The 50380-nt window shown below is 61.1% G+C and carries 42 protein-coding genes and 8 pseudogenes; 32 read left to right on the plus strand and 18 right to left on the minus strand.

The features are described 5' to 3' along the window. Nucleotides 1-68 precede the first annotated feature (68 nt). A pseudogene (locus M1L53_RS27880) lies at nucleotides 69-759 on the plus strand (IS3 family transposase); the annotation flags it as partial. Between the two features lie 34 nt (nucleotides 760-793). On the opposite strand, the gene M1L53_RS27885 reads toward M1L53_RS27880, so the two are convergent. Both M1L53_RS27885 and M1L53_RS34930 read right to left on the minus strand, forming a co-directional pair. After that, complete coding sequence (locus M1L53_RS27885) at nucleotides 794-2209, minus strand: IS30 family transposase (RefSeq protein ID WP_029538673.1); 1416 nt, start codon at nucleotides 2207-2209, stop codon at nucleotides 794-796. Between the two features lie 18 nt (nucleotides 2210-2227). Beyond that, nucleotides 2228-2353 (minus strand): annotated as a pseudogene (locus tag M1L53_RS34930) (transposase); the annotation flags it as partial. On the opposite strand from M1L53_RS34930, the gene M1L53_RS27895 reads away from it, so the two are divergent. From M1L53_RS27895 to M1L53_RS27940, 10 genes and pseudogenes are all read left to right on the plus strand, one after another. After that, entirely contained in the window at nucleotides 2314-2853 is a 540-nt protein-coding gene (locus M1L53_RS27895) for an IS3 family transposase (RefSeq protein WP_261949398.1), read from the plus strand. The pseudogene M1L53_RS34930 and the gene M1L53_RS27895 sit on opposite strands and share 40 nt — an antisense overlap. Nucleotides 2854-2927: 74 nt before the next feature. Continuing rightward, nucleotides 2928-3223: pseudogene (locus M1L53_RS27900) on the plus strand (alkane 1-monooxygenase); the annotation flags it as partial. Between the two features lie 800 nt (nucleotides 3224-4023). Next, nucleotides 4024-4632: a flavodoxin family protein gene (locus M1L53_RS27905; protein WP_261949364.1), complete on the plus strand. Its 609-nt coding sequence runs from the start codon at nucleotides 4024-4026 to the stop codon at nucleotides 4630-4632. A gap of 665 nt (nucleotides 4633-5297) precedes the next feature. Then, on the plus strand, nucleotides 5298-5453 hold the full coding sequence (locus M1L53_RS34820; RefSeq protein ID WP_315974186.1) for a hypothetical protein: 156 nt from the start codon (nucleotides 5298-5300) through the stop codon (nucleotides 5451-5453). 298 nt (nucleotides 5454-5751) lie between these two features. Continuing rightward, a pseudogene (locus M1L53_RS27915) lies at nucleotides 5752-6309 on the plus strand (SDR family NAD(P)-dependent oxidoreductase); the annotation flags it as partial. Between the two features lie 49 nt (nucleotides 6310-6358). Further along, a complete protein-coding gene (locus M1L53_RS27920) occupies nucleotides 6359-6613 on the plus strand; it encodes a hypothetical protein (protein WP_261949365.1) in 255 nt (84 codons plus the stop codon). A gap of 247 nt (nucleotides 6614-6860) precedes the next feature. After that, on the plus strand, nucleotides 6861-7778 hold the full coding sequence (locus tag M1L53_RS27925; RefSeq protein WP_261949366.1) for an SDR family oxidoreductase: 918 nt from the start codon (nucleotides 6861-6863) through the stop codon (nucleotides 7776-7778). Nucleotides 7779-7827: 49 nt separating this feature from the next. Next, on the plus strand, nucleotides 7828-9600 hold the full coding sequence (locus M1L53_RS27930) for a thiamine pyrophosphate-requiring protein (RefSeq protein WP_261949367.1): 1773 nt from the start codon (nucleotides 7828-7830) through the stop codon (nucleotides 9598-9600). A gap of 309 nt (nucleotides 9601-9909) precedes the next feature. Further along, nucleotides 9910-10916 (plus strand): annotated as a pseudogene (locus M1L53_RS27935) (DNA topoisomerase IB). Nucleotides 10917-11399: 483 nt separating this feature from the next. After that, complete coding sequence (locus M1L53_RS27940) at nucleotides 11400-12785, plus strand: cytochrome P450 (protein WP_261949368.1); 1386 nt, start codon at nucleotides 11400-11402, stop codon at nucleotides 12783-12785. Between the two features lie 781 nt (nucleotides 12786-13566). Here M1L53_RS27940 and M1L53_RS27945 read toward each other — a convergent pair. Then, nucleotides 13567-14742, minus strand: coding sequence for a glutamate--cysteine ligase (locus M1L53_RS27945; RefSeq protein WP_261949369.1), 1176 nt, complete (start codon nucleotides 14740-14742; stop codon nucleotides 13567-13569). A gap of 376 nt (nucleotides 14743-15118) precedes the next feature. After that, a complete protein-coding gene (locus M1L53_RS27950) occupies nucleotides 15119-16273 on the minus strand; it encodes an NAD(P)/FAD-dependent oxidoreductase (protein ID WP_261949370.1) in 1155 nt (384 codons plus the stop codon). A 234-nt stretch (nucleotides 16274-16507) separates the two neighbouring features. On the opposite strand from M1L53_RS27950, the gene M1L53_RS27955 reads away from it, so the two are divergent. Next, nucleotides 16508-16801: a hypothetical protein gene (locus tag M1L53_RS27955; RefSeq protein WP_261949371.1), complete on the plus strand. Its 294-nt coding sequence runs from the start codon at nucleotides 16508-16510 to the stop codon at nucleotides 16799-16801. Between the two features lie 310 nt (nucleotides 16802-17111). On the opposite strand, the gene M1L53_RS27960 is transcribed toward M1L53_RS27955, so the two are convergent. Genes M1L53_RS27960 through M1L53_RS27975 form a run of 4 tightly spaced genes read right to left on the minus strand, consistent with a single transcriptional unit; the run spans nucleotide 17112 to nucleotide 21092 of the window. After that, nucleotides 17112-17945 carry a glycosyltransferase family 2 protein gene (locus tag M1L53_RS27960; protein WP_261949372.1) on the minus strand — a complete coding sequence of 278 codons (834 nt, stop codon included), beginning with the start codon at nucleotides 17943-17945 and terminating at the stop codon, nucleotides 17112-17114. Continuing rightward, nucleotides 17942-18949, minus strand: a complete 1008-nt coding sequence (locus tag M1L53_RS27965) for a glycosyltransferase (RefSeq protein ID WP_261949373.1) — start codon at nucleotides 18947-18949, stop codon at nucleotides 17942-17944. The genes M1L53_RS27960 and M1L53_RS27965 overlap by 4 nt, the downstream gene beginning before the upstream one ends. Then, nucleotides 18946-20043, minus strand: coding sequence for a glycosyltransferase (locus M1L53_RS27970; protein WP_261949374.1), 1098 nt, complete (start codon nucleotides 20041-20043; stop codon nucleotides 18946-18948). The genes M1L53_RS27965 and M1L53_RS27970 overlap by 4 nt, the downstream gene beginning before the upstream one ends. Further along, nucleotides 20040-21092 (minus strand): glycosyltransferase family 1 protein, encoded by a 1053-nt coding sequence (locus M1L53_RS27975; RefSeq protein WP_261949375.1) that lies wholly within the window; start codon nucleotides 21090-21092, stop codon nucleotides 20040-20042. The genes M1L53_RS27970 and M1L53_RS27975 overlap by 4 nt, the downstream gene beginning before the upstream one ends. A 379-nt stretch (nucleotides 21093-21471) precedes the next feature. Between M1L53_RS27975 and M1L53_RS27980 the strand changes: the two genes are divergently transcribed. From M1L53_RS27980 to M1L53_RS28005, 6 genes and pseudogenes are all read left to right on the plus strand, one after another. Next, nucleotides 21472-22980, plus strand: coding sequence for a YhjD/YihY/BrkB family envelope integrity protein (locus tag M1L53_RS27980; protein ID WP_261949376.1), 1509 nt, complete (start codon nucleotides 21472-21474; stop codon nucleotides 22978-22980). Then, the gene (locus tag M1L53_RS27985) at nucleotides 22977-23234 is read left to right on the plus strand and encodes a DUF3618 domain-containing protein (protein WP_261949377.1); all 258 of its coding nucleotides are present in this window, start codon (nucleotides 22977-22979) and stop codon (nucleotides 23232-23234) included. Before M1L53_RS27980 ends, M1L53_RS27985 begins: the two co-directional genes overlap by 4 nt. Before the next feature lie 487 nt (nucleotides 23235-23721). Next, a pseudogene (locus tag M1L53_RS27990) lies at nucleotides 23722-24677 on the plus strand (DoxX family membrane protein). A gap of 710 nt (nucleotides 24678-25387) precedes the next feature. Next, nucleotides 25388-25636: a hypothetical protein gene (locus M1L53_RS27995; protein WP_261949378.1), complete on the plus strand. Its 249-nt coding sequence runs from the start codon at nucleotides 25388-25390 to the stop codon at nucleotides 25634-25636. Between the two features lie 443 nt (nucleotides 25637-26079). Then, on the plus strand, nucleotides 26080-26319 hold the full coding sequence (locus M1L53_RS28000) for a hypothetical protein (RefSeq protein WP_261949379.1): 240 nt from the start codon (nucleotides 26080-26082) through the stop codon (nucleotides 26317-26319). Nucleotides 26320-26760: 441 nt separating this feature from the next. Next, nucleotides 26761-26940: a hypothetical protein gene (locus tag M1L53_RS28005; protein ID WP_261949380.1), complete on the plus strand. Its 180-nt coding sequence runs from the start codon at nucleotides 26761-26763 to the stop codon at nucleotides 26938-26940. 239 nt (nucleotides 26941-27179) lie between these two features. Here the strand turns inward: M1L53_RS28005 and M1L53_RS28010 are convergent, their stop codons facing one another. Beyond that, nucleotides 27180-27866, minus strand: coding sequence for a DUF6766 family protein (locus M1L53_RS28010; protein ID WP_261949381.1), 687 nt, complete (start codon nucleotides 27864-27866; stop codon nucleotides 27180-27182). A 195-nt stretch (nucleotides 27867-28061) separates the two neighbouring features. Here M1L53_RS28010 and M1L53_RS28015 point away from each other — a divergent pair, with 195 nt between their 5' ends. Further along, entirely contained in the window at nucleotides 28062-28295 is a 234-nt protein-coding gene (locus M1L53_RS28015) for a hypothetical protein (protein WP_261949382.1), read from the plus strand. A gap of 1221 nt (nucleotides 28296-29516) precedes the next feature. Here the strand turns inward: M1L53_RS28015 and M1L53_RS28020 are convergent. Then, on the minus strand, nucleotides 29517-29984 hold the full coding sequence (locus M1L53_RS28020) for a polyketide cyclase (protein WP_261949383.1): 468 nt from the start codon (nucleotides 29982-29984) through the stop codon (nucleotides 29517-29519). Between the two features lie 724 nt (nucleotides 29985-30708). Between M1L53_RS28020 and M1L53_RS28025 the strand changes: the two genes are divergently transcribed. Continuing rightward, nucleotides 30709-31992, plus strand: a complete 1284-nt coding sequence (locus M1L53_RS28025) for an alpha/beta fold hydrolase (RefSeq protein ID WP_261949384.1) — start codon at nucleotides 30709-30711, stop codon at nucleotides 31990-31992. 599 nt (nucleotides 31993-32591) lie between these two features. On the opposite strand, the gene M1L53_RS28030 is transcribed toward M1L53_RS28025, so the two are convergent. After that, entirely contained in the window at nucleotides 32592-33230 is a 639-nt protein-coding gene (locus M1L53_RS28030; RefSeq protein WP_261949385.1) for a hypothetical protein, read from the minus strand. A gap of 1546 nt (nucleotides 33231-34776) precedes the next feature. On the opposite strand from M1L53_RS28030, the gene M1L53_RS28035 reads away from it, so the two are divergent. From M1L53_RS28035 to M1L53_RS28055, 5 genes are all read left to right on the plus strand, one after another. Further along, the gene (locus tag M1L53_RS28035; RefSeq protein ID WP_261949386.1) at nucleotides 34777-35022 is read left to right on the plus strand and encodes a hypothetical protein; all 246 of its coding nucleotides are present in this window, start codon (nucleotides 34777-34779) and stop codon (nucleotides 35020-35022) included. Between the two features lie 246 nt (nucleotides 35023-35268). Then, nucleotides 35269-36117 (plus strand): hypothetical protein, encoded by an 849-nt coding sequence (locus M1L53_RS28040; protein ID WP_261949387.1) that lies wholly within the window; start codon nucleotides 35269-35271, stop codon nucleotides 36115-36117. Nucleotides 36118-37624: 1507 nt separating this feature from the next. Then, the gene (locus tag M1L53_RS28045; RefSeq protein WP_261949388.1) at nucleotides 37625-38278 is read left to right on the plus strand and encodes a GAF and ANTAR domain-containing protein; all 654 of its coding nucleotides are present in this window, start codon (nucleotides 37625-37627) and stop codon (nucleotides 38276-38278) included. Between the two features lie 171 nt (nucleotides 38279-38449). Next, nucleotides 38450-39226 carry a GAF and ANTAR domain-containing protein gene (locus tag M1L53_RS28050; protein WP_261949389.1) on the plus strand — a complete coding sequence of 259 codons (777 nt, stop codon included), beginning with the start codon at nucleotides 38450-38452 and terminating at the stop codon, nucleotides 39224-39226. Nucleotides 39227-39494: 268 nt separating this feature from the next. Next, nucleotides 39495-39914 (plus strand): hypothetical protein, encoded by a 420-nt coding sequence (locus M1L53_RS28055; protein ID WP_261949399.1) that lies wholly within the window; start codon nucleotides 39495-39497, stop codon nucleotides 39912-39914. On the opposite strand, the gene M1L53_RS28060 is transcribed toward M1L53_RS28055, so the two are convergent. Then, the gene (locus M1L53_RS28060; RefSeq protein ID WP_397517575.1) at nucleotides 39848-40147 is read right to left on the minus strand and encodes a MerR family transcriptional regulator; all 300 of its coding nucleotides are present in this window, start codon (nucleotides 40145-40147) and stop codon (nucleotides 39848-39850) included. The genes M1L53_RS28055 and M1L53_RS28060 overlap by 67 nt on opposite strands. 388 nt (nucleotides 40148-40535) lie before the next feature. Here M1L53_RS28060 and M1L53_RS28065 point away from each other — a divergent pair, with 388 nt between their 5' ends. From M1L53_RS28065 to M1L53_RS28075, 3 genes are all read left to right on the plus strand, one after another. Beyond that, nucleotides 40536-40790 (plus strand): hypothetical protein, encoded by a 255-nt coding sequence (locus M1L53_RS28065; protein ID WP_261949390.1) that lies wholly within the window; start codon nucleotides 40536-40538, stop codon nucleotides 40788-40790. 85 nt (nucleotides 40791-40875) lie between these two features. Next, nucleotides 40876-41667 (plus strand): SigB/SigF/SigG family RNA polymerase sigma factor, encoded by a 792-nt coding sequence (locus M1L53_RS28070; protein WP_261949391.1) that lies wholly within the window; start codon nucleotides 40876-40878, stop codon nucleotides 41665-41667. 28 nt (nucleotides 41668-41695) lie between these two features. Further along, nucleotides 41696-41887: a hypothetical protein gene (locus tag M1L53_RS28075; RefSeq protein WP_261949392.1), complete on the plus strand. Its 192-nt coding sequence runs from the start codon at nucleotides 41696-41698 to the stop codon at nucleotides 41885-41887. 823 nt (nucleotides 41888-42710) lie between these two features. Here the strand turns inward: M1L53_RS28075 and M1L53_RS28080 are convergent. From M1L53_RS28080 to M1L53_RS28090, 3 genes and pseudogenes are all read right to left on the minus strand, one after another. Further along, nucleotides 42711-42956, minus strand: coding sequence for a hypothetical protein (locus tag M1L53_RS28080; protein WP_261949393.1), 246 nt, complete (start codon nucleotides 42954-42956; stop codon nucleotides 42711-42713). A 104-nt stretch (nucleotides 42957-43060) separates the two neighbouring features. Next, nucleotides 43061-43408: pseudogene (locus M1L53_RS28085) on the minus strand (VOC family protein); the annotation flags it as partial. 108 nt (nucleotides 43409-43516) lie between these two features. After that, nucleotides 43517-43669, minus strand: a pseudogene (locus tag M1L53_RS28090) (ATP-binding protein); the annotation flags it as partial. Nucleotides 43670-43814: 145 nt separating this feature from the next. Between M1L53_RS28090 and M1L53_RS28095 the strand changes: the two are divergent. Then, nucleotides 43815-44876: a site-specific integrase gene (locus tag M1L53_RS28095; RefSeq protein ID WP_064445106.1), complete on the plus strand. Its 1062-nt coding sequence runs from the start codon at nucleotides 43815-43817 to the stop codon at nucleotides 44874-44876. After that, nucleotides 44873-45190, plus strand: coding sequence for a helix-turn-helix transcriptional regulator (locus M1L53_RS28100; protein WP_064445096.1), 318 nt, complete (start codon nucleotides 44873-44875; stop codon nucleotides 45188-45190). Before M1L53_RS28095 ends, M1L53_RS28100 begins: the two co-directional genes overlap by 4 nt. Before the next feature lie 16 nt (nucleotides 45191-45206). Here the strand turns inward: M1L53_RS28100 and M1L53_RS28105 are convergent, their stop codons facing one another. Continuing rightward, nucleotides 45207-45551 (minus strand): hypothetical protein, encoded by a 345-nt coding sequence (locus M1L53_RS28105; RefSeq protein WP_073513720.1) that lies wholly within the window; start codon nucleotides 45549-45551, stop codon nucleotides 45207-45209. 123 nt (nucleotides 45552-45674) lie between these two features. Here M1L53_RS28105 and M1L53_RS28110 point away from each other — a divergent pair, with 123 nt between their 5' ends. Next, nucleotides 45675-46841, plus strand: coding sequence for a site-specific integrase (locus M1L53_RS28110; RefSeq protein ID WP_003943392.1), 1167 nt, complete (start codon nucleotides 45675-45677; stop codon nucleotides 46839-46841). Nucleotides 46842-46854: 13 nt separating this feature from the next. Here the strand turns inward: M1L53_RS28110 and istB are convergent, their stop codons facing one another. Together istB and istA are read right to left on the minus strand one after the other, a co-directional pair. Beyond that, complete coding sequence (gene istB / locus M1L53_RS28115) at nucleotides 46855-47559, minus strand: IS21-like element helper ATPase IstB (RefSeq protein WP_315974185.1); 705 nt, start codon at nucleotides 47557-47559, stop codon at nucleotides 46855-46857. Further along, the gene (gene istA / locus M1L53_RS28120) at nucleotides 47560-48816 is read right to left on the minus strand and encodes an IS21 family transposase (protein WP_261949394.1); all 1257 of its coding nucleotides are present in this window, start codon (nucleotides 48814-48816) and stop codon (nucleotides 47560-47562) included. Between the two features lie 244 nt (nucleotides 48817-49060). Between istA and M1L53_RS28125 the strand changes: the two genes are divergently transcribed. Further along, nucleotides 49061-50260: an IS30 family transposase gene (locus M1L53_RS28125; RefSeq protein WP_156519327.1), complete on the plus strand. Its 1200-nt coding sequence runs from the start codon at nucleotides 49061-49063 to the stop codon at nucleotides 50258-50260. Nucleotides 50261-50380 lie beyond the last annotated feature (120 nt).

Consider the following 50380-nt stretch of genomic DNA (forward strand, 5'->3'; position numbering starts at 1 on the left):
GGGACTGCCCCCGGTTTGGTTGACATCTGACCTGTGAAGATGTGTCTTCACAGTGGAAGGATGCCGCTATGCCGAAGCCGTTCCCCGAGGAGTTCCGCCGCGACGTGGTCGCGGTTGCCCGCAAACGCGAAGCACCGCTGAACCAGATCGCGAAAGATTTCGGGATCTCCGAACCCACGTTGCACAACTGGCTCAAAAGAGCCGACGTCGAAGACGGCAACCGGTCCGGAATGACCAAGGACGAAGCCGCCGAGCTGCGCGAAGCGAAGAAACGAATTCGGCTGCTCGAGCAGGAAGCGGAAGTGATGCGTCGAGCGGTCGCCTACCTGTCTCGGGACGTCAACCCAAAATGATGTACCCGCTGGTCCGCGACCTCGCCGTAGATGAAATTCCTGTCACGGTGACCTGCCGGGTACTCGGATTCTCCGCTCAAGCGTTCTACAAGTTGCGCCAAGGTCCTGTGACACAAAGGGATTGGGACGATGCGCATCTGATCAACGCCGCCTACGACATTCACGCTGACGATCCGGCTTTCGGATACCGATTTATCGCCGACGATTACCTGGTCGAGGCATCACCGCCAGCGAGAATCGGGTCGCTCGGCTGTGTTCGCAGGAACGGATCTGGTCGGTGTTCACGAAGAAGAAGGGACTGAACAGGAAATCGGGTCCATCGGTCCATGACGATCTCGTCGCCCGCAGGTTCACGGCACAGAAGCCGAACCAGTTGTGGCTCACCGATATCACCGAACACCAGACTGCTTGTATTCCAGCAATCGTCGCAACACTCGTGGTTACGAGACTTCCAGTAAAGCACTCAGGCGCTCTGCAGGGGTGTCCCAGTCGAGTGATTTCCGGGGTCGATCGTTAAGCTCCTCCGCGACGGCCAAGAGTTTGTCGACGCTGTGCACTGCCAGGTCGGTTCCGCGCGGGAAGTATTGGCGCAGTAGACCGTTGGTGTTCTCGTTGCTGCCGCGCTGCCAGGGAGCGCCCGCGTCTGCGAAGTAGACGTCGAAGTTGGTCGCGGCGGTGAACGCGCGGTGTTCGGCCATCTCGGCGCCTTGGTCCCAGGTCAGTGTTCCCCGCAGTGATGTGGGCAGGTGACGGACGGTGGTGATGAGGGAGTCTCGGACGGCTTCGGCAGTCCGCTCGCGGCCGAGGTGGCCGAGCATCACGAAGCGGGAGGAGCGTTCGACTAGTGTCGCGATCGCCGATCCACCCAGCGCGCCGATGATGAGATCACCTTCCCAATGTCCTGGAACTTTTCGCGAGTCGACCTCCGCCGGCCGATTGCTGATGGAGTTCATCGGGTCGACGAACCGCGGCCGGCGGGCATCGGGCTGCTTGTGCGGTTTGCGTGCAATTCGACCGCGGCGCAGTTGCTTTCCGAGTTCCCGTGTGAGTTCGCCTCGGGCGTGGACGTAGATCGCTTGATAAATCGTCTCGGTGCTCGCACGCATCTGCGGAGTGGTCGGAAAGTCCTTGACCAATCGGTGACTGATCTGTTGCGGCGACCACCTTTTCGCCAGTTTCCCCTGGACGTAGGAACGAAGCTCGGCATTGGCAACCAGCTTCGCCTGCCGCGGCCGGGCCCGATGCTTCACGGACAGCCGATGCGCCGTATGAGGCATATATCCCCTCACCGAGACGGTGTTGCGCTTGAGTTCTCGGCTGATCGTCGACGGTGCGCGTCGCATTTCTGACGCGATCGCCCGGATCGACAACCCTGCGCGCCGTAGATCCTGCAACTGCTCGCGTTCGAGCAGGCTGAGGTATCGGGGATGGATGATCTTCTCGACGACGTTGAGGTCGACGCTTCCGCCGATCGCGCGGGTTCTTCGTTCTGGCACACCGTCATTGTTCTTTACCGGGTACCGCACCACCCGGCCGTCGGGATAGACCCGACCTCGGTTGATGATCGTGATGCCCTTGTCCCAGTCGGTCGCCGATCGGGCATCGGCCCCGACGCGAGCTCTGGCCTCTACGCGCGTGAGTCCCGCCGCTCGCAGACGCAGGAATTCTTCGCGCCGCGGGTTGACTTTGCGTGCCTCGCTGGTTGATATTCCTGCTTTCCGCGCCCATGCATAGGCTGTTGGCCGGTGAATCCCCAGCTCATGAGCGACGGTCGAGATGATTTCTCGCTCGCGAACGAGCCGCAAGAACTCAGCTTTGAGTTCCGCGGGGTAGGTGCGCGGCGCGGCCCGCGCCATGGTCAGCCCTGTTTTCCGTAACCAGTTGTAGCCGGCGTTTTCATGAACGCCGACTGCACGCGCTGCGGCGCGGACCGTGCCACCTCTGTCGAGTAATCGGAAGAATTCTTCCTTCTGCTGATCCGTGTACTTTTTGCCAGCCATTGCAACACCTTTCAGTAGGTGTTGCGACGATTGCTGGAATCCAAGCTGGTACCGGCAAGTTGTACCTGTGCGCGATCAAGGACGTGTATTCGAACAAGATCGTCGGCTATTCGATCGATTCGCGAATGAAAGCGTCGCTGGCCGTGAGGGCACTGACCAATGCCATCGCCCTTCGCGGCGCGTCTGGGACGATCGTACATTCCGATAGAGGCAGTCAATTTCGGTCGAGAAAGTTCGTTCACGCATTGTCCGACAATGGTTTACAAGGTTCTATGGGCAGGGTCGGGGCATGCGGTGACAATGCTGCCATGGAATCGTTCTTCTCACTGCTGCAGAAGAACGTCCTCGACCGGCAACACTGGTCGACACAGGAACAACTGCGGATTGCGATCGTGACGTGGATCGAGAAAACGTACCATCGCAAGCGCCGGCAACGGCGCCTCGGAAAGCTCACGCCGATCGAGTTTGAGACAATCAACCAGGCCACATACGCCGCCTGAAACTATCAACCCCACAAGTCAACCGAAATGGGGCAGTCCCACCCCACAAGTCAACCGAAATGGGGGCAGTCCCCCGCGAGGACGGAAGCTTCGTTAAAGTCCGACCCGAAGACAGTGGAACAGTGACCATCTGGTCTCGAACCTGTTCTTGTACCAACTACAACGACACAGTGATCATCATGCGAATCCGCGCCTGTGTTACCAAGCGCTGCGCAGCGCACCGACAGCGCCTCAGCTGCCAGCGGGCTACGCGGTGATGATCGTCTGCGCAGCCATACCGCCGCTTTGGCATCGGGTCATGGACCACCGAGTCTTGGAGTACTACGGCGGAGACTTCGCCCTCGTGCATACCAGGACAACCGTCCGATGAACGAGCCGCCTTCAGACGGTGTTGGTAACGCGAAGAGGAACACAACACCCGGCCCTCAGGGGCACGTCAGGGCAGGACGCCAGAACCGCCGATCCCTCGCACTTGTCACACCGAGCCCGGAGGTCATCGCGGCCACGGAATTCCTGCTGAGCCAACCTGACGCACATCTCTACCGACGCCGCTACCTCGCAATCCTCAACCGCGCCAACGGCGACAACGGAACTGCGACCACCGATTACACCGCAGCAGAGCGATACCTCCTCTCGGCCGCCAGAAAGCTCCGAGGACTGGGTAAGGAAACCGTCTCCGAACAGCCCAGGAGACAGTCCGTCCATCACACGCCCTCGGACGCGTCACCTATTCTCGCCCCCCAGTCAACTTCCGAAAACGGGGCACAGCAATGCAGAACAGGAAACGATCTGCAGAGCGGGCGAAAGGATCGCGGACTCATCGCGGACACTGAGACACATTCTTGTCATATTGTCGACTGGGCCGGGATTCGCTGCGCCCCTTGTGTCGGGCTTCCGCTTGCCACACCGGCAGAACCGTCTACGGGCCCAAGTTGGCTGGGCACGAGACGAAGATGTCTGGGGGTACGTAGTGGAAAGCATCCAGTCGGCATCGGCCAGCAGGATTTGCAGCGGAATTCGGCATCGTCACACGGGAAGTGGCGTTCGACGACAACAAAAAGGCCATCGCGACTAGTGGGAAATCAAGGTCAGCCCCCTCAAACATCAACACTCTCGAAGTCACCGGACAGCAGTGGTGTGGCACACGAGGATATCGGGTAGCTGCCCAACATGACTTCACTGACTGCACTCGCCCTGACATGTTCGCTCAAGCCTTCACCTGCGCCGTCCAGCAGCGAACTTATCGCTGAACAGGTTCTCGCCGAACTTCGCCGACATGACGTGAACGGAGAAAAGATCCGCTTGGTCGACTTCGACATCCTGCCCGGTGTCGACGCTGACATGGGGAACGGGGATCAATGGCCGCAGATTCGGAAGCGCATCCAGGCCGTCGACATTCTCTTGATCTCCACACCGACTTGGATGGGGCAGATGTCCAGCGTCGCCAAACGCGCTCTCGAACGCCTCGACGCCGAACTCTCGGAAACAGACGACAGTGGACGACCAATCCTGTTCGATAAAGTGGCAGTGGCTGCGGTGGTCGGCAACGAAGACGGGGCGCACGCCATCGTCGCCTCGCTCTTCCAAGCCCTCAACGATTGCGGTTTCACCATCCCGGCACAAGGGTGCACCTACTGGAACGGGGAAGCGATGACCCCGGGCGACTACAACGACCTCGACGCTGTTCCCGATGCCGTGGCTTCTACCAACGCCACCCTTGCGCGCAACGCCGCCCACTTGGCGCGAATGTTGCGGACGCAGCCCTACCCGGCCGGGTAAGACCGAACTCGACAGCACCACAATTGCCGTGCATACAAGACTAGGACCTCAAGCACGGCAAGCAGACGAAAAATACTCTGCGAGCAAGCACACAGACAGTCGCAATCAGCCACGCTAGTGCCACCTGACACCTTCGTCCTGAGGAAAACCGGCCGCAACCAACCCACGGATGCGTGCACTGCACTGCGCTTCGGTCACGCCTGCCGTTACAGCTGGGAATATCAGCGCACCAGCAGGTTCGGAGACAGGAAACCCGGCGTCCTGTTACTCGAATGAACGGCATCAGGATGCATCGGCACATCGACATTCGGTACGAAGCCCCGAGCATGGAAACACTCACGCCGTCCGGCTCCGATCCCCGGGTCGGTCTTGGCCGTGCCACAAAGGGCCGCGCACGGGTTAGATTGAGATCACGTTGGCACTAGGGGCAACCGTCATTGGGGCGCGTAAGGTGCCCCGCACCGTGCAGTACTGGTGCGGCGCAATGCATCTGACTGCAAGCGCGCGACACGGTGACAACGGATCCACGAATCTGTGTACCGCCCACGGAGAGCCTCGGCTATCAATCCAGCGCAGCGACAACGAACCTGAGGCTGAACCCAGACTGCACCTAAATCTGTACGCGCGCGACCGGCGATGTTCAGGCTCGGGAGGTTGAGCGCTTAATCTCCCTCGGAGCGACCCGTGCTCGTTGGTGGTACCCCGAGAATGCCGACTTCATTGTGCTGCTCGACACCGAGGGCAACGCGTTCTGCATAGTAGACAACTCCCACGCTCCACCGCAGTTTCAACTGAGTTTTCAGGATCCGGATTCCTCATAGCATGGCCAGGGCCTCGATGCCTACGAGACGCGCTCTTTCGCCCTTAGCGGTCGGTTCACAGGCGGCGCCTATATGTCGAGATTGCTGGATTGGTCGTCGATGCTTGCCGACAACAGCACCTGCTCGCGTGGTGCGCGATGAAGCGTCCGCCTGATCGAAGCCCTTCAGGGGTGGAATCAGACACTGCACCCGCATTTGCGTGTGCCGAACGGCACCGCCCCGGGCGAGTCCTGGCAATGACGATCAGATGTGTGAGAAGGCACGGCGAAGGGAAAGTATCTCACTCCGGCGGAAATGCATGGTGCCGTCATGTTGTACTCCTCAGTCGCCCGATACCCCCAACGCGTCCCGACCATCTCCGGACCCGAGACGCGATGGCCCGACACTGGCCAGCGACCATGTCGCCAAACAGATCCCGAAGGGAGGCCCCCCTGACGACCGTCCCTCCGTTGGCGCTCGTGACAGGCGCATCGAGCGGTATGGGTTTTCGATTCGCCGAGTTGCTCGCTGCAGACGGCTACGACCTGGTCATCGTCGCGGACGATCAGGAGATTTTCTCCGCGGCCGACAATCAGAAAAACCAAGACCTTTCGGTGCGTCGATCCAGGCCGATCTGCGGACAGAGATCGGCATCCAGAACACATCCGACGCCATCACCAGTGATAGCCGTCCCCTCTCCGTAGCCGTTCTCAACGCCGGTATCGGCAGGGGAGGCACCTTCGTCGATACACCTCTTCAAGACACCTTGGCGGTGATCGACACGAACGTGCGCGCCATCCACCTCACGAAAATTGTCCTTGAGGAGATGCCAACTCACGGCCACGGACGCATCCGTTTCACCTCCTCAGTGGCGTCATTGACGTCCGGGCCGTACCAGACGGCTTTACAATCCTTCCAAATCGTCCGTGCAGTCGTTTGCTCAAGCACTGCAAAGCGAGTTGCACGACAGCGCAATCACAGTGACATCACTGATGCCCGGCCCGACTCAGACCAATTTCTTTCATCGGGCACATATGGACGACACCGCAATGGCGCGATCGAAAAGATCCTGCCGAGGTCGCCCGCCAGGGCTACTCGGCACTGATGAAGGGCCGGCGCCGAGTAGTTGCAGCATCGCCGATGTCCAAAATGCTCGCAATCGTCGCCGCCTTCATCCCTGACCCCGTCAGAACCGCTGCCCACCGGCTGGCCGCAAAACCCCGCCGCGGGAACTCGAAAACCTGTTCGGGCCTCGTCGGCACCGCAGGCGCCCCTGGGAACACTTGTTCGGCCGCGCGCTCGCCGTGTCCAACAAAAGTAGCCCCGTAACCACGCGGCTATTGCTGAGCGAGGCAGTCTCGGCTACGAGGTGTATTCCCCCGGCCGGTGGGTAGCCGGAGGAGAGTTCACCGACAGAAAGGGCCGAACGTGTCAGAAGATGCCGACACCACTCGAATCGATCAACTCGAGTTCCAGAACCCGGTCACTCGATACCCGTCCATCGAACCACCACCTCAACGCCAGGACGAACCTGGACTTGCCGCGAAGATGACACCGTCTGCAGATATCGGTGAATTCTCCTACACAGGTACCGGACGTCTTGGGCGCCGGAAAGCGCTTGTGACAGGGGGTGATTCCGGGATAGGTGCAGCCGTAGCCGTTGCCTTTGCGCGGGAGGGCGCCGATGTCGCGATCACCTATTTGCCGGCCGAAGAACGGGATGCACAGGAAGTGCTGCGCATCGTCGCCGAGAGCGGTCGGAAAGCGATTGCTCTCCCCGGGGACCTCTCCGATGGCTCGTTTTGCCGAGAGGTCGTCAATCTCGCCGCAGAACAGTTGGGCGGGCTCGATATTCTGGTGAACAACGCAGGCAAACAAGTCGCTGTCGACAGCCTGGAGCAATTGACAGACTCCCAAGTCGAGCAAACATTTCAGACGAACATCCTCGCCATGTTTCGTACATCGCGAGCGGCGCTTGCTCATATGCAGCCCGGATCGACGATCATCAACACAACTTCGGTGGAGGCTTACCAACCCTCGCCCATACTTGTGGACTACGCGTCCACGAAAGCCGCAATCAACAACTTCACAAAATCTCTCGGGCACCAACTCGCCAGCAGGGGTATTCGCGTCAATGCCGTTGCACCGGGCCCGATTTGGACACCTCTTCAGCCCAGTAGCGGGCAACCGCCGGAGGAGCTCCCGGAATTCGGGCACAGCACGCCGCTAGGGCGCGCCGGCCAGCCAACCGAACTGGCCCCTGCCTACGTTTTCCTGGCTTCGCCAGAGTCCAGTTACGTGGTCGGGGCAACTGTTCACGTGAACGGCGGTATGCCCACCCCTTGACGCGCTGTCGCACTGAGCCCCGGCCGTCAACCGAAAGACAGGAGAGGCCATGACAAATGTCGCCGACGGAATCGTCGACAGACTCCAAGCGTGGGGAGTCCGGCGAATCTACGGGTACGCGGGTGATGGCATCGACCCACTTCTGGCTGCAGTGGCACGCGCCGGCGAACGCATGGAGCTCGTCACTGCACGTCATGAGGAAATGGCGGCGTTCATGGCGTCCGGTCACGCCAAATACACAGGCGGAGTCGGCGTATGTCTTGCGACGCAAGGCCCGGGTGCGGTCCACCTCCTCAACGGTTTGTACGACGCAAAACTCGACCGCAAGCCCGTCGTGGCGATTGTCGGGCAGGTCATGAGCACCGCCCGCGGAAGCAGCTATCAGCAGGAAATCGATTTGCCCACTCTGTTCAAGGACGTGTGCGCTCAGTATTCGCAGACACTGACTACATCCGAGCAGGTGGAAGCAGTGCTGGACAACGCTTTCCGCACCGCGGTGGCTACTTCCAGTCCGACCTGCGTGATCGTCCCTCACGATGTGCAGCAAGCCGAATTGACGGACGAACCATCCGGACACGGAATAATTCCTAGCTCTCCCGCAATAGCTTTTCCACGGGTTATCCCACGTGAGGCGGATCTCGACCGCGCTGCTGAACTCCTCAACGACGGCGAGCGGATCGCGCTGCTGGTCGGTCAAGGCGCCGCCGGAGCGCGCGCCGAAATCGCGGAGATAGCAGAGGTTCTGGGTGCTGGCATCACGACGTCGTTGCTGGGAAAGCCGGTCGTGGACGAGTCATCTCGCTGGGCATGCGGCGTCATGGGACATCTGGGGACCACTGCTTCAGCCGATCTCATGCGCGAATGCGACACATTGCTCATCGTGGGCAGTAACGACCCCTGGACCGAATTCTACCCAGCTGTCGGGCAGGCACGCGCCGTCCAGATCGACATCGAAACGCGAAATCTCGGATCCAAATATCCCGTCGAAGCACCACTCGCGGGCGACGCAGCAGAGACGCTCCGTATGCTGCTGCCCAGGCTTCGCCGCAACAACACTTCATGGCGGCACGAGGTCGATTCGATGGTCAGTGCATGGAAGCGCATCTCCGCGGAGCGACTCGCCTCACGCACAACGTCACTGGATCCCCAAGCCGTCGTGGCGGGGCTATCGTCACACATCCCCGAGAATGCGCAAGTGGCTGTCGACGTCGGGTCCGTTGTGTACTGGTACGCCCGTTTCTTACAGCTACCTCAGGGGGTTCCGGCACATTTGTCGAGCACTTTGGCGTCGATGGGATCAGCCATACCCTACGGGTTGGCGGCCAAGTTCGCCGACCCGCGCCGGCCGATCATTGCCCTCGCAGGCGATGGTGCTATGCAGATGAACGGTAATTCCGAGCTGATCACCGTGGCACATCACTGGCGGAAGTGGGAGGACCCCCGGTTCGTGGTTCTCGTGCTCAACAACCAGGACCTCGCTGAAGTCTCCTGGGAACAAAGGGAAATGGAAGGGGACTCCCGATTTCCGCCCTCACAGCAGGTACCGCTTTTCCCTTTTGCCGAATACGCACGGCTTCTCGGTCTCGGAGGCGTTCGCCTCGACAAAAACGAGGATATCGACCAAGCATGGAGGGATGCGCTCACTGCTGAGAAACCCGTCGTGATCGAGGCAATCGTCGATCGAGACATTCCGCTGCTTCCCCCCCGCGCCTCACTTGAGAAGTGGCACACGATGCGCGACGCGCTCCGTCGAGAAGAAGCCGACAACGCTGTACACGCCTTGGATGAGCAACGCGAACAAGAAGACAAGCATCCGAGGTAGGAGAACACGCTGAATCCCGCGAAAAGAAGCCGGCATCGACAGTTCGCCACCTAAACGGCTGCCGTACCGCGGCCATCCGAGAGCGATCAACCATACGAACTGAACGGTTTAGATCCGATATTGATCGAGTCGCCGCAGTATGTGACAGATTGCAATGTGCTCATTCGAGACACCCTGATACAGAGGCTCGGACCACTGTGCCGCTGTATCCCGAATGGGCGCACGGGCAGTGGGTAGTGACAGGCCAGAACAACTTTCCGGTGGGGCCACAGCGGCAGCGGACGACTCCTAGCTCGGTGGGAAAAGGATATGAGACTTCGGCACACCACGCCCGACTCCCGCGGGATAGCCAGAACCCGTCGGGGGCGGGGATATTCGTACATCGAGTCCGACGGCGCACCCGTCGACGACTCGACGCGAACTCGTATCCGCAGGCTTGCGATCCCTCCGGCGTGGCAATCAGTGTGGATCTGTCCCTACTCCAACGGTCACATACAGGCCGTCGGACTGGACGCAGCTGGCCGTAAGCAGTACATCTATCACGAGCAATGGCGCTCGGAGCGGGACCGAGAAAAACACGATAGGGCTCTTCGTTTGGGGGCGCGCATGCCAAAATTTCGAGCGGAAGTCGACAAAGACCTGCGCAGCCGAGGCATAAGCCAGAAACGGGCGGCGGCTGTCGCACTCAGGCTCCTCGATCGCGGGGTTTTCCGAGTCGGCGGGGAGAAGTACGCGGAAGACAACGGCACGTATGGAGTCGCAACGTTGCTGCGTGAACACGTCCGAATTTCCAAAGACACCATAGCTTTCGACTTTCCCGCAAAGGGGGATTCGCAGGACTACCACAGTCACAGACGCGGACCTCGCCAACGCTTTGCGAGCCCTACGGCGAAACCGCCATTCCTCAGAACGTCTTCTGGTGTACCGGACCGCTGACGAACTACGATCCATTACCTCCGACGAGGTGAACGCCCGATTCAAAGCCCTGGTAGGACAGCGGTACTCGGTAAAGGATCTGAGGGCCTGGAACGCCACAGTATTGGCGGCCGTGGCGTTCGTAGACCAAGAACGGCCTCACACGAAAAGAGCGCGCTCACACGCCATTTCCGAAGTGTGCGGGAAGTATCGAAGGACTTGGGTAACACGCCCGCTATCGCCCGCAAGTCGTAGTTCGACCCACGAGTCGTCGAGGCGTACGCCGCGGCGATACCATCGCACCAGCAGTCCGCCGCGCGGCGCTAATCGTCGAACCCGAAGAGGCTCGGCTTACATTGGAACGGGCGGTTATTCGCCTTATCAAGAGGCATCGCGATTGACAGCCGACGGCGCGGGGTAGCTCAGATGAGCGGCCCGCGGCGTGTGAGCCAGTACCAGTCGGTCCACCGTCGACATCGGGTGCACGTCGCGGGCCGTGACCGCATCCGATCTTCCCGCAGCGGCCAGCAGCCCCCCGGCCGATCCAGGCGGGTACTTCGGACAAGACACCCTAGATCCCTGCGCCCACCCGCAAAGAACGGCCGTTCCTGACCCGATGACCGACCTAGACGACGACCACGCTCACATCGACCCCAGCCGATCACTCATGCTCGTACACGACGGATAGCGCGAACTAGTCGAACCGAATTCTCACCCTGGAGGACGAAAAGTGACCGGGTATAGATTAGGCAGGCATTCTGTAGCCTTACCGAGCTCGTTCATACTGCAGCGATACACCTGCACAGATGGGAGAGTGACTCCCAGAGTGAGAAATCTGGTGTACGTGGGAGTTTGGCACTCTGTGCAACGGGTAGGAACTGAACATGACACTCAGTACAGACCCGTCCGTACCGCTGTCCACGCAGATCCCCACGATAAAGGGACGACGAGCCGTCCGCCTTCTCACACAACTGGCCGGCCCGTCAGTGCTTGCAGGCGCTATCGCCCGGCGGCGGTCTACCTTGCCATTGCTGGAGAAAGCACAAGCAGATGCCACGACACCCGAACTGGTATCCGAACTTCGCCGCGAGTTCGGACATGGTCCGCTGCTGCTCAAGCTGCCAGGACGCCGGGTGGTCGTGATCCTCGACAGCAAGGACGCCATTCGGGTCCTTACTGAAACTCCCGCCCCGTTCACGCCCGCCAACCGAGAGAAAGTGGCGGCGTTGAGCACCTTCCAACCGCACGGAGTTCTCGTCTCGCGCGGCCTCATTCGCACCTCCCGCCGGGAATTCAACGAAACAGTACTCGAAACCAGCCAGCCCTTGCATCATCTCGCGGGCCCCATGACCGAGACGGTTCTCTCCGAAATGGAACAACTCAACGCTCTCGTCACGACCCGCGGATTTCTCGATGCAGACAGCTTCCTTCCCGCCTGGTGGAACATGGTCCGCACACTGGTCCTCGGAGAATCAGCTCGAGAGGACAACTCCGTCACCGATCAACTGTGGGCACTGCGGTCGCAAGGCAACTGGTCCTATCTGCTTCCCCACCGTCGGCGGCTACGAGAGAAGTTCGTAGAAAATCTGTACCGTTACGCTGCAATTGCAGAACCGACCAGCCTGATCGCAATCGTGAATCAAACGCCAGCGGAGTCGATCGTCGACGCGATCGGGCAAGTGCCGCATTGGCTGTTTGCGTTCGACGCAGCCGGCATCGTCACAATCCGCGCACTCGCGCTCTTGGCCACGCATCCGCAACACCGACGTCGGGCGCTCGAAGAAATCTCCGCTGCAGACGCTCACCAGCCGGCGCAGTACTCGTATTTGCGTGCCTGCATTCTCGAGTCTGCGCGACTGTGGCCGACCACCCCGGTGATTTTGCGCGACTCCACAGCACCCACGAAATGGCCGAGCACAGAGGGAGACGCCGAAATCCCGGCCGACAGCGCATTCATGATCTTGACCGCAGCATTCCACCGCGACCCTGACAATGTTCCGTTCGCCGACACGTTCACACCGGAAGCGTGGCTCGACGGCCGGGCAGAGACTCAAGCGTTCATGCCGTTCAGTGGGGGGCCGGCGGTGTGCCCAGGTCAGAATCTGGTTCTCTTCATCGCTACGACTGCATTGGCAAACCTGTTGCGTGGCAACGATTTCTCGCTGGAGTCAACGCCCATCATCGAACCCACTTCCGCGGTGCCGGCGACATTGAACCACTACAGCTTGCATTTCCGAGCCACACCGCAACACGAGATGACGAACCCGTGAGTTAATTGGCAGCGCGCAATCGAGATTCAGCCCTGGCGGTACTCTCTTTGTATTGCCCGGCAACGATTGGCGCAGGTAGAGAAAAGGGTCGAGGCTCAGCACACGGCTCGATCCGGGCAAACTTAGCTCGCCGTGTGCCTGGGACGCGGTAGCGGATTACCGGGGGCGCTAGGCCCTGGCCTCGGAGCGAAGACACTGTTTTCGAGCGTCGGCGTCAGTTCCAGTCCATCTCATGTACGGGGGTGCAACCCGGCGTCCCAGAGCCAGGTATGGCGATCTGCCAACGGGTCTGAACCTCACCACTCGGAAGAAATCTCGCGACCCCACGTTCTGATCTAGCCGGCATACTCGACACGGACCAGCAGAGGGGTTTCTCCAGGCAACACACCTAGAGAGGCAGCGGAAACCTTCGGACCATCCGCTCCGGAATCATCTCCCAACAGGCGATTTTAACGCTCGGAAGATCACAGCAATCCTTGCGGCCGACGTGTTCTCATCTTCGCGAACGTGGCGAAGACTACTTCTTTGCTGTAGCTCCCACTTCACGCCGCCGTCCTTGCGCTCGTGGCGGGTGCCGCGTCGAGCGCTGCTTGCCAGCCAGATCCTGTGCGGCCCCTGTCCTAGGGCGCCTGGTAAGGCTTCCGTCGGGCGTTTGCTCCCTAACCGGGAATCGGTGATCGGCAGATCTGCCTGTCACGCGGCGCATGGCAAGCAAAAACGCACGTCTGTGTCATCCGTGGGACCTAGGGACAGTCGAACTAACTGATCACTGATTGGAGGTTCACGGACAGACGGGGTCACCGGGGTGAGAGGAGAAGCTGACGTCCCTTGGGTGTGTGCATCCTTCGAAGGTACGCCGGGCACACAGGTCGATTACGTCGGAGACTCTGCCACGCCGCGCAAGCTCGCGACGTTGCACGATCGCGCCGTTCCCGCAGGCGAAGATTCTGTCCACGGAGGCCGCGACAGCGTCGAGTTCTCCCAGAGCCGTGAGGGCAGGGGCAACATGGTGCACCAGGCGACGAACTGCCTGGGAAGCGGTCACGAGACGGACGGACCTCACATCGAGTGCCTTGCCGTCGAGACCGTCACGAGCCGCCCGCCAGCATGCGGCACGGAGTAGGTCCTGGTCAACACTTGGGGCCGACTCGCCGCTGATGATCGCCTTGGTTGCCATGACAACCAAGGCATGCACCAGCGTGGCGAGTGTCATCGTCTCCTCCACAGTCGCAGGCACGTCGCTGATCCGAATCTCGACCGTAGGAAGGTGATCTGACAGGCGTACGTCCCAATAGACCATATGAGGATCGAGGATGACTCCCGTCTCCAACATCGTTCCCACAACGTCCTCGTAGTGTCGAGCGGACTCGAAGTAAGGAGGCGGACCCGAGCTTGGCCATCTTCCGAAGAGGATGTGCCGCCAGCTTGCATAGCCGGTATCAACACCGGCGCTGATGGGGGAATTCGCGGTCAACGCCAAGAGCGTGGGCAACCAGGGGCGTAGGTGATTGATGATCTGAACGGCGCGTTCGCGGTCCTCGACTCCGACATGGACATGACAACCACAGGTCACCCCACTGGCGAGTGCTCCGTACTGGCCCGCCATACGCTGATACCGCGATGTCGGGGTGATGGAGCCGGGCGGTGGGTCGTAGAACGCTGTCCCGACGGCCAGGAGTTGACAGCCTGATCCTGCGGCAGCAGCAGCGGTGGCAGCACGCGATTCGCACAGTTGATCACGAAGGTCGCGGATGTGGGCCCCTATCGACGTGGACGTTTCCACCTGGCAACGGGAAAGCTCGCGTTGAAGGGAGACACCGAGTACGTGGCCAGCGGCCCCAACCTCGCTACTGCGCAGACTAGGTCGCCCCGTGCGGGGATCGCAGAGTAAGAATTCCTCTTCCACACCCAGCGTCGGTGTGCCGGTCGATAACAGGTTGGAAGTGAGATCTGTCATGGAAATTCCTCCGCTGCCGGGGATTTCGTCGCGTACCCGTGTCCTGCCGGCGCGGCGAATCGTGGGAAGAATGACCTTCCCGCGCAAGAGCCGGATCAAACATCGAAGCTCTGCAGAGATGCACCGCTCAAGCCTCGTGCGGTGCCCGGGCAAGAGAGTCCGCGCCTCTGCTCCCACGGGCGGCCGCCGGGAGTTTGCCGTCACCGTCCGCGCCTGCGATTGTCTGAGTCGGCACCGTCGGCGCTCGCGCCACGTCGAACCATCCACCGCGTGGCTCGCCACTGGTTCCCTCATGACCTCCTCATCTACCTGAATGTGAATCTCGGCGAAGCACCGCGAGACAGGATGGCTTCAGTGAACCGCAACGTATGCACAATCAGAGAGGAAGCGCTGCACCCGCTCGAATGCGGTTCTGCCCTTCCGCGTAGTCGTCGTCTGCGTCTAAAGTCAACACACCGACTGCGATACCGTTGGTTTCGTACCAGACTGAGAACCCAGTTCCCCTCTCCACCAGACGCGCACGAGCGTAGCCGTCGCCCCATGCGGCGTACTTCAGGGTGCGGTCGCCGATAGTCGTCCAGAACCCTGGCACCGCATCCCACGACTGCGCTCCGCCAGCAGCGTTCGTACCCGCGATCTCGCCCTGCGTGATCGCGTCCTGCCAGTGCTCAATCATAATGCGACGCCCTGCTTTACGGTTCACTGCGAACGCGACATCGCCTGCCGCATACACATTCTCTATGGATGTACACATGTGCTCGTCGACTGCGATTCGGTCGGTGACCAGACGGATCCCGGAGTCGGTTGCCAGAGCCGTTCTCGGTGCCACGCCCGTCGCGGCGAGGACCATATCGGTGGCAATGGAAACGCCATTGTCCAGCTGCACAGTTTCTTCGTGTACAGCGGAGACTTTGACGCCCCCCACGTAGTGCACGCCCGCCTCCTCAAGAATCCCGGTAATACGTTCTCCAACAGCACTTCCCAGGCGGCTGTGTTGGGGTACCTCGTCGGGGGAAACGAGAGTGGTCGCGATTCCTCTGAGCGCGAGGGAAGCTGCGGCTTCACAGCCGATGAAGCCGGCGCCTACGACAACTGCTGAGTCGGCCGCGGCGGCGGCATCTCGCAGGCTCTGTGCCTCGCTGAGAGATCGCAGGGAAAATGCTCTGCGACCACCCGTAACGGCAAGCGGTTTCGGCTCCGCGCCTGTGGCCAAGATCAGGCGGAGGAACGGGATACTGTTCCCGGTGCGGGTGGTGGCACGCTGAGCGCCGGTGTCGATCGAAACGACACTATCGTCGCGTATCAGTTCGATGCCGAGATCAGTGAACCACTTTTGTGTGTGTAGTTCGATCGCCGACGCGCATACGTCACCTCTGAGGAAGTCCTTACTCAACGGCGGACGAAGATAGGGGAGGTGACTATCGGCAGTCACGATCGTGACTGGAGAAGTACCGCCGGCGCGTCGATAGGACTCTGCTGCGGAGATGGCGGCTGGCCCACTACCTACGATCACGATCCCTGTGTTACTCATGAAGCGGGACTACCCCGATGCACTTTCGGAAACACCGAACGCATTGCGCCGGCGCAACATCGTCCAGGCAAGACGGCAGATTCATCCGAGAGGTCGCTCGTGGGATCCAGCGGAGTGCATACGCCCGTAGGAAGATAGTTTCAGTGGTGCGTGCCTCGGGTATGTGGGCGGTGAACGGAAGGGCGTCGAGTGAAAAGGACGGCCCGTCGACATGATCTCTGGACGTGATGTGCTGTGAGCGACAAGGACGAAGGTCTCCCCGTCGATGACGACCGTACGAATCGATCGCACGTGGGCGAAGCGATCACAGACGGGCGGAACTACCCAGGCTACCTGCTGATCGGACTGGGGTTGGCGACACTCGGATTTACCTTAGTAGCGGCGGGTTACGGGTTTCGCGGGTGGGCGGTGATCGCCGGATCGGTCTGCGTGTTGTCCTTCGTCGCCGGGGTTCTGGTGGTCTTGGCGGAACGCCGTCGAATCAAACGACTCGAAGGCGAAGACCTGTTCGATCAAGAAGGCCATTGATAGCGCGCGGTCCGCAGACGAAGGAATATGCTGAGCACGTGTGGACGGCGCGGGGCCGGATTCAGGGGTTGTTCGGAGGTCGATGAGTTCGACCCTCAGCTTTCCTAGGACTAGCTCCTCGGTGCATTTCTTTAATTCTCCGGACGGCATCCGTGCGATCGGCCCAGAATCCTTGAGCGCGCTGGATTGAGACGTTTCTAAGGCTTGGACACAGCTTCAGCGGACACGAGCGCGTCCTCAGGGCAGCAGCATCGCCTGACGGCCCTACTTTTCAGCGCGACGAAACAGGCCGGGCAGTATCTCGGTTTCCTTAACGGCGGCTCCGCACCCACCGTCCTGACGACCGATCGAAATCGAGGAGGTTCATCTTTTCGAACGATCGAAGCCAGCCTTCCATTGGCCACCGTCCCCAACGCCTATAGAACACGTAGGCATTGGCGAGAATGTCGTGCAGATGTTCGATTGGCGGATCGGACACAGGATGAAACTGATGGTAGGCGTCCGCGCCGCCGATCCACCGCAATCCGACACCGCGGTCGTGTGCCGCACACGCGAAATCGGTGTCCTCACCCCCGTATCCGATGTATTCCTCACAGAATCCGGGTAACGAACGCCAGGTCGGTACCGAGACCGCGAATGAGAGTGACCAGAACAAATCGTAGTTCTCCTCGTTCGCGAGCTGCCCGTCCTTCGGGTCCGGTCTCGCTCGATGGGGATTGCGGAGAAGCGCAAGCATATCCAGCGCAGCGAAGCCATCTACGGGAGCCGGTAAGTAGGTCACGGGCCCGCACCACAGTATGGGTTCCGCGTGCGTGGTCATGATTGCGTCGCGATACTTCCCGAGAAGTTGTGGGGAGGCGATACAGTCGACATCCAAGAACACCAGCGCCTCGGCCCCGAGTGCAAGAGCGCGAGCTGCGCCGACATTGCGGGCATGAGCGAGCGGGAGGGGTCCGTGTCGATACTCGAGTTCGACGACCACGGCAGAGCTCTGTTCCTCCTGCACAACCATTTCCACATCAGCATCGCCCATGGTTACGACTACATGCTGGTCGGGGCGAAGGTGGCTTCGCCGTAGTCCGGCGAGATGCGCGCGCAGGTGTCGAGTGCGGTCTTTGACGATGGTGACGACCGCCAACTTCATGGGCGGGGTCCTCGCTCGGAGACCATTCGTATGATTGCTGCGGCGCGATCTGCAGCGCCCGCTGTCCTCCACTTCGACCAACGGTGGACGCCAATTGCTTTCGCCTCCTCGATCAGCGTTGGCCACTGGTCCGTGGCCGGCCATGTGAGAAGAGAAAGGCACAGTTGGTGCTCTGAGAGAGCCCGCGCCGTCGCGGCTTGTTCGTCGAACGGCCGTTCCTCGGCCACGACGATCGCTGGACGCTGAGCTGTTGCGATATCGGCAACTGCGTTTTGTCCGGCGTGAGTAACGATAATGTCGCTGCTGCACAATTCGTTCCATGGGTCCGCCAGCCAGCCCTCGCCGCCGACTCCCAAGGCCTTCCATCGGAATGAATCGTGCTGCGAAGCACAGGATTGGATGTTCTCTCTCGAGATGTGCGAACCCCCGGCGCCGCTCATCACGAGTACCTGCGGCCGGGGATCACCTCCTCCGAGGTCTGTGACGCGCTGCCTGCCGTCGAAGCGGCTGATTCCACCTACGTAGGTTGTCTTGCGGTGGAAGTCGCGCAGCCAGTCCGGATCGTAGATTTCTTGCGGCCAGGCTGCGATGATATGGTCGGCGATTTTGTATACCAGTTGGTGTGCATCGTCGTCGCGCGCTCCAGGCATCGCGACCACTACTACCGGTACTCCCATCAGTCGTGCAAAGACGGCGACTTCGGCGGAGACGTCGACAACCAGCGCCTGGGGGCGGGCGTCGGATATCCATTCGGCGATGCGCGTCATTCGTGAACGTAGGCCGGGTTGGTGTGTCGGCGCCCAATGGAACGCTCCATGGGCTGTCGGGTTGTGATTGTTGGAGCCCGAGGTATCCATTTCGAGTTGCACATGGTCAGCGAATGGCAGATCGGATGGAACATCCATGCTGGTGAGTGCGGTTACGGGAAGGCCGATGCGCGCGGCTATAGTCGATGCGCGTGTGAGGTGTCCCTTCCCGTGGTGATGAATGTAGTAGCCGATCATTGCACTGCTCCCATCGGGAAAAACTGTGCAGTGCTGACTAATTCGCGATAAAGCTCCACGTAGCGATCGACCATGCGGCGGTGTGAGCAATGCATGACAGCGTGTGCTCGGACGTCGGAACGAGACAAACCGATAGTCTCGACGATTGCGGTGGCCATCGCTTCTACATCGCCAGCGGATACCAAACGACCGCAGGCGGGGGTGAGAATCTCGGGAATACCGCCTTTTTCGAAGGCAACGACAGGGGTCCCGCAGGCCAATGCTTCCGCAACCACGAGGCCATACGGCTCATCCCACAGCGGAGTAACTAATGCCGCAACCGAACTGCCTACCGCGGAGGACAACTCACTCGTTGGAAGATGCCCGAGGTAGCGGACAGTGTCGTCGAGGTGCGGTTCGATCATTTCCGAGAAGTATCGGTGATCGCTGATCGGACCCGCCAACACCAACGGCATGCGGGCTATGCGCGCGGCGGCGATCGCCTGGTGTGCTCCCTTCTCCGGCACAATCCGACCGAACCAGATCAGGCGATCGCCCCCAGAACCCGGTGACCAACACTCCGTGTCCACCCCGTTGTGGACAACAGTCAAAGGCCCTGTCGCGTGCTCCCAGGAGTTTGCGGTGTGCTGGCTCACGGCCGCAAACCGGCCACGTTGCCCGCTCGCAGCCATCGCCGACTCGAGCCAGGGTGTTGGTGGTGTGTGCAGGGTCGTGAGCAGGGGAGTGGGCAGCATCGGGGCCATTGCCACCGGAAGGTAATGGAGGCTGTGATTGTGCACGAGGTCGAACCGCCCGGCCAGCTCGCCAGAAAGGCGCAACATCAAATCGAGGTAGGCGTGGTGTTCGTTCATGAACCGCTCGGGCGGCATTGAAATGTCCTCGCGCGCCGCGCTACTTGTCGGGGCGGGACGCACGTCTATCACGCCGCAAGCAAGATCAGGGTCGGATCCTGGGCCAGCGAAAAGAGTCACATCATGGCCGTCCCTTTTCAGGGCGCGCGTCAGTTGCCAGACATGCGCTTCCAAACCGCCAGGAAACGGCTCGCCGACAGGATGTCGACTCGAAGCGATGAGAGCGACCCGCAACGGTCTCATGCGATCGCCCGTTCATAGATGATGTGGTGGGCTTCTGAGAGCAATACGCGTTGTTTGGCACGGCGCTCCCAGGTGGCCCGTTCAGCCTGCTCGGCGTACGCCCGCCGCACTGCGAAATCCAAAGAGGCAGCGTCGAAGTGGTGCTCGTCGAACCCGTAAACTTGGCAATCCTGCTGCTCGGCATAGTACCCACAGCTCGGTACGATGACAGCAGTTCCCAGATCGTGGCACGCTTCCAGCCACCCCGAATGGGTCCCGAAGCGATACGGAAGTATCGATACCGAAAGGCCCATCAAATACTCCCACAATTCGGCGTCAGAGAAGTATTGATGGATCCTGACGTCAACACCTGGACGTTTCGCATATTCAGTCAAGCGTGAAGCTGCTTGTGGTGCGTACCAATGATTGTCAGGATCGAAGATCTCGTTGTGAACATTGATTTGCAAGCGGGCCCCGGGTAGAGATCTGATCGACTCCGACGCTGTATCGAGTACAGGGAACGGATCCATATTGGGGCGAAGGCTTTTCACATGTACACCGAATGTGAAATTCGAAGATTCAACACGGGGGAGGTCGAACATCTCTTCCTCGACGACGTGAGGGTGAGGCAGCACCGTGCAGGCGCGGTTCCACTCCCTTGTGACGTACTTCGCGGCGCCCGGTGTGAGGGTGATCAATTCATCTGCGGCCGGTACCAGTATGTCGAGCACCTCCCGATGAGCACCCGGCTCAGGGTGGTGCGGGTTCCTCAGGTCGTGAATCGAATACACCAACGGGATGTTGTGTGTTTTCAATTCGTGAAGAATGTCGCTCATCGTGGCAGGCTCGATGGCGTCGAATCCGAAATGAATGTGAAAGGCGTCGAATTCCCTGTGGTGGGCCGCAATCCACCTCGGATCGAGCATGACCGGCGGCCACCAGCCGCCAGGAATTTTGCGCCCGTCGGCGGGAACGGGATCAGGCAGACGAATTACGGGGTCGATCGCAACTGGGTCTGCCAAATGGCGCACGTAGACGTGTGATGCGGGCACTGAAGCGATTCGAATCATGGTAATTCCCTCCTCTGCAACAATTTATGGAGACGTCGGCTGGGGTCGAACGCAGCTGGTGCGCGAGGGTCACTCGACTTTGGGAGTGTTACACGGTTCCGACGAAGCCTGGGACGGCCGCAGGGATGTCGAACGCGTACTTGTGTGATCCGCCCAGCGAGAGAATTTCTGCCCGCAAATGAAGGACCCGTGTCGAAGACGTGAAGTGGCTCGCTACCTGGCTGGGATCTCAACCAAACCCAACCGTAGCTCATCGCCATAGGTTCTCTATCTGCACCGCCCGCCGGTTTTGGTGGGGTCGCCTTTCGGGGGCATCGCGTGCGCGCAAGTCGAACTCGCGCGAGTTTGAGACTCCGATGCCTGGGGTAGGGGTGCGGGCATGGCACTAGACGCGGTTGACGCCGACGACCCCGGAAAGCTCTCGGACCCGACCGACCTCACCGCCCAATCATGGAAGTTTGTAGCGCGCCGCTCAGCGCGCGAGTTCAGCCGTGATCAGTGCACAGATCTGGCTGCCGCTCTCACCTATTATGCTGTGCTTTCGCTTTTTCCGGCGCTCTTGGCCCTTGTCTCGCTGCTGGGAGTGATCGGACAAGGACGTGCAAGCGTGGACACCGTGATGGAGTTGATCGCCGCCATAGGACCAGATTCTGCTGTGGAAACGATGCGCGGTACCGTCGAACAATTGGTCGAGGCTCCTACTGCGGGGTTCGCCTTACTCGTTGGATTGGCCGGTGCGCTCTGGTCGGCCTCAGGATACGTCGGCGCATTCGGACGTGCGATGAACCGCATGTACGAGGTCGACGAGGGCCGGCCCGTCTGGAAACTTCGCCCCCTCCAACTCGCTGTCACGTTCGCAGGTCTGTTACTGGTGGCGGCCGTAATTTTGATGCTCGTCATCAGTGGCCCTGTGACGAAAGCTTTGGGCGACCAACTGGGCGTCGGCGGCGGCGTCGTGACGACCTGGAACATTGCGAAATGGCCCATCATTTTGATTTGTGTGACGCTGGCTGTGGCGGTTCTCTACTACGTAACCCCCAATGTGCAGCAGCCGAAATTTCGTTGGATCAGTGTCGGCGCAGGGCTCGCGATCGTCGTGTGGATCGTGGCTTCTGTCGGATTTGCTTTCTACGTAAGTAATTTCGGCAGCTACAACAAGACATACGGTTCGTTGGCCGGAGCGGTTATCTTTCTGCTCTGGCTGTGGATTACCAATCTCGCGCTGCTGTTCGGGGCGGAGGTCGACGCAGAACTCGAGCGTGGACGTCAACTACAGGCAGGGATCGAAGCCGAGGAATTTCTCCGTCTCCCTCCGCGGGACACCAGCGTGTCGGAAAAGAACGCCCGCCAGCATGCACAGGACATCGAAGCTGGCCGTGAACTGCGAGAGAACCACGGCGGTAACGGCCCAGAAGAAGGGAACTCGACGATGACAGAGGATTCCATTAGCGGATCAGCCCACGCCGCTACCGGTGAGCCACTTCCACAGTCTGGATCAGCGGATCCGCACACCTTATCGACAGTTCAGCTCGTCGAACGACTCACCGAACAAATGACCGGGCTTGTCCGGACCGAAATGTCGCACGCAGTCGCCGAAATCAAGTCGAAGAGCACGCGTCTCGGTGTGGGCGTGGGTATTTCCGGCGCAGGAGCTCTGCTTCTGCTGTACGGGATCGGAATACTTTTGGCGGCGGCGGTTATCGGTTTATCGACAGTCCTCGCACCGTGGGTAGCTGCACTGATCGTAGCGGCCAGCGTGCTCCTCCTGGGCGCTATCACCACGTTCTTTGGAGCCAAGCAGACAAAGAACGCCGCCCCTCCGCTCCCTGAACGGACGGCAGAGAGCGTCAAGAGCGATATTGCCACTGCCAAGAAAGGCCTACAATGAGCACCGCGTCCGAAAGATCGGCCGACAACGGCGAGCAGGACATCCAAGCCCAACGCGAGAGCCTCGCGGTCACGATCAACGCTCTCGCCGAAAAAGCCGATGTGCCAACTCGATTGAAGAGTCAGTTTGCGGCCACCGCTGAACGGCTACGGGAACGTCCAGCCATGGTTGCCGTCGTACTGGGCTCCGCGTTGATCTTGGGAGTCGTGGTCGCGCGTCGTAAACTCCGCGCTCGCTCCAGCAGCGGCGCATGAACTTCCGATGCATCGCCAAGTGAGTTCTGCCGATGCCGAACAGATGTAGGGTACCCGCGGCGAACATAGCACGGCGAAACATCTCGTAGACGGGGAGACGATCATCGTCTTGCTGCCGACGGCCCGGGAGATCACTCTGCGCGGTTACCGCTACCCATTAAAACGGGCACAGGTTTCCTGTTTGCGGCGCGTGGGAGCGTGTGGCAGTAGTTGTCGAGTTCGCCATCCGTTGAAAAACACAGACGGAGAACATTTCCCGCCTGATCATCCTTCGGCGCGACCTCAGCAACCTGTGCAGGGGCTTCTTGCACCCAACCTTTCGATGAACACCAATTACCGGCCATAAAGAGAGCAGAAGAGAAGAAAAGCCCGACCGGTACCGGTAGCTTTCTTCTCAGCACCCTCAATCGCGGCCACTGCAGCGCGCCTTCGGACCCGGCGCGCTCACCACAATCGACAAACGAACCTACGTCGGGAGACTTGAAACATGCTGGTACGTCGAATTGCTCGTCCACTGCTTTCTGCGATCTTCATCGCCGAGGGAATCGATGCTCTGCGCAATCCTGGTCAGCGCGCAGCCAAAGCTTCGCCGCTGATCGACAAATCCGTCGAAACATTGCCCAACTCGGTCACCGAAAACATACCGGTCGCCGTCGCGCAAAAACTACCCGCCGATCCGGAAACGCTCGTCAAGATCAACGCCGCCGTCCAGATCGGTGGTGGCGCGCTGTTGGCCACCGCAAGGCGCCACGTCTCGCGTCGTTGGTCCTCGCGGGGAGCCTGGTACCGACCACGCTTGCCGGTCACGACTTCTGGAACGAAACCGATCCGTCACTGCGAGCGATGCAGCGGACCAACTTCATCAAGAACGTCAGCCTGCTCGGCGGACTGATGATCGCGTCCGTCGACACCGAGGGCAAGCCGTCGCTCGGCTGGCGTGGCCGCCGCGCCGCGAAGAAGGCTCAGGCGTCTATCGCCGCGGCACTTCCGTTGGTCGCATCGCAGACCGATCACACGAGCGATCGCGTCGAACACGCTCTGTCGGTGGCGTCCGAACGCGGTTCCGAACTTGCCGAAACCGCGAAGGCGCACGGCACGGATTGGCTCGAACTCGCCAAGGAGCGCAGCTCCGAGTTCGCGGAGATCGCGAGCAAGCGTGCCGCGGAATTCGGAGAGGTCGCCAAAGAACGCGGCCCGGACATCCTCGAAGTCGCGCAGAAGCGCGGCTCCGAACTGGCCGAGACCGCACGCGAGCGCAGCGCCGAACTGGCAGAGCTGGCGAGCAAGCGCAGCTCCGAGTTCGCCGAACTCGCGCTCGAAAAGAGCAACGAGTGGGCCGAAACGGCGTCGGAGCAGACCGAGGTGCTGGGTAAGCGTGCCCGAAAGCGCGCCGAGAAGGCGCTCGAAAAGGCTCGCGCCAAGAAGGACGAATTGACGCGCTGAGCGCGGCCGAACCTTCCAGGCGCGTAAGCACCCGGCAGCGGTACCAGCTTGGGCGACTGTGGGATTGGCGTGGCGGCGCTTGCACCCCTGATCGAATAGATTGAAAAAATCGATATTGGGTAGCTGTGCAGGGGTGCCGAACCCATGGATGCGGGCGATTGGCACCGGGCCTCGGCGGTTCAGTTCAGAGCCGTCGAGGTCGCACGAGGTCGACATATCGCGGTGTGTTCGGACTCGTCAGAGTGGCACGCCCGGGCCGTACGAACGAAGTGTTCGGGCCTGGCGACGTTTGCGTTTAGTCTTGTTCTTCTGATCGATTAGATGTCAGCGCGGCACTTCTGAACCCACCGAAGCGTTGGCAACTCCCGAATCTCGTCTCGACGAAGTCCCCTCTGGTCGAGTGCTGTTCGTCAACACATATCGCCCTGATGGCAGTCCCAGGCAAGGTGGAGGCGTGGGGGACGATGTCCTCCAGCTCGAGCTGCGAGTCCTGGCCATGGGCCGGGCCGGCCGCATAGGTAACCGCTGCGGAGCACTGTGGGTTGACCGACGCGTCTCGAACGGCGGTTCGCGGTCGGGACTCGGCGATCGCAAAAGCGATTGCTGCGCAGTGTTGTTGGACGCCAGATTCATCGGCGCGATAGTCCTACGCTTCGTACCGTTAGTTGGTGCTTCGAGGATGTCGGTGCAAAATCTGACAGAATCGACCTATGACCGACCAAACTGGAAATCAAGGGTATGTACCCGAGATCGGTTCTCGGGTAGAGATCACGGTTGCTGATTCGAGTAACGCTGGGAATGTCAGGTGTACAGGTCGAGTGGTCGAGGACTATGCAGAGTTGGTCCTGGATTCGGACGCTATCGGCAGAGACTGGGCGCAAGTGCATCGCTGGGCGGTCGCACTCGATGACGGAAGACTGGTTTTCGCGAACGAAGGCGTTCTGGTCCCTGAGGAATGAGCCAGCAAAACTGACCGACGAACAGTCAGCCCTGCTAGAACTCAGCTGCACCACTGCTTCGTTGTTCCGCGGTAAGCCCTCTGCTGTTCCGATGCGGGAGCTTCCAGAAGAACTGCTGGTCAGGATCGCCCTAGAATTCAAGCCATTCCGGAGACCGAGCCAGACCGGCAGCCTACTTGTGGTGCCGCTGCTTCGCCCTACCGGGTGAAAAGCGGCGTGGAACATGAGCTGCCCCCAGCCAGCTGGTAGGAATGACAGCCAGCTGGACATGGTTTACCCTCGCTCGTCCACCCGATGTGTATGCCGTGCCCACGGCGTACACAATTTATCCGTCGTTTTGCGCACGTTTCGGTCCTGCGAGATTGAAACCCGAAGTTACCGGGTAGTGGACTTGGGAACGGGGTGCTAACACCGGTACTTCGTCGTTCGAAGGAAGACTGACGATGACAACCGAAGAGGGTGGCGCAATCACGGGGACGCGGGACAAGGACTACAACCTGATCTGGTTCGTCGAAGCGTCGCTGAGCAACGCGCTACGCATGGAAACTTACATCCGAGATGCTGAGGATGCGGGCGATCAAGAGCTTGCCGACTTTTTCCGGAGAGCCCAAGCGGAAAGCCGCAAGGGCGGCGAACAAGGTAAAAAGCTTCTCGCTCAACGTCTTAGCCAGCCTGACGTCTGAAATTTCGAGACCGATACCGGGGATGCCATGAGGAGGTTCATCACCGCCAGCGACCCGAAGGCGAAGCGCTTCCGGCGATCCATGGGCGGCGACAACGACTATGAGGCGAGCGCTGTCCTTGCTCACTGCTGATCAGTGGATGAATTTCCAGGCAGTGCCCGCGTTTCTCGAATACGAAGGGCACCTAGGATATTCGCGGTTGGGTGCGGGCATTATGCCACCTGACGATGCCCTCCAGGACCGAGCTCGACGCGACGCTCGTTTCGCCCAACTCAAGGAATCGTATGCGCGGAGCTAGCCGTTCTCCGCGAACGACTGCCCCTCGGCGAAGGCGGAAGTACAACCGCACATCCGGCCTCGCCCGCTGTCGTCACCTTCCAGATATAAATCAAACAGAGTCGACGGCTTTTTCATTGATCGAATCAGAACGGAGGACGTCTGATGACCCAAGAACCTACCCCACCGGAGCGAAGCGGAATGATGCCAGCTGACTCTCCTGCACCGCAGCGGCCGGGCCAAAAAAAGAATTGGACGTTGATCGTCCCGCTTCTCCTCGTGGTGATCCTCATCATCCTGGCGATCGCCGCATACGCCGGCGGCGGGTGGGGCGGCTTCTTCTGAACGGCTCACGATCGCGCCGTGAACAGCGGAACACGAAACACGAAAGCGTCGCGGGGAACCGGCCCTGCAGCAGACCTGGGCCGGAAGATTCGGCTTGCACATAGTCCGAGCGACACTGTGCGGTCGTGCGCTGCTGGGCGCGCGGCCAGTGTGACTCACAGCGTTAACCGTCGCAATTCTCTGGCTCGTCCCCTGCGACACGAGCGGGTTTGCGCAGCGGTGTACGAGACACTGCGCGCTCATCCTTCGATTCCGGTGGACTCATGCGCACTGCCCACGGGTTTCGATTCAGGCGATCCGCGCTGACGTAGGTAGATCGCGAGGACCACCATGCTTGCGACGGCCAGGAACTCCGATTGCCAATTCTGTAGCGTGCGGTTCCAGAACTCCGCGGAGGTCGTGTAGTCCCACCACGAAACAACGTCCTGGAAGTCGCGCAGTTGGGATTCGTTGTATTCGCTTGTGCCGGCGATGGACTGAGCGAGCAGTGACGTAAGAAAAATTGCCGCCATCACCAGTCCGAGAGAACGCGAGTAAATGGCGAGTCGCCAGCCGCCCCTTTGAGCCCAGGCAGGGGATTTCTCACGAGCATGGGAACCGACACATTGGTCTTCATCCGACTCGGTGCCACTGCGCCCGAGGCTCTTTGATTCCGGCGATCCTTTCTGAACGAGCCAGACCGTGGCGTAGATGTAGAGAAAAAACTGCAAATATTCCGATTGCCAGTTCTCCGTGACGTCAACGGCGAACGACGACGACGTGACGTACTGCAACGTGGAAATTTTCTCCAGACCACTTGCAGTTTGCTCGCTGTTATATACCGACACTCCAGTCAAAGCCTGCCCGATAAGGGCCGCGACAAAGATGACACCGAAGAAAAGCGCCAGCGAATTGTCGCGAACGCTGTGCGCAAAAGTGCGGCTCATCGGTGTAGCAATCCGACGGTGATGAAGTACGCCAGTCCTACTGCCACCACCAGGATGCACATCCAAAATGAGACTCTCATCGTGTTATTTCCCCTCCACAATGCACTCGTACGGTTGTTCATCCCCTCGTGAGTGGCAGCCAGCGGCGATCACCTTCCAACCGTGACTTGTCCGGGTCAGGAAAACCGTGTCCCCATGCATTCGGACTTGCGCTGCCCGGCCGTAGACGTCCGCGGCGACGACGCCGTGGGCAGCGGGTATATGTGCATTTGCGATTCCGTCCTCGCAATTTCGCCCCGTCGAAATCTCTATTTGCTCGACTGTGGAGGTCGCGATCGCGTCGCACATTTCGGCGCCGTCCGCATCCTGGAACGCGGTATGAAATTCTTGCGCGACCTCGGCGGCGCCGGCGTTGTCCGGTTGCAGTGACGCGCACCCTGACGCTGCAGCCGTGGACAGAAGGAGAAAGGTTAAACCTATCCGCATGGCGTTGACTATAGAGTGCGGGGAGCGCTGAGTTGGTAGGGCAACACGAAGCGCAGCCGGAGTCCACATCATTCGCGTACCACCCAGTCGGGGTAGACATTCCCACGTGGAGAGGATCGCGGCTGGGGCGTGTCCGGCCGGTGACCGAACGGCCGTTCTGTCTCGATGCGTAACCACCCGAACGGCTCGGCAGTGGCCTATTGTCAGTTGCAGTGCGCCTACTTGTACGCGTAACCCGAAGGCAATGAGGGAGATACGTCGATGAGCGGACTGATCGCAGCTTTGAACAGTGGTACGACAGTCGGCCTGGCCAACACGGTCCTCACCTTCGGTGGAATCATCATCAATCTCAACATCGTGATCAACAATTGACCGAGTTTTCGTAAGGCGCCGCCGCGGGCCAAGCTGCAAGAAGGACTCGCCGTGGCACGATTCGTGCTGGCGACTGTGTGGTAGCGCGACGGGTTTTCCGCTGCTGCACCCGAGCTCGCTTCGTGCGCCGAACCGCAGGGAGCAAGATCGGAGCGGCAATGTCTAGGAAATTGAATTTTGCTGATGTGGTGAACGCATGAAATGCGTGGTTTCGTTCGCGGTAAATGACCTTCGCGCTCGCCGCCTGTGGGGACTCCGAGCAGGGCGAACGCACAGCGGAAGAGACGGTACAGACAAATGTTTCGTTTGGTGGGAGCACGGACGCGTTCGGTGAAATGATGAACGAAGGTGCGCAGTCGCAGGTCGAACAGCGGCCCAGGAAGCCGATCTCGCCGCCATCACCGGTGAGCAGGTCACGGCGGTTGCGGCCCAGCAAATGTCGAACATCGTGTGCTTGGAGATGGAGAACGCTTCAGAGCCTGAAAAAGGTTTCGACAGCGCTGCCGACCGAAACCGGCGTGAGCGTGGAGGTCATGACACGCGTGGCCGAGCGCCCCGTGCAATACCGGTGTCCGGAACTGACCAACAAGTGAGGACGGGTCCCGTCATTACGATGGAATCGGGACCGACGTCGCCGTTCAGGCGTTGCAGGCCAAGAAGTTGACCGAATCATACAGCGGGTCGACGGATTCGCAGCCACGATCAAGAGAAGGAACTACGACGCGCCGCGGCAGAGCGGCCGCAAGCACATCACACGAGAAGCGGTGAGCGAACACGTCACCGCATGTGATGTCAGTCGGAGACCGTGACGCCGAGATGCTCGGCCAGACGGTTCATCGTTGTGACGATTTGGTCCTCGGTCACAAGCGGGAACCCAGCACAGCGGCGAAAGGCCGAATCCTTAACTTCTGACCAGTCATATATCTGGGTGAGGCCGGTGCTGTCTTCGGAAACAACCTCCAGTCGCCACAGCCAGCGGGTCCCATACAGCGGGGAGCCTTCGCGGTTCGGCAGCCAGCCGATTTCCTCGTCGACCTGGTACACGAAAACGGTGTTCTCCGTGACGTACTCACCGAGTTCGGGTTGATACATTTGCATCGTGAACGTGTCACCGACACCGACCAGCGGTGTCGGATCTAGTGCTTCTGTAATCATGCCGGAGCTGTCAATCGCAGCATGTACCTGAGGGTTCGCCAGGGCAGCGAATATCGACGCCGTAGGGGCGGTAATAACACGTCGGACGATCAGTTCGTCGGCCATACGGGCTCACTTTCCGTGTTCGAGAGAGGTCCCCGCCTCGACGCGTCGACGTGACGGGGGCCCGGTACCCGGAGTTTACGGTGTCTCTGACCGGTCATGGCGGAGCTGAGGTACGAGGATCGACGATAGAGGTTCGCGGGCCCCTGGAATCGGAGAGCACTACAGTTCGTGGAGTCGTCCACGGGTCCGACAGTGGCAGAGCACACCACAGGCATGCCGCCCATGTGGTCGCTGCTGCCAGCAATGCGGCTGGTTCCCCTTGTCAGCGATCGCATCAGAACCGACACCGTCGGTGGAGAGAACGAGGCCGTTCAAACGCGAGAAGTCCTTTCGCGAACTTCAACATGTTCATCCTCGAAGCCGCCCGTTTCTGTCGAGGAAGGGAAGGGCGTTCCGCATTCCGTTCCCTCGGCGCCTATCTGGTCGCTCGACAAGTCAAAGGGATTCTCGCGAGTGCTTTGTGGCGCTGACGTTGTACCGTTCTCGGACGGCTTGCTGGTTGTAGGCGTCCAGGAGTGTGCGTTTCAGCGTGGCTATGGCACGGAACGTACGCTGTAGCGCTGGCCACTTCGTATCTTGCATCTGCCAAAAGGCTCCGACGCCTTGATATCTAATGAAAAAGGTGACGTGGTTGGTCCGGTCGATGCATGAATGTTCGCAGAGTCGGGTAGGAGGCTGGCAAGCGTACAGACAACAAGATGCTGACGCGGTCGAAGGAGAATCGATGTTCCATTCCCGCGCCGAGGAGGTCGCCACGGTGCTTGCCGAGCACTTTCCTCGTGATCTGGCCGATACGGTATTTGCTCAACGCACGGCCACTGTGGTCCTCGACATCGCCGATTGCGGCCGATGGTCTGTGGAGATCGTCGACGGCGTCGCGAAATTGAGCGCAGGGCCGCAACCTCGACCGACGTGCAGTATCCACTGCGACGCGACGACAATCACTGATTTACTGACAGGACGGCGGAGCGGAGTGGAGGCCTTTCTGGCTGGTGATCTCATTGCACGTGGCAGTTTGGCCACAGTGCTGCAGCTCGGTGGCGCGTTTGCTCCGGATATCGAGGTCGCCGCCCGGCCACAAGCCCGCGAGATCGAGGTTGCAGGCGCGCGCACCGCCTACCTCGAGGCCGGCCCATCCGATGCGCCGCCGCTCGTTCTGCTGCACGGGCTCGGTGCAACCAACGCGTCCATGTTGCCGTTGCTATCGGGCCTCGCCGCACAGCACCGTGTCCTCGCGCCCGACATTCCCGGCTTCGGTGCATCCGAGGCCCCGAGGTGGGATTACAGTGCGCAACAATTGTGTCGTTGGTTTCACGATTTCCTCTCGGCCACGGATGCGAGAGGCGCTGCGGTAGTTGGGAACTCGTTGGGTGGACGGCTCGCACTCGAATCGGCGATGAGTGATCCCCAGGCGGCAAGCGCATTGGTGCTGCTATGCCCTTCCCCTGCATTTCGTCGTTTCCGCCAGTTGGCTCCGTTTGTCAAACTGCTGCCGGTCGATCTCGCTCGGATTTCGAGAGTTGCGCTCCCTCGCCCACTGATGACGGCGGCACTGAGAACGTTGTTCGCTGATCCCAGGAGAGTCAGAAAGGGCTGGTACGACGCCGCACTCGACGAATTCGAGATCGCGATGAGCAAGGGCAACCGCCGCCGGGCTGCATTGTCCGCTTTGGTCAACATCTACACCGAGGAGGCATTCGGCGAGAAGGGCTTTTGGGAACGGCTTCGGAATGTGCGTTGCCCGACGCTGTTCGTCTGGGGTGGCGACGACCATTTAGTTCCTTCGGCTTTCGAACGCCATGTCACCGATGCCATCCCCTCGGCGAACTCTGTGGTGATTCCCGATTGCGGCCACCTCCCACAGCTCGAATTCCCTGAACTTACTACCCGCCTCGTGCGTCGATTCATTGCGTCGTCCGATTATGCCCGCCGTCGATCCGCGCGGGCGGGCACTACTACGCCGTCCGCAACTGCGACGCCGAGATCTGCGGCGAATACGCGTTTTTGAGGCCGCAAGGTAGCGGGCAGGAGGCGAGGAGCTGGACCCGCCGATTCTTCAAAGTCACCCCCGGTCTTTGTCATTGCCATCGATTAACGGCGGGGCAGCAACGGACCGATTCGTAGACCAGGTCAGGCTCTCCCGATGATCGCCAGCAGGCAATCAAAGTCCGGGCCGAACGACCGATGTTGGGTGACAACGTCATCGGATGCCAGAGGAGAGGTTGGGCAAGCTGGCGGGATGTCGATCGTTTCGGGATGGATTGAGGGACAAGCAAAGTCACTGCCCATGCTCGAATTCGAACGATTGATCAGGAGGAGGTGCATCCTCCGCATTCGTACAGAAACCCGGGGATCATCGTCGTCACGGCCTGCGTTGCGCTGGGACATGCGCCAGGATCGAGTAGGTGGCACACACTTGAGAGGGCTCCGGTCAGCGGCTGCGAGCTCGATGCTGAGGAACCCTCGACCCTGCGATTGGCACGTGGGACGCGCGGCGCTTCGAATCAGCGACATCTTGTCTTGCCTACGAACGCTCCGCTATCGGGCCCGCGCTGGAGGCCAAGGACGCGTGCACCAGAAACGCCGGTGACCTACGGACGTGCAGTTCTAAGGTGGATTCGGTGTGCGCCAGAGCTTTGGGACAGCACCGTCCTCGATGTTTGCGATAGTGCGTAGTCCATCTGCGTCGCGTCGAAGAGTGGTGACAAAGTGTGATCGTGTGGTCTCGTCGACCCCATCGGGAAGGTTCGCCCCTTCGCTCACTGCTTTAGCGGAGTTGTCCAAAAATCGAGCAATGCGCAGCAAGAGTGGTCGCGGTACTGGAACGAGAAAGTCCTGTGTATCGGCGGTGATCATGCCGAGCGTCGAGAGATTGGACAACCCGTCGGTGAGTGAGCGGTCCTCGAGATTGCTGTGGGCGACTTTCAATGCTTCCGCCAATGCAGCGTTCGTCAGTCCGAGGGCGTTGGTGGGCATCAAGATTTTGCGTTCGAATTCAATCATGTTCGCGCCCGGTGCTTCCTCGGAGATGGTCATTGCCAGGGAGTTGGCGAAGATGGCCAGGTGCTCGTCTGTGAAGTTACGTTGTGCGGTTTGCCGAGTTACCCTCATCAGCCGGGCGTATTCGTCGAGTTTGTCGTTGATCAGCACGCGGGCTTCGGAGTCTGCGATCGTCACTCCCAGGTCGAGAAGCGCTGCGCGCAGTTCCGCTGTTCGTGTGTTCAGCCACGTTTCCCTCGACCTCATGTTGACTCCACTTCTTGAGTGTTCCTCAGGACGAGCATATGCCGCGACTCTCAGCATTTCGGTGCGATCCCCGCGGGCGAGACTGATGATTAGAGGGCAGAGATCCTCAGCGTCGGTGAAGGTGATCTTCGACCTTGGGCTCTGGCGCCATCGTCGAGTGTCTTTTGCGTCCAGAGACCACGCAGGTGCGTGATCACACTCAGGAAAGTGCCCCATCCGATTGCCGACAGCACCACACTCACAGCTGCTTGGCCGGTGTTATCGGTACTGCCAGCGATATTGAACGCAGTGGTGAATCCTGCCGTCATGATCACCGGAGGCAAACCCGCCGGTGATGATCCAGCGTGAGAAGTAGGCGGCGAGGAAACACGTCACAATGACGGTCAATGCGCAGGCGATTACATGCCAGGCAGGAAACTGCGTCGCTGCTGGCAGCCCGGGACCACGGTGCTCGCCTCGATCGTCGGCGGGCCAGCCCCTGATCGTCACAGTGACGAGATGGTGACTGCGGCGATCGTGGTGGGAACGGCGACGAAGATGAACTCGCTCCAGAGAAACTGCGGAAGAGAAAACCCTGAAGCGATTGTCATGACTGAAGTATGCGCGTGCGAACGAAGCCCACGATACGTAAATCAGGGAACGCTACACGTGGGAATGAGGCGCTTTCGGCGATTCATACGGTCATTGCTCGACATCAATCACTCTTGGAGGGCTGCTTGGACTTGTGTCGCGGAAGAGGTTCATCGTCGGCCGTGCGGACTTCGGGTCGGCGGACGATCTACGAGTCGGTTCGCTCGTTGTGAGGACAGCGATCTGTGAGGGACTGTTCCGGGTTGGCTGGGACGAAGGGCGGCATTATTGTTCTGTCCCGCATTGAGTTTCGCTTACACGTTGCATTGAGTGCCTGCCGTCGCGGGGCGTCCTGGGCGCGGTCAGGTAGTTTTTCCGAGTTCGATGCGCAGAGTTTCGAGTGATTGGGTGAGCAGGCGTGAGACGTGCATTTGGGAACAGCGAAGTGGAGCCGGAATTGCCGACGACATTGCGGCCGGATCAAGGACGCGGTCACCCACCACTGCGGCCGACCGGTAGCGGCTGCTGAACGAGCCGCCAGCGACCAGGGTCGCATGCCAAGTCTGCCAACGTGCGCGCGATCGCTGGGAGGTTTGTGGGACAGAAGCGGTTCCGTCGTCGGAATGATCGCGCCGGACGTAGCCCTGCATGAGGCCGACGGCCTTCGGTCATCCCACTTGATCGTCGGTGAGGTGATAGGAAGCCGCTCGTCCGGTGTGGCAGCACGGCTGCCATAGGCTTGGCCGAACGCGACGGTGAGCGCAGTGGTGGCACTCCGAGTTGGGCCGAGGACGCCGTGGCCAATACGGAGTAAGGCCGTTACATATCGATTTAGGATGTAACATCGACAGTGCCGTTCGATAACTCGATTATTGCTGAAGTTGGGATGGCTCCGGCGGACCGGACGAATCCGCGTGTCGCCGCATGCTGGGTTCAGCGCCTGTGTTGTGGCTCCGGAAATTCGAGGTGGTATCCCATGCCCGCTGATCGTCGCCGCCATGCCGCTGCGCTTGCTGCGTATCTGGCTCAGTTGGCACTGTCTTCCGATGACGGGAGCGGTGGGAACGACACCCGGTACGCGGGGCTCTCCGTCGAAGACCTCGATCAACGTCGTCGGGACTACCAGCAAGCCTTGCTCTGGGCTCGGGCGGCGGACTTTTCCGAGGAAGACATCCGCTCTCTCGACGTTATGCGACGTCGGTACTCGTTCAGGTTCTCGTGATCGTTGCCGCACACCTGTCGTTGGCTGCCGCCCTCGTGAGATTGTGGTGTGCCCGTCGTAGATGACGTTCTTGAGCTCTCGGATCTTGATGCAAGAAATCTTGTCGTGGGTCCTTGTCGCACGTCAGTAAAAAGGGCAAACACTTAAAAAGCGCACGCCGCAGGAGTTTACATGTTATATCTCTTCACGGTAACCGGGCGGCACATCGTGGCGTCCGTCTTTCATTGTCGATCATTCGGAGAACCCATGGGTACACGCACTACGATATTCGGCCGCTCCACACAACGCGCCGCAATTGCGGCTGTAGCGGTGAGCGCGGCAGCAGTCCTCGCCGCGCCGACTGCCTCTGCCTCGACACTGGACAACATTCCCGGTGCAGAATTCTGTGACGGCACTCTGACCGGGTCATGCGTCAACGTCGATGTCCTGAGCGGGATGTTCAACAACAACGGCTTCCAATTACCGCTCCGTCAGGGCGACATGGTGCTGAGCTTGGGGCTGACCGACGACGGCGCCTACGTCAGTGACGCTGAAAACGGATGGGGGGTGCACTCCAAACCGGTCACTGTTCCCGGCGGTGTATTAGGAGTGGACTTGCCGTTGAACAATCTGTTCGGACTGGCTGCGGTAACCGCCGAGGTCGAGGGTGTGGGGCTGCCGGTGATGCATGATCAGATCTTCGACTTCAACATCGACCTTCCGGTTCGGATGAAAATCAACAATCCGTTCCTCGGAGACAAATGCTATATCGGCTCACCGGACAAACCCGTCACTTTCGAGCTTCGCGGTGTCAACCCCGGCACGGCCAATCCCCCCGTGTACGAAGTTCTCGGAGAGCCGGACTACCCAGCCGAGACATTGAAGATCAGCAACGTGCAAGCTGCCGCCGCCGATTTCGCATTGCCCTCGGCATCGGGCTGCGGACCGTTCGGCGTTCTCAACCCGATCGTGAACTGGCGTGCCAAACTTCCCGCCACACAGAACACCTCGCTGACCACCGAAGCCGAAGCGTATCTCTTCAGCCCGGGAGATCTCGTCGCCACACCGTCGCCGGAAACCCCCGGGGCAGGAAGCTCAGGCAGCAGCGGCAGCTGATCGAGCCACACGAGGCATGGATTGAAAACCCACGCAATCGGTTCTCTGCCCATGCCGCGGAAATCATCGAACTGGGTACTTCCGGGAACGATCTTCGGGAAATGCTGCGCACCGACATCTCGATCCGCCGGGAGCAGGAACCGCGATCAGCAGCCCTCGGCCCGCGGCGACAGACATCGCTCTGACGTTCGCGGTGGCTGCAGTTCTCGGCATCACCACCGGTGTACTCCTGGCCGATGCACTGGCAGGAATTGCCGTCGGAGGCGGGATCACAAGTCGTGTTCGGGTTGGTGCTCCGCACGATCATCACCCGCCGCTGACAGCGATAAGTACACACGACCAAAAGCGCGGACCGCGTGCAACGTCATCGATGCGGCCGAGGCAGTGCGCTGTGTGACGGAAGCTATCCAGCGGCGGCCGGCAACAACTGTCAGGGGGGGGGGTGGTGGCACGTCCCCACCGAATTTGGCGGCCAGCGCCACGAACAGGACACCGTTCGTCGCCCTACTTCGCGTTCGCAGAGAGTGCGCTCCACGCACGAGGTGTCAGCCGTTCTGCAGGGATGAGATTTGCCGGCCAGTATTTCCGCCACTTCCAGTACCGTGCCCGAGACGGAAGTGACGATGAATAGAGATTGCGCTCGTTGAACTTTTCACCTATTCAGAAGCGGACCATGTCAGCTCGGCCGCCGTTGGCTGCGCGTCGCCGGGTTGGTCCAGAGCGACACGTTACGGCCCGCCGGGGCAACACTCACATGGAACCCGGCGGGCCATCCATTACTTCGCGACCCGGAGCCCTGGGTGTACGAGGATCGACGGCACATCTCGTCTTCCCTTCGTCAAGCGCGTTTCCAGGGAGTTGGCGGTCAGCCGTTCGGCTTCGTCGATGATGTGGTTCGGTGTGGTGGACGACGGACACGCCGCCGACCCTCTGGGCGAGGGTTGCGGCATCGAAGCCGCAGAAACTCAGCTAAGCACCGTTTCGGGCTGAGACGAACGAAAAGTAGCCGCAGTTTTTCGCTCGACACGAACTGCTCCCGCCGCGCGTTGGACCTGCACTCCGCGGTCCCCACGCAGGAGCGGTTCAGTGGTCGAGCAGGATAGATGTCAGAGGCGCAGCAGCGGTCACTACAGGTAGGGTGCAGGCAATCGGATTACGTGAAATCCACGGTCGGAAGATATTCCGGCTTTCCGGTACACACCTCGATCGACGCCAAAGCATGTGATCATCAGCGATCTAGACTGCCTCTGGTGGTCAAGAAATGGCCGTGTGCATTCCTCGGGTCAGTACCGATGTTGCCGCTCACGTGTTGCCGCCCTTGCCGCAGGGCTGCTCGGGCGGGGTGTGGCGGCTGAAAGAGGCTCGGCCGGTGTAGGTTTGGTAGGAAGTCCACGCCGTTGGAGCTGTCGTTTCAGGACCACACGGGCGGTTTCCCGCTCGGGAAAGCCCTTCTTCGATGTCGAAGCACCTCTCCCTCTGGGAATCTCGTCCCTCGGGGCCTTTCGCGGTGACGAAGCAGCTCGCCGGCCAGCTGGTGCGCGAGGTGGTGGCAGACGGTGTCGGGGTGGCGGTGTTCGCCACCGACTCGACGCGGGACCTGGTGTTCACCAGTGACGGGGTCGCGGAGGAGCTCGACGAGTTGCAGTTCACGCTCGGGGAGGGCCCGTGCCTGGATGCCTACCGTTTTCACCGCCCGGAACGGCACGACGACATGGCCGCAGGCGAGGCCCTGGCTCGGTGGCCGCTTTTTGCCTCGGAGGCGCTGTCGGTGGGAGCGGCGAGTCTCTACGCGTATCCCCTTTGTGTGAATCCCCTCGACGGCGGGGGTGTCCCGTTCGGAGTGCTCGAACTCTACGGGCGGTCACCGGTGGCCTTGACTGCACGCGATGACGTGACGTGTCGGTCGTACGCGCACACGATCGCTCATGCGGTGCTCTCCGAGCTCGGTTCGGCGTACGCAGTGACCTCGGGAAGCGATGTGGGGGTGTTTCGACGCGGGAACGTAGATATCGCGTGCGGGATGCTCGCTGCCCACCACGGGATTTCGGTGGACGAGGCGATGGTGCGTTTGCGTGCGCTGGCTTTTGCGCGGCAACGGCGCATCACCGAGATCGCGCGGGACGTCATCAGCGGGGAGCGTTTCGAGACGGACCTGCACTGATCACCTGGACGCGCAGGATCAGGCAGACGTGCAGGCAGATCTGAACTGATCAGGGACGTGGGTGTTCGTTTCTGCTTTCGTGTGGGGGAGGTAGGGTTCGTGTATCGGTGAAACCAGCGCCGCCACCTTTGTTGAGTGTGCGCAGGACGGTGCCTGCGAGACAGGATCACCATGACTCGCGACGATCTTTCTGCTGCGCTCGATGCGCCGTCCCCGTTCGCTGACGAGGAGGCCGCACGCGCATACAGTTCCGACGACATTTCGGTCGCTCTGGAGCGTTTCGGTGCGTTACTGCGTACACCGATGGAGTTGTCGGTGATGTTGCAGTCAGTCTGTGCACAGATCGTAGCGACGATCGTCACGGCGGACATGGCCGGCGTGACGATCCTCTCCGCCCTCGACAAGCAACCCGAGACGGTCGCGTGCACGGATGAGCGTGCCCTCGACGTCGACGTGGATCAGTATCGGGCGAATGAAGGGCCGTGTCTGGAAGCGGCTCGCACCAGGCAGGTGGTGCGGGTGCGGATCGAGGACGCGGCGCTGCGGTGGCCCGAGTTCGCGAAGAACGTCGCGGGGATGGGGGTGGCAAGTTACCTGTCGGCGCCGCTGACGACCGATGACGACCACGTAGGGGCGTTGAATCTCTACAGCTACGACGATCACGGCTTCAGCGAGATCGACGAGGTGCTCGTGCAGGTGTTCGTCGCCGCGGTCGAAGGAGCGATATGGAACGCACGCCGGGCGGAGCAGTGGCGTGCCGAGGTCGAGGGCTTGCAAGCGGCGATGAAGACGCGCGCGGCGATCGAACAAGCCAAAGGGATGCTGATGGTGCTGCACGGGATCAGTGCAGATCGTGCGTTCGAGGTACTGGTCGAACAATCCCAGTCCCGCAACATTCGGGTGGCGGCGATCGCGGCCGAGGTCGTGGAAACGTTGACGAAGCAGTAGTCGGGGCCGGCTGAGGATGGCTGTCGCTGCATCGGAGTCAGGCGATGCGTTGCTGCATCGGAGTCAGGCGATGCGTTCACTGGAGCATTCGTTGGCTTCCCTGCCAGGCGCGGTGTGTGGCTGCGCCCGGCATATCGAGTGGGATGCTTCCCGCTGATGTGCACCTCGTGGGGTTAGGGTGGGTGCCAGTGCTTTTTCATGACAGTGGCAACGGGCTGCCTTTCCCGCCGTGTCTGCTGCATGGTGGCCTCGAATGGGTAGGACGGCAATGCCTTTGACGAAGAAGTTCTCCGACATGTACGACGACGCGCTGGCCGCATTGGCTGCAGCGTCGCAGCGTCCCGCTGCTGTCGTGAACGTGGAGGGGCACTACGCCATTCGCGTGGACCTCGAGTACAACCGCTGCGTGTTGGCCACCAACTCTCCGCGAGGTTTGTGGGACGAACCCGATGCCAGCGGGTCGTGGCGGGTGCGCATCATGCAAATCGGCGACGAGGGCACGGACACATTATTGAGTCAGGCGCAGAAGCCGTGGCTCATCGATGCCTTCGATGCCGCGATCGACCAACTCGAATCCGCCGGACATGCCATCGTTGCCGATGCGGAATTCGGTGCCATCGCTCACGCCGACGAGCGATCACCGGATTGCGGTCTGAGCTCGGACGAGGACCCCTCCGCGGGCATCTGAGCGAGCTGAGCGATCCGTTCGGCCAAGACCGCGTTCTGGGTTTCCAGGTCGAGGATGACACCGATCCCGGTCAGGTTGATTCCGTCGGCGATCAACGCGCTGATTCGCCGCAACGTGGCCAGGTCCGCTTCGCTGTAGCGGCGAGTTCCTCCGCCCGTGCGGGCGGGGGTGAGCAGACCGCGGCGCTCGTACAGTCTCAATGTCTGCGGGCCGACCCCGGACAGTTCCGACATCACCGAAATCCCGTAGACCCCGCGCTGGGCGGGCGCTGCATCGCTCACTGCCACAGCACTTCTCCCTCAGCCCAACCGGATATCAGTCGACTTTAACACGGCTGATCATCATCCCTTCGCCCGTCGACGCCGTAAATCTGATACATGGTGCTACAGATTTGTGCGCGGACGAAAATTGCCACGGCCTCGACATGCCCACCAGAAAGAGTGGAAACACGCCTGAAAGCGCAGTTTATCCAGGGAGGATGCGCTCACAGCGCCCTCGATCCTGCGTTCCCTGCCGCTTCTGCGGTCGCTTATCTGCATCAGCTGATATAGATTTACGCCATCGGATCGAACAGCTAGGTATGCGAGCACAGGGACTTCGGTAGCGTGAATGACTACTGCCATGACCCCCACATTCGAGGCCACGCGCACGTGTGCACAGCGGCGGCCTTCGCGGAGAGCGGTGTGGACACCGCTGGGCGCCACGTTGACGTGGTGGCGGCAGGTGACGATCGATCTCGTCCTGGTGATCGTGATCGCCGGGGTCGTGGGCGGAGTCGGTTCCGTCCTTGCTGGCCCGCTGGGCGCAGTGGCGTTCGCCGTGGCCGCAGCCGTCGCATTGCGCGTAGTCCTGCAGACGATCAACACCCGAGCGTGAAATCAGCACCAGGAGTGGAGGAGACGACGATGCCGAAAGCACGAAGCCTACGAGCAGCGACCGATCGACAGATACTGGCGTTGCCGTGAGCGCGCACAGCAGAGATGCCGCATATGCGCACGTTGCCGGCCTGTTCGAAGAGTTGACTGCCCTGCCGGATGGTGACGTGCGCTGCGAGCGTCTGCGCACGCAGATCATCGAGTCGTGTCTGCCGCTGACGCGCCACATCGCCTTGCGATACCGGGGCCGCGGACAAGCCCACGAGGACCTCGTCCAAGCCGCCAGTGTCGGTCTGGTCAGTGCGGTGAACCGTTTCGATCTGTCCAAGGGCAAAGATTTTCTCGCCTTCGCGATCCCGACGATGATGGGCGAGGTGCGTAAGCACTTCCGGGACCGCGGCTGGGATGTTCGTGTGCCGCGCTCGTTGCAGGAAAACTACCTTGCGCTCAACAAGGCCTACTCTGCGCTCCTGCAGGATCTCGGGCACGAGCCTACCGTGCCGGAACTGGCGAAAGAGCTCGGAGTCGAGCCCGCCGAGGTCGCGGAGATCGTCGCCGCCGGCGATTCCTATCACGCGGCGTCCCTCGATGCCGCCGCCGTGGGCGATGGTCGGTCGATCGCAGATACGTTGGGGAAGTTCGATATTGCACTCGACGGCGTCGACAACCACGAAACACTCCGGCCGGCGCTCCTTGCACTGCCCGAACGTGAACGGACCATCGTGCTCTACCGGTTCTTCGGGGAGCTGACCCAAGCGGAAATCGCGGAGAAGGTCGGACTGTCGCAGATGCATGTCTCCCGGTTGCTCACCCAAACACTCGAGAAACTGCGGACGGCACGGTCCCTGGCACCCCTGCAGGCCGCGGCCGCAGCCTGAGTTGCGTGGAAGAAAGGACGAGGACGGAATGCATTTCACTTTTCTCTACGACGGTGCTGCCCAGCGCACAGCGGAGTACCCGACCTTGGAGGAAGCGGTCCGGAGTATCGAAGCGGGACAGGTCGATCGCACGGCCTGGAGCATTCAATACACCGATCGTGAGGGCGGAATTCGGGTGTACCGATTCTCCACGAATCGCGACGACAGTGACGAAAGATGAACCTGCAGAACTGAATACCGCAGAGCACACTGCGGAATAACTCTCTCTGTGCAGCGCATCCCGGCCCAGGGACCTGCAGCAGGTTCCTTGCCGGTGGGAACGGGAGCTGTGCCACCGGTGCCCGGCTGGCGCGCGAGGGTGAGTCGTCGCAGGCGTTGTCAGGCGTGGTCGGGGCCGTCGTTCCTGTCGTGATTGGCGCGTTGGTCTCGCCGCGCACGAACAGCTTTCGATGTTACGGGTGCTGCCGGCTGGCCGGTGTTGCAGACGTATCAGACCAGCAGCGGCCCCGCCTGCGACGATTGCCCAGGCGAGGAGGGGGAGCCACACCATGTGGGCAAGGCTCACTGCGATGCCGACGATGGCGATGAGCAGGATGGCCCACAAGAACAGTGCGATGAACCTGGCGACGGGTTTCACGGGAGGCTCCTCACGTCGTTGTCAGGGGCTGGGTGTCTGGCCCGCTGGTACCTCGTTAGAGGACGGGCTTTTCTTTCTGGATGTCAGTGTGCCCGGCGGAGCGGCGGCCGTGTGGGCGAATGGAGGCGAGTTGCCTCGGTGCGCGCGTGTCGTTGCGGCGTTCGCCGCTGTGTCGATTCAGCATGTCGTCGACCGTGTGTGTCGCTCGTAGGAGTGTTTCGCTACGCGCCGGGAGTGCGCCACAGTGTCGGTGTGGCGCCGTCTTCGGTGCTCGCGCGGGTGAGTAGTCCATCGGCGTCCTGTTAGAGGGTTGTACCGTTGCCGGCCGCGAGCATCGCGCACCCTCTTCGTGTCGTCACGTCATCGCTTCGCGAGTTGCAGAACCTTGGCCGAACCGAGGGGGATATCAGGTGGGGGTGATGTCGTTGTCGGCGGCGAAGACGAGGCGGCCGTCGTCGAGGGCGATGGCCCATCGGCGTGTTGGTGCCCAAGTGCGGCCGAGTTCGCCCTGAGCGAGGAGGGAGTCGGCGTAGTCGTCGACGACGGTCCCGGTCTCGACGCGCTGTGCTGGATGATCCGGGGCCGCGGGCGGCGTGACGGTGACGCGGGTACCGACGGTGATCGGGGCGGGTTTTCTCTCGGGGCCGGGCATGGTTCCGATTGTGGCAGGACAGAGGCGGTGGAGCATCCCGGCCGGAGGGCACGCAGTTGTCGGGGCGCCGGAAGGTGTACGTGGTGGCCAGGGAGGACACAGAATTCGTTTCCTTCTGGGTCGGACATGACGATCCACGGATCCTCGGCCGCCCAGTCCACTACGCGCGCTCCGGCTGTGCACAGTCGCATCACTTCGGCATGTTGATCGCTGTGTTGGGCTCTGATGTCGAGATGCAGCCGATTTTTGTTTGCCTTGTGATTTGTGACCGGTTGAAGCAGGAGAACAAGTTCGGTGCTCTCGGGCAGTCCTGACCCGAGTTCGACATATCGTTTGCCATGGGAATCGGTCCACGTGCTGGTGATCCTCACGCCGAGTGCTGTCGACCAGAACGTGCTCATCAGATCGGTGTCGAGGCAATCCACCGCGATGGCGGCGAGGCGACTGGACACGGGTCCACCTTTCTCGGGGGAACGGTTGTCGGCGATCGTACGGGCGTGTCAACGGTCTCTGAAGTCTGACCCTTTACGGGTCCCGCAAAGTTGACCCGCCTACTGTCATTAGTCGTTGTTGGATCGGTTCTTCGTCAGGAGCTCTCGGCGTGACCGGGTGCGGTAAGAGTCGCCGGTGAGGGTGAGCACTTCAGCGTGATGGACGAGTCGGTCGATCATCGCTGCGGCGACGACGTCGTCGGAGAATGTTTCTCCCCATCGATCTGGGGTTGGCACTTGTTCGTCTCCGTGGAAACCCGCAGCTCGCTGGGACTTCAGCATGTTTTCGCGTTCTAGCCTTCTTCAAGCTGTGAGCGGTCTATATTAGGTGCTACCTTAATCGTTCAGGTGTGAAGAAGGTGTGCTGATGACCGAAGGTCTGCGGCTGATCCCGGGCAACGTCGTTCCGATAGAGTCGATCGAGTCAGATCCTGTTGTGTTCCAACGCAACTGCGTGGACGCCTTCGTCGCGTCCTGGCGAGCTCGGGGCTTCAGCCCAGTCACTATCGACAACGACATCGGGCTACTCGAGCGGACGCTGACGGCACTGGGCCGGCCGGCGTGGGAAGTCACCGCCGAGGACATCGACCGAGTCGTCGGCAGCCTCGCAGTCGCGGGCCGTGCTCCGTCGACTCGGCGGGAGTATGTGCAGATCTTCAAGGGATTCCACTGGTTCCTCCAGGTTCGCAAGGCAGCCGAGATCGAGGCCGTGTTCGGGGTGAAGCTGGTCTGTCCGGTGGATGAGTTCAACGCCTCCCGCCATGTCGGCGACGATTCGCCGGCGCTGGTGCCGCCTCCGACTCCGGAGCGCGTGCGGGAGTTCTTCGAGTTCATGAAGGCGCGCATCATCACCGCCCGAAAATATGGGCCGGCAGCTCGGGACTACGCGCTGTTCCGGACGCTCTATCATGCCGGACTGCGCTCGGAAGAGGCTGCGCTGCTCGACCTTCCGGATGTGCATTTCGATCGTGGTCCGTTCGGCAAACTTCATGTCCGCTTCGGTAAGGGCGCCAGGATGTCCGGTCCTCGGCCGCGATGGGTTCCGATGCTCGACGGTCTGGACCTGGTGCTGCGCTGGTTCCTGACCGACGTGCGGCCCAAGTTCCCGGACTCGCCGGTGTTGTTCGCCGACGAGTCCGGCGGGCCGCTGCATCGTGGAACGATCCGCAACCGGCTGCGATATCTGATGGAGCTCGAAGGGCGCCCGCGTTCGGAGCGGTTCAGCCCGCATGCGCTGCGACGTGCGTGCGCGACCCACAACTATGAGCGTGGCGTGGATCTGGTTGCGATCCAACAGCTTCTGGGTCACTGGACCGTCGGATCGACGATGCGGTATGTCCGGCCATCGGCGACCTTCATCGAGGACGCGTATCGGCGCGCGGTGACCACCACCCTGGCCGAGCTCAGCGGAGAGGACGAGCGAGCGTGAGGATCAAGTGGCGACTGCGGATGGCCGCGGCCCAACGCGAAGTGTGGACCGGGACCGAGCTGCGCAGGCTGCTGGCAGACAAAGCCGGGCTGGAGATGTCGGCGGCGTCGGTGTCGGCGCTGTTCACCAAGGAACCCACCCAGATCAAGATGACGACGCTGATCGCGTTGTGCACTGCCTTGCAATGCACTCCGGACGACTTGTTCGAGATCGACGCCACTCCCGTCGAGCGTCCTGCCGATCCGCCAATTCGACCGGCGCCGACGCAGCGCCAAGCCGTCAACGCCCGCGGCCGCTCGCTTCCGCCGATGTGACGCTTCGACCTGGAAGTCATTGCAGAACATGGGTAAACGCCAGCGTGACTGTGCCGAGTGCGGCGGACCGGTGGGCATCATCGGCCGCGACCTGTGCTGCCGGTGCACCGCCCGCGCCAAGGACGCGGCCGCCAAGCAGCCGTGCCCTGACTGCAGCCGCAGTAGGGTGCTGGTCGTCGAGACAGGTCGTTGCGTGATTTGTTCCCGCCGGTGCGCGCAGTGCGGTCACAAGGTCCGCTTCGCGGAGGCCGTGTTGTGCCGGGGCTGCCAACGCAAAGCCGACCTGCAAGCTCGGCAACAGGACTGTCCGCGGTGCGGCAAACCCGGGTATCTGCGCGTGGACACCGGCTGGTGCGGTCACTGTTCGAGGCCGCGCCCTTCGAAGAAGCCCCCGCGCGTCTGCGTCGCCTGTGGCGTGTTGCGTCGCCATGCCGGCCGCGGCATGTGCTCGCGATGCTGGCAGCGCCATCCGGATCGGCCGCATGTGGCCGGCGAACATCTCCTAGCACGTCTTGCCGACCCGCCGGATTGGCTGCCCGGCCTGATCACCTGTCTCGCCGACGGCTATTCGCCAGGCCGTGCGTGTGTGGCGGTCACCGAGCTGGGGCGACTGCTCGACGACGAGCACTCCAATCATCCGCCGTCCCTGCTCGACAGGGCACGCCGCTCAGGCCGTTCCATGGGTCCGCTGGCCAGATCGATGCAAGATTTCTTCACCGAACACGGGCTGGCGATGCCGACCGACCACAACGAGCGACTCGCCGCCGGCCGCCGGCAACGGCGGATCGAAGCGGCCCCTGAACCGCTGCGACCGGCAATCGCAGGATTCGCCGAGTTCATGCTTACCGCCAAGGCCCGTGCTCGCCGGGCCGGAACACTGCCCCGCAGCGATTCGACCATAGAGGCCGCACTGGCGGCCGTTCGAGATTTCGCTTCGTTCTTGAACAGTGAACGCGGGAAACAAGATTGGGCGACCGTCGAGCTCGGCGACGTCGAGGCGTTCCTAGTTTCCCTGCCGAAGTCGCGCCAGCGAAGACTCACCGTGCTGCGCCAGTTTTTCCGATTCGCGCGCAGTCACCGTCTGGTCCTTGTCGATCCGACGAAGAGCCTGGACAGGAAAGAGGCCAAGGGTTTTCGTGGCCGGACGCTCACTCTCGAGCAACAACGCCGGTTGTTCCAGCGGTGGACCACCGACCTGCTGGTGCATCCGCATGAATCCCTGGTCGGCATCCTTGCCTTGCTGCATGGCGCTTCCAGTCGCGAAGTCCGGCTGCTGACCTGCGACGATGTCGATCCGCTTCGACAGACCGTCAGGCTTGGCGAGCGACCGCATCCGGTCCCGATGGACCCGGCGAGCTGGACGATCGTGCAGCGCTGTTTGGCCCAGCGCGCCTCCTGGCGCACCGCCAATCCGCACGTCATCGTCACCAAAGGGACCAAGGCCGGACGGTCACCCGCATCGGTCGCCTATCTGAGTCATGTGCTCGACGATTGCGGGTTCGGCCCGCGGATGATCCGCTGCACTCGCCTTATCGATCTGGTCAACACCATGGATCCGAAGCTCGTCGCCGCGGCATTCGGCATGACCGCCGAGGCCGCCATGATCTACCTGGCAGACTTCGTCGACCCGACCCGACTGCCGAACCCGTGAAACTTCGGCGCGACTACGCACAGATTCGCGCGAACATGTGCGCTTTCCCGAACGGCAGATTCGAGGTGACCATGATCGAACCCAACTCGTACCGGGATGCGACAAGTTGGAAGAACAAATTCGCCGCGTCCTGATCGAACGGAATGTATCCGACCTCGTCGATGATGATCAGTTTGTAGCGGCGAATCTTCTTCAGTTCCGCTTCGAGCCGGCCTGCATGGTGTGCGGCACCGAGGCGGGCAATCCAGTTCGATGCCGTGTCGAAGATGACGGAGTAGCCGGCGTGGATCGCTTTGACGCCGAGCCCGATTGCGATGTGCGTTTTGCCGATGCCGGGCGGGCCGAGCAGGATCACGTTCTCTGCCTTCGCGACGAAAGTTCCGGTGGCCAAGTGCGCCAACACATCACGACGTAGCGATGGCAGGTGGTCGAGGTTGAAGTCCTCGAGTGTTTTCACTGCCGGAAAATGCGCAGTGCGGATCCGCATGATGGCACCCTTGGATTCGCGGTCAGCGACCTGACGTTGCAACAACGCGGCGAGGTATTCCTCGTGGGACCAGTTCTCGTCCCGCGCCTGGGCGGCGAGGTCTTCCCAGGTTGCTCCGATCGTCGGGGTTTTCAGTACGCGGGTGAGGTAGGCGATCATCGACGGCAGCCCATCGGATGGCCCTGCCGGCTTGGTCGGTGTTGCAGTCTTCGAATTGGTGGAGGTAGCCACTTACGTTCTCGCTTTCGTTGTGGGAGTAGTGAAATCGACCCCGAAGAGGGCGTCGTAGTCAGGCAGAGCACGCAAGGCGACCCAGTGCCCGTCGAGATGGTGACGGTCGGCGTCACGGCGGCGCCGCTGGTCGGGGGTGAACTGTTGCCGCAACTGCGCGGCCGCCGCGACGTGAGCCGGATCGGTGACCACGGCATGTTTCGCCCAGGACCGTCTATGGGACGCGACGACCTGTCCCTCACAGGTGACCACCACCTCGTTCGGTGATGCGGCGACGTCGACGAACCTGCCGATCACTCGCGGGTCGACGGAATAGTCGACCGCGTCCATCCTGACGTAATAGTCACGGGCCAAACGGATTCGGTGGTGCAGTCCGATCGGCGGGTTCACCGGCGGCAATGGAAGCATCGCTGAATAGTCCGTGTCGAGCAGATCGATTGGTCGTCCCCCGGTCGAGCGAACCATCCGAGAGTTGGCGCGTTCGAGCCAGTCTCCGAGTTGGTCGTTGAAGTCGTCGGGTGAGGCAAACCGGCGGCCAGGCAGAAATGAGGTCTCGAGGTAACCGTTGTGCCGTTCGACCATGCCCTTGTACTCGGGGTCCCGTGGTGGAGCGAGTTTGATCTGCGTGGCCAACGTTCCCGCGAATGCCACCGCCGGAGTGGTCACCTTTCCGGTGCCACCGATCGACGATTCCCTATCCCACAACAGTGTTTTGGTCACTCGACCGACCTGTGAGATGGAGGTCCACATGCCCGAGAGAATGTCTCCGCCCTGCCTCGACGGAATCATCGATGCGGTCATGAACCGTGAGAACGCCAACGTCATCACCAACACAGGCAGGATTCGTTCTTGCCCGGCTGCGACCGGGATTCTCGTCTCTGGGAACCAGAGATCGCATTGGGTGAGTTGACCCGGCTCGTACGTGATTCGGTCGGCGGGGTCGATTCCCTGGTACTCCGGCCGGATCTGTCGCACCCGATCCTTGAGTGTGGTCAGCGAATGCTCCCAGCCGATCCGTTCGGCGATCACCGTCGCCGGCATCCGCGGATACTCGGACAGCAGTTGTCTGATCTGTGGCTCGACTCCATCGGCGAGTGAGCCGCGTGGGCCGCGTTCCCGACTCGGTGGGCCCTGCGCGCGTAACGCGGTGCGCACGGTGTTCCGGGCGATGCCCATCCGTCGTGCGATTTCCTTGATCGGTATTCCTTCGCTGCGATGCAGACGACGGATTTCTGCCCAATCCTCCACTGATATCACATTGGGCTCAATCGGTGGAAGCAACATTCGAGGTCAGGAGGGTGTTGTGGGTCGTCCATCGGATTGGGTGCGGGAGGTGACGGGCAGGGCTCCGATGAGGTCACCGGGAGCGCCGGGCCATCCTCGGTCTAAGGAACGAGATTTTTGGGAGCAGATCAGTACTGGCAAGCTTCCTCGCGAGGCAGCTGACGCTGTCGGCGTGGCGCAAGCGGTTGGTCAGCGGTGGTTCCGGCACGCTGGCGGGATGACGCCGTACTCGTGGCCCCCGCCGGCAGGCAGGTACCTTTCTTTGGCAGAGCGTGAGGAAATCGCGATCCTGCACGCCACCGGCCACGGAGTGCGCGCGATCGCGAGTGCCATCGGGAGGAGCCCGTCGACGATCTCGCGGGAGTTGCGCCGCAACGCTGCCACGCGTGGAGGCACGCTCGAATACCGCGCCAGCGTGGCGCACTGGAAAGCCGAGTTGTTTGCCCGCCGCCCGAAGACCGCCAAGCTCACGGCCAACGATCGGTTACGGCACTATGTTGAGGACCGACTCTCGGGCCGGATCACCATGCCGGGCGGCGATGCTGTCGCCGGACCGCTCGAACGGCAATGGAAAGGCTTGAACAAGCCCCATCGTCAGGACCGCCGATGGGTGAAAGCGTGGAGCCCCGAGCAGATTTCGAACCGGCTACCAATCGATTTCCCGGATGATCTGAGCATGAGAATCAGCCACGAAGCCATCTACCAGTCCCTGTTCATCGAGGGCCGCGGCGGCCTGCGCCGCGAACTCATCTTGTGCCTGCGCACCGGCCGTGCTCTGCGCATGCCGCGGGCAAGAGCAAAGCGTGCTGCCTGGGCTCACGTGAGCCCGGACGTACTGATCAGCGAGCGTCCCGAAGAAGCCGACGACCGTGCGATCCCCGGGCACCACGAGGGTGACCTCATCATCGGTACGGACAGGTCCGCAATCGGAACCGTCGTCGAGCGCACAACCGGATACACCACCCTCGTGCACCTGCCACGGGAGCGTGGGTGGCGACAGCAACCGATCACCAAGAACGGGCCGGCACTGTCGGGATACGGAGCGGTGTCGATGAACAGAGCGTTGACACAGGCACTGGCGTCGATGCCCACCGAACTCAAACGCTCGCTGACCTGGGACCGCGGGAAAGAGATGTCCGCACACGCCCAGTTCACCATCGACACCGGGCTGAAGGTCTACTTCGCCGACCCGCACAGCCCGTGGCAACGAGGCACCAACGAGAACACGAATGGACTACTGCGCCAATACTTTCCGAAGGGAACTGATCTCTCGCGATGGAACCCAGACGATCTCGCGGCAGTCGCCCACGCTCTCAACACGCGACCACGGAAACGACTCCAATGGCGAACCCCCGCTGAAGCTTGGGACGAACACCTACGATCAATTCAACAGCAACGTGTTGCTTCGACCGGTTGAATACGCCCACCCTCCTAGCATCGGAGAGGGGTCAATCCCAATCCGTCGCTACGGGGTCATTCTTAAGGTTCTGGCCCAATTTCCGTGACGGCTCCACCTTCGCGCCGCGTGTTGTTCCGG

Origin of the sequence: Rhodococcus sp. T9N (genome assembly GCF_024436645.1) — a bacterium.
In the GTDB taxonomy this organism is placed as follows: Bacteria; Actinomycetota; Actinomycetes; order Mycobacteriales; family Mycobacteriaceae; genus Rhodococcus_F; species Rhodococcus_F qingshengii.

Excerpts from the sequence above, each read along its gene's own strand:
- M1L53_RS28025 (WP_261949384.1), top strand. The coding sequence starts at position 30,709 with ATGTTCCATTCCCGCGCCGAGGAGGTCGCCACGGTGCTTGCCGAGCAC.
- M1L53_RS27970 (WP_261949374.1), bottom strand. The coding sequence starts at position 20,043 with ATGAGACCGTTGCGGGTCGCTCTCATCGCTTCGAGTCGACATCCTGTC.
- M1L53_RS27930 (WP_261949367.1), top strand. The coding sequence starts at position 7,828 with ATGACAAATGTCGCCGACGGAATCGTCGACAGACTCCAAGCGTGGGGA.
- M1L53_RS28060 (WP_397517575.1), bottom strand. The coding sequence starts at position 40,147 with ATGTCGGAACTGTCCGGGGTCGGCCCGCAGACATTGAGACTGTACGAG.
- M1L53_RS28040 (WP_261949387.1), top strand. The coding sequence starts at position 35,269 with ATGGGTACACGCACTACGATATTCGGCCGCTCCACACAACGCGCCGCA.
- M1L53_RS28030 (WP_261949385.1), bottom strand. The coding sequence starts at position 33,230 with ATGAGGTCGAGGGAAACGTGGCTGAACACACGAACAGCGGAACTGCGC.
- M1L53_RS28080 (WP_261949393.1), bottom strand. The coding sequence starts at position 42,956 with ATGCCCGGCCCCGAGAGAAAACCCGCCCCGATCACCGTCGGTACCCGC.
- M1L53_RS27940 (WP_261949368.1), top strand. The coding sequence starts at position 11,400 with ATGACACTCAGTACAGACCCGTCCGTACCGCTGTCCACGCAGATCCCC.
- M1L53_RS27950 (WP_261949370.1), bottom strand. The coding sequence starts at position 16,273 with ATGAGTAACACAGGGATCGTGATCGTAGGTAGTGGGCCAGCCGCCATC.
- M1L53_RS27975 (WP_261949375.1), bottom strand. The coding sequence starts at position 21,092 with ATGATTCGAATCGCTTCAGTGCCCGCATCACACGTCTACGTGCGCCAT.
- M1L53_RS28010 (WP_261949381.1), bottom strand. The coding sequence starts at position 27,866 with ATGAGCCGCACTTTTGCGCACAGCGTTCGCGACAATTCGCTGGCGCTT.
- M1L53_RS27885 (WP_029538673.1), bottom strand. The coding sequence starts at position 2,209 with ATGGCGCGGGCCGCGCCGCGCACCTACCCCGCGGAACTCAAAGCTGAG.
- M1L53_RS28055 (WP_261949399.1), top strand. The coding sequence starts at position 39,495 with ATGCCTTTGACGAAGAAGTTCTCCGACATGTACGACGACGCGCTGGCC.
- M1L53_RS27905 (WP_261949364.1), top strand. The coding sequence starts at position 4,024 with ATGACTTCACTGACTGCACTCGCCCTGACATGTTCGCTCAAGCCTTCA.
- M1L53_RS28125 (WP_156519327.1), top strand. The coding sequence starts at position 49,061 with ATGACGCCGTACTCGTGGCCCCCGCCGGCAGGCAGGTACCTTTCTTTG.
- M1L53_RS28015 (WP_261949382.1), top strand. The coding sequence starts at position 28,062 with ATGCATTCGGACTTGCGCTGCCCGGCCGTAGACGTCCGCGGCGACGAC.
- M1L53_RS27945 (WP_261949369.1), bottom strand. The coding sequence starts at position 14,742 with ATGACAGATCTCACTTCCAACCTGTTATCGACCGGCACACCGACGCTG.
- M1L53_RS28000 (WP_261949379.1), top strand. The coding sequence starts at position 26,080 with ATGACAACCGAAGAGGGTGGCGCAATCACGGGGACGCGGGACAAGGAC.
- M1L53_RS28035 (WP_261949386.1), top strand. The coding sequence starts at position 34,777 with ATGCCCGCTGATCGTCGCCGCCATGCCGCTGCGCTTGCTGCGTATCTG.
- M1L53_RS28005 (WP_261949380.1), top strand. The coding sequence starts at position 26,761 with ATGACCCAAGAACCTACCCCACCGGAGCGAAGCGGAATGATGCCAGCT.
- M1L53_RS28095 (WP_064445106.1), top strand. The coding sequence starts at position 43,815 with ATGACCGAAGGTCTGCGGCTGATCCCGGGCAACGTCGTTCCGATAGAG.
- M1L53_RS27965 (WP_261949373.1), bottom strand. The coding sequence starts at position 18,949 with ATGATCGGCTACTACATTCATCACCACGGGAAGGGACACCTCACACGC.
- M1L53_RS28050 (WP_261949389.1), top strand. The coding sequence starts at position 38,450 with ATGACTCGCGACGATCTTTCTGCTGCGCTCGATGCGCCGTCCCCGTTC.
- M1L53_RS28020 (WP_261949383.1), bottom strand. The coding sequence starts at position 29,984 with ATGGCCGACGAACTGATCGTCCGACGTGTTATTACCGCCCCTACGGCG.
- M1L53_RS27980 (WP_261949376.1), top strand. The coding sequence starts at position 21,472 with ATGGCACTAGACGCGGTTGACGCCGACGACCCCGGAAAGCTCTCGGAC.
- M1L53_RS27960 (WP_261949372.1), bottom strand. The coding sequence starts at position 17,945 with ATGAAGTTGGCGGTCGTCACCATCGTCAAAGACCGCACTCGACACCTG.
- M1L53_RS27995 (WP_261949378.1), top strand. The coding sequence starts at position 25,388 with ATGACCGACCAAACTGGAAATCAAGGGTATGTACCCGAGATCGGTTCT.
- M1L53_RS28065 (WP_261949390.1), top strand. The coding sequence starts at position 40,536 with ATGACCCCCACATTCGAGGCCACGCGCACGTGTGCACAGCGGCGGCCT.
- M1L53_RS28075 (WP_261949392.1), top strand. The coding sequence starts at position 41,696 with ATGCATTTCACTTTTCTCTACGACGGTGCTGCCCAGCGCACAGCGGAG.
- M1L53_RS27985 (WP_261949377.1), top strand. The coding sequence starts at position 22,977 with ATGAGCACCGCGTCCGAAAGATCGGCCGACAACGGCGAGCAGGACATC.